At 73.7% G+C, this 56375-nt stretch carries 48 protein-coding genes, 1 pseudogene and 2 riboswitches (2 of these 51 only partly in view); of the genes and pseudogenes, 29 read left to right on the plus strand and 20 right to left on the minus strand.

The features are described from left to right. Positions 1 to 51, minus strand: partial view of a non-homologous end-joining DNA ligase gene (gene ligD, locus ACIQFU_RS32525; RefSeq protein WP_402556378.1) — the beginning only. 975 nt of this gene lie to the left of the window's left edge; only the first 51 of its 1026 coding nucleotides appear in the window; it begins with the start codon at positions 49 to 51; its stop codon lies beyond the left edge, outside the window. A gap of 86 nt (positions 52 to 137) precedes the next feature. Then, entirely contained in the window at positions 138 to 476 is a 339-nt protein-coding gene (locus ACIQFU_RS32530; protein WP_402556380.1) for a hypothetical protein, read from the minus strand. A gap of 212 nt (positions 477 to 688) precedes the next feature. On the opposite strand from ACIQFU_RS32530, the gene ACIQFU_RS32535 reads away from it, so the two are divergent. After that, entirely contained in the window at positions 689 to 1756 is a 1068-nt protein-coding gene (locus ACIQFU_RS32535) for an ATP-dependent DNA ligase (protein ID WP_402556381.1), read from the plus strand. A gap of 19 nt (positions 1757 to 1775) precedes the next feature. On the opposite strand, the gene ACIQFU_RS32540 is transcribed toward ACIQFU_RS32535, so the two are convergent. After that, complete coding sequence (locus tag ACIQFU_RS32540) at positions 1776 to 2966, minus strand: zinc-dependent alcohol dehydrogenase (protein WP_402556382.1); 1191 nt, start codon at positions 2964 to 2966, stop codon at positions 1776 to 1778. 201 nt (positions 2967 to 3167) lie between these two features. Between ACIQFU_RS32540 and ACIQFU_RS32545 the strand changes: the two genes are divergently transcribed. Then, entirely contained in the window at positions 3168 to 4145 is a 978-nt protein-coding gene (locus ACIQFU_RS32545) for a DUF3048 domain-containing protein (RefSeq protein WP_402556384.1), read from the plus strand. A 30-nt stretch (positions 4146 to 4175) separates the two neighbouring features. Here the strand turns inward: ACIQFU_RS32545 and ACIQFU_RS32550 are convergent, their stop codons facing one another. Then, positions 4176 to 4640: a MarR family winged helix-turn-helix transcriptional regulator gene (locus tag ACIQFU_RS32550; RefSeq protein ID WP_402556386.1), complete on the minus strand. Its 465-nt coding sequence runs from the start codon at positions 4638 to 4640 to the stop codon at positions 4176 to 4178. 225 nt (positions 4641 to 4865) lie between these two features. Between ACIQFU_RS32550 and ACIQFU_RS32555 the strand changes: the two genes are divergently transcribed. The 7 genes from ACIQFU_RS32555 to pcaD are packed head-to-tail and all read left to right on the plus strand — an operon-like array spanning position 4866 to position 11369. Beyond that, on the plus strand, positions 4866 to 5648 hold the full coding sequence (locus tag ACIQFU_RS32555; RefSeq protein WP_402556387.1) for a CoA transferase subunit A: 783 nt from the start codon (positions 4866 to 4868) through the stop codon (positions 5646 to 5648). Continuing rightward, positions 5648 to 6292, plus strand: coding sequence for a CoA transferase subunit B (locus ACIQFU_RS32560; protein ID WP_402556389.1), 645 nt, complete (start codon positions 5648 to 5650; stop codon positions 6290 to 6292). The genes ACIQFU_RS32555 and ACIQFU_RS32560 overlap by 1 nt, the downstream gene beginning before the upstream one ends. After that, a complete protein-coding gene (locus ACIQFU_RS32565) occupies positions 6289 to 7491 on the plus strand; it encodes a thiolase family protein (RefSeq protein WP_402556390.1) in 1203 nt (400 codons plus the stop codon). The genes ACIQFU_RS32560 and ACIQFU_RS32565 overlap by 4 nt, the downstream gene beginning before the upstream one ends. A gap of 19 nt (positions 7492 to 7510) precedes the next feature. Further along, positions 7511 to 8284 carry a protocatechuate 3,4-dioxygenase subunit beta gene (gene pcaH, locus ACIQFU_RS32570; protein WP_402556391.1) on the plus strand — a complete coding sequence of 258 codons (774 nt, stop codon included), beginning with the start codon at positions 7511 to 7513 and terminating at the stop codon, positions 8282 to 8284. A gap of 6 nt (positions 8285 to 8290) precedes the next feature. Further along, positions 8291 to 8896, plus strand: a complete 606-nt coding sequence (gene pcaG / locus ACIQFU_RS32575) for a protocatechuate 3,4-dioxygenase subunit alpha (protein ID WP_402556393.1) — start codon at positions 8291 to 8293, stop codon at positions 8894 to 8896. Next, complete coding sequence (pcaB, locus tag ACIQFU_RS32580) at positions 8893 to 10245, plus strand: 3-carboxy-cis,cis-muconate cycloisomerase (protein WP_402556394.1); 1353 nt, start codon at positions 8893 to 8895, stop codon at positions 10243 to 10245. Before pcaG ends, pcaB begins: the two co-directional genes overlap by 4 nt. After that, positions 10242 to 11369 (plus strand): 3-oxoadipate enol-lactonase, encoded by a 1128-nt coding sequence (gene pcaD, locus ACIQFU_RS32585; RefSeq protein WP_402556395.1) that lies wholly within the window; start codon positions 10242 to 10244, stop codon positions 11367 to 11369. The genes pcaB and pcaD overlap by 4 nt, the downstream gene beginning before the upstream one ends. A 27-nt stretch (positions 11370 to 11396) precedes the next feature. On the opposite strand, the gene ACIQFU_RS32590 is transcribed toward pcaD, so the two are convergent. Further along, positions 11397 to 14072, minus strand: a complete 2676-nt coding sequence (locus ACIQFU_RS32590) for an ATP-binding protein (RefSeq protein WP_402556396.1) — start codon at positions 14070 to 14072, stop codon at positions 11397 to 11399. 249 nt (positions 14073 to 14321) lie between these two features. On the opposite strand from ACIQFU_RS32590, the gene ACIQFU_RS32595 reads away from it, so the two are divergent. Then, the gene (locus tag ACIQFU_RS32595) at positions 14322 to 15371 is read left to right on the plus strand and encodes a DUF2510 domain-containing protein (RefSeq protein ID WP_402556398.1); all 1050 of its coding nucleotides are present in this window, start codon (positions 14322 to 14324) and stop codon (positions 15369 to 15371) included. Positions 15372 to 15611: 240 nt separating this feature from the next. Here the strand turns inward: ACIQFU_RS32595 and ACIQFU_RS32600 are convergent, their stop codons facing one another. After that, a complete protein-coding gene (locus tag ACIQFU_RS32600; protein WP_402556400.1) occupies positions 15612 to 16226 on the minus strand; it encodes a TetR/AcrR family transcriptional regulator C-terminal ligand-binding domain-containing protein in 615 nt (204 codons plus the stop codon). A gap of 214 nt (positions 16227 to 16440) precedes the next feature. On the opposite strand from ACIQFU_RS32600, the gene ACIQFU_RS32605 reads away from it, so the two are divergent. After that, positions 16441 to 17247 (plus strand): phosphatase PAP2 family protein, encoded by an 807-nt coding sequence (locus ACIQFU_RS32605; RefSeq protein WP_402556402.1) that lies wholly within the window; start codon positions 16441 to 16443, stop codon positions 17245 to 17247. Further along, positions 17244 to 18197, plus strand: coding sequence for a hypothetical protein (locus tag ACIQFU_RS32610; protein ID WP_402556404.1), 954 nt, complete (start codon positions 17244 to 17246; stop codon positions 18195 to 18197). Before ACIQFU_RS32605 ends, ACIQFU_RS32610 begins: the two co-directional genes overlap by 4 nt. 15 nt (positions 18198 to 18212) lie before the next feature. Here ACIQFU_RS32610 and ACIQFU_RS32615 read toward each other — a convergent pair whose 3' ends face one another. Then, positions 18213 to 20267 carry a phosphocholine-specific phospholipase C gene (locus ACIQFU_RS32615; RefSeq protein WP_402556406.1) on the minus strand — a complete coding sequence of 685 codons (2055 nt, stop codon included), beginning with the start codon at positions 20265 to 20267 and terminating at the stop codon, positions 18213 to 18215. A gap of 642 nt (positions 20268 to 20909) precedes the next feature. Between ACIQFU_RS32615 and tsaD the strand changes: the two genes are divergently transcribed. From tsaD to ACIQFU_RS32630, 3 genes are all read left to right on the plus strand, one after another. Beyond that, complete coding sequence (tsaD, locus tag ACIQFU_RS32620) at positions 20910 to 21962, plus strand: tRNA (adenosine(37)-N6)-threonylcarbamoyltransferase complex transferase subunit TsaD (RefSeq protein WP_402556407.1); 1053 nt, start codon at positions 20910 to 20912, stop codon at positions 21960 to 21962. Next, positions 21962 to 22534, plus strand: a complete 573-nt coding sequence (locus ACIQFU_RS32625; protein ID WP_402556409.1) for a GNAT family N-acetyltransferase — start codon at positions 21962 to 21964, stop codon at positions 22532 to 22534. The genes tsaD and ACIQFU_RS32625 overlap by 1 nt, the downstream gene beginning before the upstream one ends. A gap of 68 nt (positions 22535 to 22602) precedes the next feature. Further along, the gene (locus ACIQFU_RS32630) at positions 22603 to 22806 is read left to right on the plus strand and encodes a hypothetical protein (RefSeq protein ID WP_402556411.1); all 204 of its coding nucleotides are present in this window, start codon (positions 22603 to 22605) and stop codon (positions 22804 to 22806) included. A gap of 54 nt (positions 22807 to 22860) precedes the next feature. On the opposite strand, the gene ACIQFU_RS32635 is transcribed toward ACIQFU_RS32630, so the two are convergent. Then, entirely contained in the window at positions 22861 to 23265 is a 405-nt protein-coding gene (locus tag ACIQFU_RS32635; RefSeq protein ID WP_402556413.1) for a (2Fe-2S) ferredoxin domain-containing protein, read from the minus strand. Between the two features lie 62 nt (positions 23266 to 23327). Further along, a riboswitch (cobalamin riboswitch) is annotated at positions 23328 to 23453 on the minus strand. 187 nt (positions 23454 to 23640) lie between these two features. Beyond that, positions 23641 to 23762, plus strand: a riboswitch (cobalamin riboswitch). A 57-nt stretch (positions 23763 to 23819) separates the two neighbouring features. On the opposite strand from ACIQFU_RS32635, the gene ACIQFU_RS32640 reads away from it, so the two are divergent. The 3 genes from ACIQFU_RS32640 to ACIQFU_RS32650 are packed head-to-tail and all read left to right on the plus strand — an operon-like array spanning position 23820 to position 26769. Next, the gene (locus ACIQFU_RS32640; protein WP_402556457.1) at positions 23820 to 24836 is read left to right on the plus strand and encodes an ABC transporter substrate-binding protein; all 1017 of its coding nucleotides are present in this window, start codon (positions 23820 to 23822) and stop codon (positions 24834 to 24836) included. After that, positions 24833 to 25945 (plus strand): FecCD family ABC transporter permease, encoded by a 1113-nt coding sequence (locus tag ACIQFU_RS32645; RefSeq protein WP_402556415.1) that lies wholly within the window; start codon positions 24833 to 24835, stop codon positions 25943 to 25945. The genes ACIQFU_RS32640 and ACIQFU_RS32645 overlap by 4 nt, the downstream gene beginning before the upstream one ends. Continuing rightward, the gene (locus tag ACIQFU_RS32650; protein WP_402556417.1) at positions 25942 to 26769 is read left to right on the plus strand and encodes an ABC transporter ATP-binding protein; all 828 of its coding nucleotides are present in this window, start codon (positions 25942 to 25944) and stop codon (positions 26767 to 26769) included. The genes ACIQFU_RS32645 and ACIQFU_RS32650 overlap by 4 nt, the downstream gene beginning before the upstream one ends. A 15-nt stretch (positions 26770 to 26784) precedes the next feature. On the opposite strand, the gene ACIQFU_RS32655 is transcribed toward ACIQFU_RS32650, so the two are convergent. After that, on the minus strand, positions 26785 to 26988 hold the full coding sequence (locus tag ACIQFU_RS32655; RefSeq protein ID WP_402556419.1) for a hypothetical protein: 204 nt from the start codon (positions 26986 to 26988) through the stop codon (positions 26785 to 26787). Between ACIQFU_RS32655 and ACIQFU_RS32660 the strand changes: the two genes are divergently transcribed. Further along, the gene (locus tag ACIQFU_RS32660; RefSeq protein WP_402556459.1) at positions 26899 to 27189 is read left to right on the plus strand and encodes an ArsR/SmtB family transcription factor; all 291 of its coding nucleotides are present in this window, start codon (positions 26899 to 26901) and stop codon (positions 27187 to 27189) included. The two genes, ACIQFU_RS32655 and ACIQFU_RS32660, sit on opposite strands and share 90 nt — an antisense overlap. 13 nt (positions 27190 to 27202) lie before the next feature. Further along, complete coding sequence (locus ACIQFU_RS32665; RefSeq protein ID WP_402556421.1) at positions 27203 to 27685, plus strand: hypothetical protein; 483 nt, start codon at positions 27203 to 27205, stop codon at positions 27683 to 27685. A 268-nt stretch (positions 27686 to 27953) separates the two neighbouring features. On the opposite strand, the gene ACIQFU_RS32670 is transcribed toward ACIQFU_RS32665, so the two are convergent. Further along, positions 27954 to 33002, minus strand: a complete 5049-nt coding sequence (locus ACIQFU_RS32670) for a DNA-binding protein (RefSeq protein WP_402556423.1) — start codon at positions 33000 to 33002, stop codon at positions 27954 to 27956. Positions 33003 to 33042: 40 nt separating this feature from the next. Further along, on the minus strand, positions 33043 to 33918 hold the full coding sequence (locus ACIQFU_RS32675; protein ID WP_402556424.1) for a DUF4132 domain-containing protein: 876 nt from the start codon (positions 33916 to 33918) through the stop codon (positions 33043 to 33045). A gap of 548 nt (positions 33919 to 34466) precedes the next feature. Here ACIQFU_RS32675 and ACIQFU_RS32680 point away from each other — a divergent pair. Beyond that, positions 34467 to 35072, plus strand: coding sequence for a LuxR C-terminal-related transcriptional regulator (locus ACIQFU_RS32680; protein ID WP_402556426.1), 606 nt, complete (start codon positions 34467 to 34469; stop codon positions 35070 to 35072). A 64-nt stretch (positions 35073 to 35136) separates the two neighbouring features. Here the strand turns inward: ACIQFU_RS32680 and ACIQFU_RS32685 are convergent, their stop codons facing one another. The 5 genes from ACIQFU_RS32685 to ACIQFU_RS32705 form a co-directional block, all read right to left on the minus strand. Beyond that, positions 35137 to 36999: an ATP-binding cassette domain-containing protein gene (locus tag ACIQFU_RS32685; RefSeq protein WP_402556427.1), complete on the minus strand. Its 1863-nt coding sequence runs from the start codon at positions 36997 to 36999 to the stop codon at positions 35137 to 35139. Further along, positions 36996 to 38897 (minus strand): ATP-binding cassette domain-containing protein, encoded by a 1902-nt coding sequence (locus ACIQFU_RS32690; RefSeq protein ID WP_402556429.1) that lies wholly within the window; start codon positions 38895 to 38897, stop codon positions 36996 to 36998. Before ACIQFU_RS32690 ends, ACIQFU_RS32685 begins: the two co-directional genes overlap by 4 nt. 35 nt (positions 38898 to 38932) lie before the next feature. After that, on the minus strand, positions 38933 to 39061 hold the full coding sequence (locus tag ACIQFU_RS32695; protein ID WP_006130296.1) for a SapB/AmfS family lanthipeptide: 129 nt from the start codon (positions 39059 to 39061) through the stop codon (positions 38933 to 38935). Then, positions 39058 to 41802 carry a class III lanthionine synthetase LanKC gene (lanKC, locus tag ACIQFU_RS32700; protein WP_402556431.1) on the minus strand — a complete coding sequence of 915 codons (2745 nt, stop codon included), beginning with the start codon at positions 41800 to 41802 and terminating at the stop codon, positions 39058 to 39060. The genes ACIQFU_RS32695 and lanKC overlap by 4 nt, the downstream gene beginning before the upstream one ends. Positions 41803 to 42216: 414 nt before the next feature. Then, entirely contained in the window at positions 42217 to 42876 is a 660-nt protein-coding gene (locus tag ACIQFU_RS32705; protein WP_402556432.1) for a hypothetical protein, read from the minus strand. A gap of 232 nt (positions 42877 to 43108) precedes the next feature. Here ACIQFU_RS32705 and ACIQFU_RS32710 point away from each other — a divergent pair, with 232 nt between their 5' ends. Beyond that, on the plus strand, positions 43109 to 43768 hold the full coding sequence (locus ACIQFU_RS32710; protein WP_402556461.1) for a helix-turn-helix domain-containing protein: 660 nt from the start codon (positions 43109 to 43111) through the stop codon (positions 43766 to 43768). A gap of 239 nt (positions 43769 to 44007) precedes the next feature. Then, complete coding sequence (locus ACIQFU_RS32715; RefSeq protein ID WP_402556434.1) at positions 44008 to 44244, plus strand: hypothetical protein; 237 nt, start codon at positions 44008 to 44010, stop codon at positions 44242 to 44244. Between the two features lie 41 nt (positions 44245 to 44285). Here ACIQFU_RS32715 and ACIQFU_RS32720 read toward each other — a convergent pair whose 3' ends face one another. Together ACIQFU_RS32720 and ACIQFU_RS32725 are read right to left on the minus strand one after the other, a co-directional pair. Beyond that, positions 44286 to 44966: a 4'-phosphopantetheinyl transferase gene (locus ACIQFU_RS32720; protein WP_402556435.1), complete on the minus strand. Its 681-nt coding sequence runs from the start codon at positions 44964 to 44966 to the stop codon at positions 44286 to 44288. Beyond that, positions 44963 to 45856, minus strand: a complete 894-nt coding sequence (locus ACIQFU_RS32725; RefSeq protein ID WP_402556437.1) for a metallophosphoesterase family protein — start codon at positions 45854 to 45856, stop codon at positions 44963 to 44965. The genes ACIQFU_RS32720 and ACIQFU_RS32725 overlap by 4 nt, the downstream gene beginning before the upstream one ends. Before the next feature lie 286 nt (positions 45857 to 46142). Between ACIQFU_RS32725 and ACIQFU_RS32730 the strand changes: the two genes are divergently transcribed. After that, entirely contained in the window at positions 46143 to 47294 is a 1152-nt protein-coding gene (locus tag ACIQFU_RS32730; RefSeq protein ID WP_402556439.1) for an ATP-grasp domain-containing protein, read from the plus strand. Here the strand turns inward: ACIQFU_RS32730 and ACIQFU_RS32735 are convergent. Then, positions 47287 to 48624, minus strand: a complete 1338-nt coding sequence (locus ACIQFU_RS32735; RefSeq protein ID WP_402556441.1) for a 6-phospho-beta-glucosidase — start codon at positions 48622 to 48624, stop codon at positions 47287 to 47289. The genes ACIQFU_RS32730 and ACIQFU_RS32735 overlap by 8 nt on opposite strands. 131 nt (positions 48625 to 48755) lie before the next feature. On the opposite strand from ACIQFU_RS32735, the pseudogene ACIQFU_RS32740 reads away from it, so the two are divergent. Together ACIQFU_RS32740 and ACIQFU_RS32745 are read left to right on the plus strand one after the other, a co-directional pair. Then, positions 48756 to 49551 (plus strand): annotated as a pseudogene (locus ACIQFU_RS32740) (IclR family transcriptional regulator). A gap of 188 nt (positions 49552 to 49739) precedes the next feature. Next, the gene (locus ACIQFU_RS32745; RefSeq protein ID WP_402556443.1) at positions 49740 to 51140 is read left to right on the plus strand and encodes a glycoside hydrolase family 16 protein; all 1401 of its coding nucleotides are present in this window, start codon (positions 49740 to 49742) and stop codon (positions 51138 to 51140) included. 78 nt (positions 51141 to 51218) lie between these two features. Here ACIQFU_RS32745 and ACIQFU_RS32750 read toward each other — a convergent pair whose 3' ends face one another. After that, complete coding sequence (locus ACIQFU_RS32750; RefSeq protein WP_402556445.1) at positions 51219 to 52145, minus strand: AraC family transcriptional regulator; 927 nt, start codon at positions 52143 to 52145, stop codon at positions 51219 to 51221. A gap of 157 nt (positions 52146 to 52302) precedes the next feature. On the opposite strand from ACIQFU_RS32750, the gene tkt reads away from it, so the two are divergent. The 3 genes in view from tkt to zwf are tightly spaced (at most 29 nt apart) and all read left to right on the plus strand, a layout consistent with a single transcriptional unit that may run on beyond the window. Then, the gene (gene tkt / locus ACIQFU_RS32755; protein WP_402556446.1) at positions 52303 to 54399 is read left to right on the plus strand and encodes a transketolase; all 2097 of its coding nucleotides are present in this window, start codon (positions 52303 to 52305) and stop codon (positions 54397 to 54399) included. Positions 54400 to 54428: 29 nt separating this feature from the next. Then, positions 54429 to 55574 carry a transaldolase gene (tal, locus tag ACIQFU_RS32760; RefSeq protein ID WP_402556447.1) on the plus strand — a complete coding sequence of 382 codons (1146 nt, stop codon included), beginning with the start codon at positions 54429 to 54431 and terminating at the stop codon, positions 55572 to 55574. After that, a protein-coding gene (gene zwf, locus ACIQFU_RS32765; protein ID WP_402556449.1) for a glucose-6-phosphate dehydrogenase crosses the window boundary here: on the plus strand, positions 55571 to 56375 show its 5' end (the start). The gene runs 974 nt beyond the window's last position; 805 of the gene's 1779 nt are visible here — the first part of the coding sequence; the start codon lies at positions 55571 to 55573; the stop codon falls past the right edge of the window. Before tal ends, zwf begins: the two co-directional genes overlap by 4 nt.

Below are 56375 nucleotides of genomic sequence, written 5' to 3' on the forward strand. Positions count from 1 at the left end.
GGACAGCCGCACGCTCCGCCCACCCACCTCCAACTCCACCGCTTCCGCCATGCGAGCCACCGTAGGCGTAACGCCTTCACCCCGCACATCGGATGTCCTGGGACGAAAAACGGGCGGACCGCGACCCGCTCGGCCGCCTACTTGCCGATACTGATCCTGTCGTTGTCGAGGAGCGCGGTGTGGGTGGCCGCGGTGATGATCAGCAGGACCATGAGGAATCCCGGGACGGGATTGGTGTCGTCGGCCTCGGGGCTGATCGCGAAGGCGACGGAGAAGACGGCGACCTCCCCGACGATGTAAACCCCCGCCAGCCAGGGCTTCACGACGCCCTTGACCGCGGCCACGACGATGGGAACGGCGGCGGCCAGTCCCAGGGTGACGATCGGAACCAGCGTCCACACCACCTTGGCCAGGCTCGACGCATACATGCGGGGGCGGGCCGGCGTGAGCGGGGCGTTGATGTAGGGACTGGCCACGGGTTCTCCCTTTACGTCGACAGCGTGTAGGAAGTGTGAGGTCACGAAGTCGAGCTGTCAGGTGATTCGACGGGGTGGACCCGATCGAGTGAACGAGGCGGGAAAGCCGCTCCGATCAAGCCGCACGAGACGCGTCCGCTCCCCTGCGACGAGGGCCTCCGGGTGACGGGCTCGACGGGCAGGATGCCGGTGGCGGCGTACAGAATCGGACCATGGAGCTCCCCGTCATGCCGCCCGTGAAGCCGATGCTCGCCAAGTCCGTGGCGAAGATCCCGCCGGGGATGCACTACGAGGCGAAGTGGGACGGCTTCCGCGCGATCGTGTTCCGGGACGGTGACGAGGTGGAGCTGGGCAGCCGTACGGGCAAGCCGCTGACCAGGTACTTCCCGGAGTTGGTGGCGGCGGTGCGGGAGCGGTTGCCCGGGCGGTGCGTGCTGGACGGGGAGATCGTGATCGCGCGGGAGGGGCATCTGGACTTCGACGCGCTGACCGAGCGGATCCATCCGGCGGACAGCCGGGTGCGGACGCTGGCGGAGCGGACGCCGGCCTCGCTGGTGGCCTTCGACCTGCTGGCGCTGGACGACGAGTCCCTGCTCGACGTGGGGATGGCCGACCGGCGGGCGCTGCTGGAGCGGGCGCTGGGCGGGGTGACGCCGCCGGTGCACGTGGCGCCTGCGACGGACGACGTCGAGGTGGCCCGGCGGTGGTTCGAGCAGTACGAGGGTGCGGGGCTCGACGGCGTCGTCGCCAAGCCGCTCGATCTGCGGTACCGGCAGGACGAGCGGGCCATGTTCAAGATCAAGCACGAGCGGACGGCGGACGTGGTCGTCGCCGGGTACCGCTACCACAAGAGCGGCCCCGTGGTCGGCTCGCTGCTGCTCGGCCTGTACGACGACCGGGGCGTCCTCCAGCACGTGGGGGTGTGCGCGGCCTTCACCATGAAGCGCCGGGCGGAGCTGGTGGAGGAGCTGGAGCCGCTGCGCATGGACGACGCCGGCGGGCATCCGTGGGCGAAGTGGGCCGAGGAGGCCGCCCACGAGTCGGCGCGGCTGCCGGGCGCCCCCAGCCGCTGGTCCGGCAAGAAGGACCTGTCCTGGGTGCCGCTGCGTCCCGAGCGGGTCGTCGAGGTGGCGTACGACCACATGGAGAACGGGGCCCGCTTCCGGCACACGGCCCGCTTCCGCCGGTGGCGACCGGACCGGACCCCGGAGAGCTGCACCTACGCGCAGCTGGAGGAGCCGGTCCGCTACGACCTCGCGGAGATCCTGGGCGCACCCTGACCGGTGACTCCCGCGGCAGCTACGGCTTCATCAGGACCTTGACCGCGCCGTCCTGCTTCTTCTGGAACATCTCGTACGCGTGCGGCGCCTCGGCCAGCGGCACCCGGTGGGTGGCGAAGCCGTCCACGCCGAGCGGGTCGTCGTCGGTCAGGTGCGGGACGATCTCGTCGCTCCAGCGGCGCACGTTGGCCTGGCCCATGCGCAGCTGGATCTGCTTGTCGAACATGGTGAGCATCGGCATCGGGTCGGCCATGCCGCCGTACACACCGGACAGCGAGATGGTGCCGCCGCGGCGCACCAGGTCGATCGCGGTGTAGAGGGCCGCGAGCCGGTCGACGCTGAACCGCTCCGCCAGAGGCCCGCCGATGGCCCGGGGCATCACCGCGGCGGTCTGCTGCACCAGCTTGGCCACGGCGCCGCCGTGCGCCTCGGTGCCGACCGCGTCGATCACGGCGTCGGGGCCGCGGCCGTCCGTCCGGTCCTGGACCGCGGCGACGAGGTCCTTCTCGTCGTCGAAGGACCGCAGGTCGAAGGTCTCCACACCCCGTGCGCGGGCCCGCTCCAGCCGCTCCGGCACGAGGTCGACGCCGAAGACCTGCTCGACGCCCTTGAGCCGGGCGATCCGGCAGGCCATGTCGCCGATCGGGCCGAGGCCCAGCACGGCGAGACTGCCGCCCTGCGGTACGGCGGCGTACTCGACCGCCTGCCAGGCGGTGGGCAGCACGTCGGAGAGGTAGACGAAGCGGTCGTCGGCAGGGCCCTCGGGGACCTTGATCGGACCGAACTGGGCCTGCGGAACGCGCAGGTACTCGGCCTGGCCGCCGGGGATCGCGCCGTACAGGCGGGTGTAGCCGAAGAGCGGGGCGCCCATGCCCTCGCCGGTGACCTGGGTGGTCTCGCACTGGGTCGGCAGCCCGGTGCCGCACATGTAGCAGTGGCCGCACGCGATCTGGAACGGCACCACGACCCGGTCGCCCGGCTTCAGGCCGGTCACCTCCGGGCCGACCTCCTCGACGATGCCCATCGGTTCGTGACCGAGGATGTCGCCCGGTGTCATGAACGGTGTGAGCACCTCGTAGAGGTGCAGGTCGGAGCCGCACAGCCCGGAGGACGTGACGCGGATGACGGCGTCCGTCGGCTCCTCGATCCTCGGGTCGGACACCTCCTCCACCCGCACGTCCCGCTTGCCCTGCCACGTCACTGCCTTCATCGCCCGCGCTCCCTCCGTATCCGTGCGCGTCGGTTCTGCGTGGCGGCCGGGTACCCCGGGGCTCCCGTCGCCGAACCCGGCGGTCTTTTCGGCCGAACAGCGGATTATCAGCCCCGTTCCGTGTGCCGTATCGGATTCAGTCAGGTATGGCACTAAATGCTCTAAGAAGCGCACAATCGTTGACACAGGATGGGTGGACTGATGGTCGGAACGCGAAGAGGGCCGCGCAGGGGCCGGTGCGCCGCGCTGCTGACGGCGGCGGTGGCGGTCTCGCTGGCGGCGGCGGGCTGCACGGCGGGAGCCGGCACGAAGGACGACGGACGCGCCTCGCGACCGGAGCGGTCGCACAGCGCGGCCCCCGCGACCGGACCGGTGCTGGCCGTGAAGGTCGACAACGTGCGCGCGGCCCGCCCCCAGACGGGCCTGGAGGACGCGGACGTGATCTACACCGAGCCGGTGGAGGCCGGGCTGAGCCGGCTGATGGCGGTCTACGCCACCGGGCTGCCGGAGTCGGTGGGGCCGGTACGCAGCGCCCGGGAGTCCGACCTGGAGCTGCTCGGCCAGTTCGACCGGCCGGTGCTGGCCTTCTCCGGGGCGCAGAGCAAGCTGCTGCCGCTCATCGACAAGGCCCCGCTGCGGGCGGAGCCGGCGAGCGAGGACTCCGACGCCTACATCCGCGCCGGGGACCGCCAGGCCCCGCACAACCTGTATCTGCGACCTGGCGAACTGCTCCGGAAGCCGTCCGGCGCCGCGGCCCTCACGACCGGGTTCACCTACGGCAAGGCCCCTGCGGGCGGGCGGGCGGAGTCCTCGCACTCGGTGCGCTACCCCTCGGCAGGCTTCACCTTCACCTGGTCCGGCAGCCGGGACCGGTGGCTGGTCTCCATGGACGGCAGCCCGGCCCGCACGGCCGACGGCGGGCGGCTGGCCCCGGCCACGGTCGTCGTGCAGCACGTGACGGTGCGCGAGTCGGACTTCCGCGACTTCCGCGGCAGCAACTCGCCCTATGTCGAGTCGGTGGGCTCGGGACGGGCGGAGGTGCTGCGCGACGGGCGCGCGTACGACGCGACCTGGAAGCGCGGGGCGGCCGGGGACGGCACCACCTTCACCACCGAGGACGGCAAACCGCTGAACTTCGCCGACGGCCAGGTCTGGGTGGTCTTCACGGGCGAGTCCTGAGCCGGGACCACCTGATCCGCCGGCCCCCGGTCAGCCGGGTGCCGTCGTCGGCTCGGCCGGGTTGCGGAGCCCTTCCGCGGCGTCCGCGACCCGGCGCACGAGGTCGATGAAGACCGCCTGCTCGTCGGGGGCGAGGGGGGCGAGGAAGACCTGGTTCATACGGGCGACGCGCACACCCAGCCTGCGGTGCACGCGCAGGCCCTCGTCGGTGAGCCGGAGGAGGGACCGGCGGCCGTCCTGCGGATCGCGGACCTTGTCGAGCAGCCCCCGGCGCCCGAGCCGGCTGACCACCTCGGCGATGGTCGACCGGTCCAGGCCCACCCGCTCCCCCACCGTGCGCTGGTCCAGGCCGGGCTCGGCCACCAGGGCGTTGAGGACGGCGTACTGCGGCGACGTGGTCTCCTCGGAGACCATCGTGTTCCACAGCAGGTAGTGCGCCTGCTGCAGCCGCCTGGCCAGGTGGCCGGGGTGGGTGGTCAGGTCGACCGCTGCCATGCGTGCACTCCCGTGGTCACTTTCACCGATGCGATATTTCGTCGGTGCACTGACGATACATGGCGCGAGCGGCGTACAGCTGAGAATGCGGCATCCGATCTACCTCGGAATATGTGGGTCTTGACGCCCCGGCCGTCCGGTGGCAGCGTGTGGGAAACCTCGCTGAAATACTCAGTGCCCTGACTATCTACTTCCGGGGCGCGCTGAAGAGATGGGGCTTCTCGGATGGACAAGGTGGTGGCCACGGCCGGCGCGGCGGTGGCCGACGTGCCCGACGGCGCGTCGCTCGCGGTGGGCGGTTTCGGGCTGAGCGGTGTGCCGAACGTGCTGATCCAGGCGCTTCACGAGCGCGGGACCGGCGGGCTGTCGGTGGTCTCCAACAACTGCGGGGCGATGGACTCCGGGCTGGCCGTCCTGCTGGCCGCCGGGCGCATCGCCCGCGTGACCGGGTCCTACATCGGCGCGAACAAGGAGTTCGCGCGCCAGTACCTCGGCGGCGAGCTGGAGGTCGAGATGATCCCGCAGGGCACCCTGGCCGAGCGGCTGCGGGCCGGCGGCGCGGGGATCCCCGCCTTCTACACGCCCGCCGGGGTCGGCACCCAGGTCGCCGACGGCGGGCTGCCCTGGCGCTACGACGGGTCCGGCGGCGTCGCGCTGGCCTCGCCGCCGAAGGAGGTCCGCGAGTTCGACGGAACGGAGTACGTCCTCGAACGCGGCATCCGCACGGACTTCGCGCTGGTCCGCGCAGCGAAGGGCGACCGGCACGGCAACCTGGTCTTCGCCAAGTCCTCCCGGAACTTCAACCCGCTGGCCGCGATGGCCGGGCGGGTGACGATCGCCGAGGTGGAGGAGCTGGTCGAGCCGGGCGGGATCGACCCGGACGCGGTGCACCTGCCCGGCATCTTCGTCCAGCGGGTGGTGGCACTGACGGCCGAGCAGGCCACCGACAAGCAGATAGAGCGGCGTACGACTTCCGCGCCTCCGGCGCGAGGGACGGTGACTTCCTGATGGCCCGGACACGTGAACAGATGGCCGCGCGGGCGGCGCTGGAGCTGGCGGACGGCCAGTACGTCAACCTCGGCATCGGCCTGCCCACTCTGATCCCGAACTACCTCCCCGAGGGCGTCGAGGTCACCCTGGAGTCGGAGAACGGCATCCTGGGCACCGGCCGGTACCCCACCGAGTCCGAGGTGGACCCCGACCTGATCAACGCGGGCAAGGAGACGGTCACGGTCCGGCCGGGCGCCGCCTTCTTCGACTCGGCCCTGTCCTTCGGCATGATCCGGGGCGGGCACATCGACGTCGCGGTGCTCGGCGCGATGCAGGTCTCGGCCGGCGGCGACCTCGCCAACTGGGCCGTCCCCGGAAAGATGATCACCGGGATCGGCGGTGCGATGGACCTCGTCCACGGCGCCCGCACGGTCATCGTGGTCATGACCCACACCGCCAAGGACGGCTCCCCCAAGATCCTCGAGGAGTGCGCGCTGCCGCTCACCGGCAAGGCGTGCGTCGACCGCGTCATCACCGACCTCGGCGTCCTCGACGTCACCGGCGACGGCCTGGTCCTGGTGGAGACCGCCCCGGGCGTGAGCGTCGACGAGGTCGTCGCCAGGACCGACGCCAAGCTCGTCGTCACGGAGGGACTGAAGTGAGGGACGTCTACATCGTCGACGCGGTGCGCACCCCGTTCGGCAAGTACAACGGGGCTCTGGCGGGCGTACGCCCGGACGACCTGGCCGCGCACGCGATCCGTGAACTCCTCGCCCGTACTCCCGGCCTGGACCCGTCCCGGATCGACGACGTGTACTTCGGCAACGCGAACGGCGCAGGCGAGGAGAACCGCAACGTCGCCCGCATGGCCGCCCTGCTGGCCGGCCTGCCCACCACCGTCCCCGGCGTCACCGTGAACCGGCTGTGCGCGTCCGGCCTGGAGGCGGTGGTCCAGGCGGCCCGCGCCATCGCGGTCGGCGACGCCTCGGTCGCGCTCGCCGGCGGCGTGGAGTCGATGACCCGGGCGCCGTACGTGCTGCCCAAGCCGGACCGGGCCTTCCCGGCCGGGCACACGGAGATGTACTCGACCACCCTGGGCTGGCGCATGGTCAACCCGGCGTTGGACCCGCAGTGGACGATCCCCCTCGGGGAGTCGGCGGAGCTGATCGCGGACAAGCACGAGATCACCCGCGAGCAGCAGGACGAGTACGCCCTCGCCTCTCATCAGAAGGCCGCGCGCGCCCGGGCCGACGGCCTGTTCGACGCCGAGCTGGCACCCGTGCCCGTGCCGCGCCGCAAGGGCGACCCGGTGCACTTCGCCGCCGACGAGTGCGTGCGCCCCGACACGTCCCTGGACGCGATGGCGAAGCTCGGGCCGTCCTTCCGGAGGACCGACGGGACGGTGACCGCCGGGAACGCCTCGCCGCTCAACGACGGTGCCGCGGCGCTGCTCCTGGTCGACGAGGAGGGCCTGCGGGCCACCGGGCGCGAGCCGCTCGCCCGGGTCTGTGCGACCGGGGTCTCGGCGACCGACCCGCAGTACTTCGGTCTCGCCCCCGTCGAGGCCGTGAACCGCGCGCTCGCCAGGGCCGGCCGGACCTTCGCCGACCTGGACGTGCTCGAACTCAACGAGGCCTTCGCCGCCCAGGTGCTGGGCTGTGTCGCCGAGTGGCCCGAGTTCGACCCCGCGGTCCTCAACCCGCAGGGCGGCGCCATCGCCCTCGGTCACCCGCTCGGCGCCTCGGGCGCCCGCCTCGCCGGCACCGTCGCCCACCAGCTCGCCCGCGAGGGCGGCGGCACGGGCGTCGCCACCCTCTGCATCGGCGTCGGCCAGGGCCTCGCCCTGGTCCTCGACCGCTAGTCACCCCAGGGACTCCCCCATGACTCTCACCCAGCACGACATCGACGCGGAGATCGCGGCCGAGCACGCCGCCTACGAGAAGCGGGTCGCCGACGGCGCGCCCGTCGAGCACCACCCGCGCCGCGACTACGCCCCGTACCGCTCCTCGGTGCTGCGCCACCCCAAGCAGCCGCCGGTCGCCATCGACGTCTCCAAGGACCCGGAGCTGGTGGAGCTGTCCTCGCCCGCCTTCGGGGAGCGGGACATCACGGAGATCGACAACGACCTGACCCGGCAGCACACCGGGGAGCCGGTCGGCGAGCGCATCACGGTCTCCGGCCGCCTCCTCGACCGCGACGGCAGGCCCGTGCGCGGGCAGCTGGTGGAGATCTGGCAGGCCAACTCGGCCGGGCGGTACGCCCATCAGCGCGAGCAGCACGACGCGCCGCTGGACCCGAACTTCACCGGCGTGGGCCGCACGCTCTCCGACGCCGACGGCTTCTACCGCTTCACCACCGTGCAGCCCGGCCCCTACCCGTGGCGCAACCACGTCAACGCCTGGCGCCCCGCGCACATCCACTTCTCCGTGTTCGGCTCGGCGTTCACGCAGCGCCTGGTCACGCAGATGTACTTCCCGAACGACCCGTTGTTCCCGTACGACCCGATCCTTCAGTCGGTGACGGACGACGCGGCGCGGCAGCGGCTGATCGCGACGTACGACCACAGTCTGTCCGTGCCGGAGTTCTCGCTCGGCTATCACTGGGACATCGTGCTCGACGGCCCGAACGCCACCTGGATCGAAGAAGGACGCTGACCCGCCATGACGAAGACCGACACCAGCGGCCCTGAGCAGGTGCCGCCCACCCCGTCGCACACGGTCGGCCCCTTCTACGGGTATGCGCTGCCCTTCCGCGGCGGCGAGGACATCGCGCCCGCCGGGCACCCGGACACGGTCACCGTGCACGGGTACGTGTACGACGGCGAGGGCAACCCGCTGCCGGACGCCCTGCTGGAGCTGTGGGGGCCGGACCCCGGGGGCCGGGTGCCGACCGCCGACGGCTCGATGCGGCGCGACCCGGCCTCCGGCGGCTTCCTGGGCCGCAACGGTGTGGAGTTCACCGGCTTCGGGCGCATCCAGACCGACGCGAACGGCCACTGGTACGCGCGGACGCTGCGACCGGGAGCACGCGGGCGCAGCGCGCCGTACGTGAGCGTGTGCGTGTTCGCGCGCGGGCTGCTCGTGCACCTGTTCACCCGGATCTACCTGCCGGGCGACGAGGCGGCGCTCGCCGCCGACCCGCTGCTTGCCCGGGTGCCGGCCGGGCGCCGCGACACGCTGATCGCGGCGGACGAGGGGCACGGGACGTACCGTTTCGACATCCGCCTTCAGGGCGAGGGCGAGACGGTCTTCCTGGAGTTCCAGTGACATCACCTGCCGACCCCGCTCCCACCGACGCCGACACGAGCCTGCTCGCCCCCGGGTGGGCGGGCTCGCCGGCCGCGTCGGCGACCGGTGACCGCGCGTATCTGCGGGCCCTGCTCGACGCGGAGGCGGCGCTGACCCGCGCCCAGGCCGCGCTGGGGCTCGCCCCGGCCGAGGCGGCGGACGCGGTGGACGCGGCCGCCGCCGACCCCGCCGCCTTCGACCTGCGCTCCCTCGCCGAGCGTGCCCGGGGCGGCGGCAACCCGGTCATTCCCCTGGTGGCCGACCTGACGAAGGCGGTCGGCGAGCCGTACGGGCCGTACGTGCACCGGGGCGCGACCAGCCAGGACATCCTGGACACGGCGACCATGCTGGTCGCCGCGCGCACCCTGGGTCTGCTGCTCCCCGATCTCGCGCGGACGGAACGCGCTCTGGCCCGGCTGGCCGCCGAGCACCGGGACACGCCGATGCCGGGCCGGACGCTCACCCAGCACGCCGTGCCGACGGTCTTCGGGCTGAAGGCGGCCGGCTGGCGCTCGCTGGTGCTGGACGCGCGGGACCGGATCACGGCGGTGCGAGCCGCGCTGCCCGCTCAACTCGGCGGCGCGGCGGGCACCCTGGCCGCCTTCGAGGCGTACGGCGCGACGGACCCGGCCGACCTGCCGGCGGCGTACGCCCGTGAACTGGGCCTGCGCGCTCCCGAGTTGCCCTGGCACACCCTGCGCACTCCGGTCGCCGACCTGGCCGGCGCCCTCGCCTTCGCCGCCGGGGCGCTGGGGAAGATCGCCGCGGACGTGCTGACGCTGTCCCGCACCGAGATCGGCGAGGTCGCCGAGGGCGGCGGGGGCGGCTCCTCGGCGATGCCGCACAAGGCCAACCCGGTACGGTCCACGCTGATCGCGGCGGCCGCCCGGCGCGCCCCGCAGCTCGCGGCCACGCTGTTCGGCTCGCTGGCCGCCGAGGACGAGCGTCCCGCCGGTGCCTGGCACGCCGAGTGGGAGCCGCTGCGGGAGCTGCTGCGGCTGACCGGCGGCGCAGTGCGTGACGCCGCCGAACTGGCCGAGGGGCTGCGGGTGCGCCCCGACCTGATGCGCGCGCACCTCGGACTGACGCACGGGCTGATCGTGTCGGAGCGGCTGTCGGCCGAACTGACCCCGGTGCTCGGACGGGCCCGCGCCGGGGAACTGCTCACCGAGCTGGCGGCGCGCACCTACGCCGAGGACCGGAGTCTGGGCGAACTGCTCTCGGAGGTACCGGAGTTGCGGGGCATCGAGCCGGCCTCTCCCACCGATCCCGCCCGCTACACGGGCGCCGCCGCCACCCTCACCGACCGTGCTCTGGAGCGACGTTGACGACTCTGCTCAACCATCTGTCCGAAGGCCCCGCCTCCGCTCCCCCGCTGCTGCTCGGGCCCTCGCTGGGCACCTCGTACGCGCTGTGGGACGCGGTGGCGCCCGAACTGTCCGTCGGGCACCGGGTGATCCGCTGGGACCTGCCGGGACACGGGGGCTCGCCGGCCGGCCTGATCGGGCCCGGCGCCACCGTCGCGGACCTGGCCGGTCTGGTGCTCGCGCTCGCCGACTCGCTCGGGGTGGAACGGTTCGCCTACGCCGGGGTGTCCCTGGGCGGCGCGGTGGGCCTGCACCTGGCAGTGCACCACCCCGAGCGGGTGTCGTCCCTCGCGGTCGTCTGCTCGTCGGCACACTTCAACGGCGCGGAGCCGTGGGAGGAACGGGCGGCGCGGGTGCGCGAGGAGGGCCTGGCACGGCTCGCGGAGGGCGCGGACGCGCGGTGGTTCACCCCGGGGTTCACGGTGCCCCGGCTGGTCCGGGACCACCGGGACGCCGACCCGGGTGCGTATGCCGCCTGTTGTGACGCGCTTGCCGCCTTCGACCTGCGCGGCCGGGTCGGGGAGATCTCCGTGCCGACGCTGCTGGTCGCCGGGCGTGAGGACCCGGCGACGCCGCCCGCGCATCTGCGGGAGCTGGCCGACGCGGTGCCGGGCGCGACGCTGACCGAGATCCCGGGCGCGTCGCACCTGGCGCCGGCCGAGCGGCCGGAGGCGGTGCTGACGGCGCTGCGGGCCCACTTCGGCGGCGGCGCCAAGCGGGGCATGGCGGTGCGGCGCGAGGTGCTGGGCGACGCGCACGTGGACCGGGCGCAGGGGCGGCAGACGCCGTTCACGGCGCGCTTCCAGGACTTCATCTCGCGTTACGCGTGGGGCGAGGTCTGGACCGACGAGACGCTCACGCGCCGCGAGCGCAGCATGGTCACACTGACGGCGCTGGTCGCGCACGGCCACTACGAGGAGCTGGCCATGCATGTGCGGGCCGCGCGGCGCAACGGGCTGACGGCGGACGAGATCGGCGCGGTGCTGCTCCAGACGGCGGTGTACTGCGGGGTCCCGGCCGCGAACTCGGCGTTCGCGACGGCCCAGCGGGTGCTGGCCGAGGAGGCGGACGGCTCGGCGGAGTGAACCGCGCCGCCACGTCCTGACGGGGCCTCAGCCCGCGTGTCCCACCGCCAGGGCCTCGCGGGCGCGGGCCACGAGTCCGTCGGCGCCGCACGAGTCGGCCAGCGCCAGGCCCCGCTCCAGCTCGGCCGCCGAGCGGGCCGCGATGCCGTACTCCACGCGGGCGGCGGCGTGTTCGTACTGGCAGGGTGAGGCCTCCAGGTAGGTGACCGCCTGGGCGGCGAGCCGGACCGCGCGCTGGCCGGTCTCCAGCGCGGCGGCGCAGCGCAGGGCCTCTCCTATCGCCGTGTCCGTGCCGAAGCGCTCGGCCTGACGGCGGGCGTCGGTGGCCAGCCGGGCGGCGCGGCCGGGGTCATCGCCGGCCAGCGCACGGGCCAGTTCGGTCGCCCAGGGGACCACCACCGGGTTGTGCCGGCCACGGACGGCCGCCACCTTCTCGGCGGCCTCCAGTTCGTTGATGCCCTCCTTGGTGCGGCCGACGGCGAGCAGCAGGCGTGCGCGCACCGGGCGGGGGTCGGGCAGCACGATCGTCGACGGGTACGGCGGTGCGAAGCCGTACTGGTCGGCGACGGTCCGGGCCTCCTCGACATGGCCGCGGGCGAGCAGGGTGTCGACCAGGTTGCAGGTCGCCGACCAGTACAGCGGCAGCCCGCGGCCCACGCGTTCGGCGATGCGCAGGGATTCGCGCAGGGACTGCTCGGCCTCCCTGAGACGGCCCCTCCTGCGGTGGCCGAGGCCGACGTAGGCGTGCGCCAGGGCGAGGTGGCCGCCGCTCCAGCCGGCGCCCTCGTAGGCGCGCAGGGCCTCGGTGAACAGCGCCTCGGCGCGGTCCAGCCGGTCGGCGTAGGCGTAGGAACTGGCCAGCATCATGGGCAGTTCCAGGCCCCACTCGGTGTCGGTCCAGCCGAGTCCGGGGGCGAGGCGGCCGTTGACGAGGGCGCGGTCGCACAGTTCGACGACCTCTTCGGCGCTCTCGCCGTGGGTCATGGCGTCGAAGCCGCGCAGGATGAGCAGGGCGCGCTCGGCGTTGTCGCGGCCGGTGCAGGTGGCGGCGAGTTCGGCCAGGCGGGCGGAGCGGTGGGGCGAGGAGGTCTCCCCCGCGTGGATGCCCTCCCACATGTACTGGGCTGCCTGGAGCCGCAGTCGCGCGGAGGGGTCGGGGTTGCGGGCGGCCTCCGCCTCGACGGTGCGGACGGCCTCCTCCAGCTGGTCGTTGTGGAGCAGGGCCTGGGAGAGCCGGAAGACGGCGTCGACGCGCTGCTCGCCGTCGAGTCCCGGCATGGCGAGCGCGGTGCGCAGGTGGCCGATGGTGGTGGCGGGCGCGGTGAGGAGCGTGGCGCAGCCCAGTTCGAACAGCACGCGGGCGTGGGACTCGGGCAACGGCGGTTCCTGCAGCGCGCGTTCGAGGCAGCGACGGGCCGCGTCGGGGGCTCCGACGGCGAGGTGTTCGCGGGCGGCCTCGCGCAGCTGGGCCACGACCTCCTGGTCGTCGTCGGGGTGCACCTTGAGCAGATGGCGGGAGGCGGCCGCGGCGCCGAGCCCGGAGTCGGTCACCAGCTGGGCCGCTATGCCGTGCATCGCGGTGCGCAGGGCGTCGGGGATGGAGTTGTAGACGGCGGTGGCGATCAGCGGGTGGACGAACTCCAGCTCGTCCGCGCCCGGTTGCCCGGCGGTGTCCGGCACGGACAGGATCCGGGCGCCCCGGAGCAGCTCGGCGCAGCGGGCGGCGACGGCGCGGTCGAGGGTGGCGAGCCTGGCCACCATGTCGACGGTGATGCCGCCGCCGAGGATGGCCGCCGCCCAGGCGAACCGGGTGGAGTCGACGCCGAGTTGCTCCAGGCGGGCGACGAGGCCGCCGCCGCGGGCGGAGCGGTTCAGGTCACGCAGTTCGGCGGCTTCCGCCTCGACGGGTTGCAGTTCGCTGTCCTGGACCTTGGCGAGGAGTTCGACGGTCTCGTAGGGGTTGCCGCCGGTGACGGCCCACACCTCGCGGCAGAACGCGGCCTCGGCATGGGCGCCCAGCGTGGCGCGGGTGAGTCCGGCCGTCGCGTCGGGGGTGAGGGCGTTCAGCGGGGCGAGGGGCCGGCCCATGGCGCTGGCCGTCTCCAGGTGCCGGGCGCTGTCACCGCTGACGTCGCCGGGGCGGCGGGCGATGACGACCAGGACGGAGGTCTCGTCGAGCCGTTCGGCGAGGGCGGCGAGCCAGCGCAGGGTCTCCTGGTCGGCCCAGTGGGCGTCGTCGATCATCAGCACCAGCGGCCACTCCCGGCGCGCGAGCCGGCGTACGGCGGCGACGAGGCCGTCGCACACGCCCTGCGGGTCGGCCTGCCGCTCACCGGGGTCCGCTATGCCGAGGGCGGGGCCGGCGATGTCGTACCAGTCGCCGAGGTACTCGCGGGCCTCCTCGGGGAGCATGGACACCAGGGCGGGCTGGAGGAGTTGGCGCACCACGTTGAAGGGGACGGACCTGAGGGTCTCGCCGCCGCGGGCCGACCAGACGGTGCAGCCCCGGGCCTCGGCGATGCGGCGGGTCTCGGCGAGCAGTGCCGTCTTGCCGACCCCGGCCTCGCCGCGGGCCTCCAGCAGGGTGCCGGGGGACGAGCGGTCCGCGCACAGGGTGTCGACCGCGCGCGTGATGGTGGCGACTTCCTCGTCGCGCTCCCAGAGGGAGGCCGAGGCGGCGCCCGCCCGCCGTACCTCCGTCATCCCGCTACCTCCCCGAGTCGCCCGAATGACGTACAGAGCCTGAGCCTAGCCCTCCGATCGCGCAAGTGGTGGGCGCTCCGCCGACCAGTTGCCGTGACGGGTGACATGCGGTAAAGCGTGAACGACGCGTCGGGCCCGCCATCAGCGGCGGTGCGGCCGGGCGCCCGTCAACCTCCCGCGGCCGGGGGCGGGACGGCTTACGGCCGGGCCTCTCATCCGGCTTTCACCGACGCCTCATACGGTGGGCACATGACGCAGGCGACTCCTCCCGGGTGGTACCCGGACCCCGGACAGAAGAATGACGGTCCCGCCACCGAACGCTGGTGGGACGGCACGGCGTGGACCGACCAGGTGCGCCCGGCGGGAGCGGCCGCCGCGTGGGCCCCGCCCGCGCAGCCGCCGGGCCAACCGCCGGTGCAGCCACCGGCGCAGAACGCCGCGCCCGGACCGTACCCCGTGCACCCGGGGTATCCGGGCTTCCCGGTCCGGCCGCCGTCCGCGCGACGGCGTCGGCTGCGTACCGGCATAGCCGTCGCGGCGGCCGTGGCGGTGCTGGCCGGGATCGGGGTCGGCGTGTACGCGCTGACCGACGACGGCTCGGGCGACAGGAGCACGGCCGGTTCGCGGCAGGACGGGCCGGGCTCCGGCGACCGGAAGGACCCCTTCGGCGACTCGGGCGGCGGCAACGACGACGGGGGCGGCGGGAACGACGACAGCCCGTGGCCCTCGCCCGAGTCCCCGGACCCGTCGGAGCCGCCCAAGGTCGACAGCGGCTCGGTGACGGACGCGCTCAGCGGGATCAGCCTGCCCATCCCGGACGGCTGGTCGGGGCAGGAGCTGAAGGTCGGCGCGCAGGTGACGTCGGACGACGCCTACAAGTGCCCCGGCGACACCTCCAAGTCCTGCACGAAGGGCGGCGCCTACTCGGCTCCGGCGATGCTGCTGGAGACCGAGGGCGACACCGCGGAGAAGGTCGCGAAGGCCGACATCGCGGCGAACGCCGAGGAGTCCTACGGCGCGGACGCCTACGGCAAGATCACCTCGCACGACGAACTGGCCGCCAAGGCGGTCACGGTCGCCGGGCAGAAGGGCTATCTGGTCCGCTGGAAGGTGGTCACCGCAAAGGGCTCCGACGGTTTCGTCGAGTCGCTGGCGTTCCCCTCGCCCGCCCAGCCCTCGCAGATCGTGGTCGTCCGCTTCGGTGTCGACGTCGACCAGAAGCAGACGGTCATCGACGAGATCACCAAGGGCATCGAGGTGGACTCCTCCGGCGGGGGCGGCAGCGGCCAGGACGTCTGACCGGTCGGCCGCCCCCGCCGAGGTGCGGCCGGGAGGACCGTCCGGCCGGCCCGGCCGGAGAACGGTCGGGGGGGGGGGGGGGCCCGCCCCCCCAAAGGGGGCCCCCCCCCCCCGGGGGGGGGGGCGCCCCCCCCCCCCCCCCCCCCCCCCCCCCGGCCGGGGGTGCGCGCCGCCCCCGTCCCCACGGTGCGGCGCGGGCAGGCCACCGTCCAGTCATCCCGTGGACGGCGGCCTGAGTCTTCAGGGGAGGCCGAGCGCCGGCAGCACGACGGCCTCCACGAACCGGACGAGGTACGCCGCGTCGGCCTGCTCGCCCTCCAGGACGGGACGCATCCGCAGCATGCCGAAGAGCTGCGCGGGCACGTACTCCAGCGCCGGATGGCCGGCCGGGACCTCGCCCCGTGCCACGCCGCGCGCGAGGATCGCCCGGAGCGCGGCGATCTCCGGCTCGACGAGCGCCTCGCGCAGCGCGCACTTCAGTTCCGGGTCCTCCATGACCGCGTGGCCGAGCGCCTGGAGCAGCCCGGTGTCCTTGCCCGCCCCGGCGCCCGCGGCGGCGGCCGCCCGGCGCAGGTCCTCGGCGAGCGACCCGGTGTCGATGTCGGCGAAGCGCACCCGGCTGTTGGAACGCAGTGCGGCGGCCACGAACTGGGGCTTGGTCTTCCACTGCCGGTAGAGCGTGGACTTGCTGCACCGGGTGCTGGCGGCGATGCCCTCCATGGTCACGGCGTCGTAGCCGCAGGTGCGGAGCTGGTCGAGCACGGCGTCGAAGAACTCCTGCTCACGCTCCGGCGTGATCTTGGAGCGGCGCGAAGTGCCGACCGTGTCCGGTCGGTCCGCGTCCTGCGACGTCATCGGCCCTGCTCCTTCTCGCTCGCGCTCCCCCGGGCACCGACACCGTCGTCCGGCTCCGCACCCAGTGTGTCGTATGTCTATCGATACGCCAGTGTACCGGTACACCACCGTATCGGTACACTGGCGTATCGGAACGAGGTCGTATCGATGAGAACCGTCACACGCCCCGTACCCGATGAGCCGCACGCACCACCGTCAGCGAAGGGGCCGGGGGATGACTGCCCGCAGCGAGCCTGCACCAGCGGGGCCGGATGCGCCCGCGCGTCCACCACTCGTCCGCGAGCTGCTGCTCGTGGCCAGCCTCTTCCTCTTGTACAAGTTCGGCCGGCAGCTGGCGACGGGGCACACCGCCGAGGCCTTCCGCAACGCCCGTCACGTGTGGGACTGGGAGCGGGTGCTCCGGCTGCCCGACGAGGGCACGGTGCAGTCCCTGCTGCTGCACGGCGACACGCTGATCCACGTGGCGAACACGTACTACGCCGCCGTCCACTTCCCGGCCACCCTGGCCTTCCTGGTCTGGCTCTATCTGCGCCGGCCCGCGCACTACGTCTGGGCCCGCCGTGTCCTGGCCGCCGTGACCGGCGCCGCGCTGGCGCTGCACCTCCTGTTTCCGCTGGCCCCGCCGCGCATGCTGGGCGCCGCCGGCCTGGTCGACACGGCCCGGGTCTTCGGTCCCTCGGTGTACGGCCCGCCGCGCACGGACTCGTTGTCGAACCAGTTCGCGGCGATGCCCTCGCTGCACTTCGGCTGGGCCCTGATGCTGGCGATCGGCCTGATCGTCGCGACGCGGACGCGGTGGCGGTGGCTGTGGCTGCTGCATCCGCTGGCGACGCTGCTGGTGATCGTGGGCACCGCGAACCACTACTGGCTCGACGTCGTCGTGGCCGGGGCCCTGCTCGGCCTCGCGCTCACGGTGCTCCGGCTCCCGCACCGGCCGCGGTGCGCCCTGCCCCACCGGCGGCCCGAGGCCCGGCGCCGGTCGTCGGGCGAGCGGCCCGAGCTGGTCGGGGCGGGCCGGTGAACGCCGCCCTCGTGGCCGCCCTGCTGTCCCTGGTCTCCGCCTGCGCCTACGCCGCCGCGGCCGTCGCCCAGGAGCGGCTGGCCTCGCGCGCCTCCGGCGCCGGTCCGCTGCGGATGCTGGCCTCGGGCGCCTGGTGGTGGGCGGTCGCGCTCAACGCCTCGGCCGCGCTGCTGCACGTCGTGGCGCTCAAGTACGGTCCCCTCACCGTGGTCCAGCCGCTCGGCGCCCTCACCCTGGTGGCGGCGGTACCCCTGGGGGCGCGGCTGGCGGGGCGGCGGGTGAGCGCGGTCGAGTGGCGGGGCACCGGGCTCACGCTGCTGGGTCTCGGCGCGCTGCTGCTCACCGCGTCCGGGCCCGCGCCGGACGACGTGCTGAGCGTGCCGGAGGCGCTGACGGTGTCCGGCGCGACGGCGGCGCTGATCGGCGTGCTGTCGCGGCCCGGCGCCCGGCCGGGACTGCGGCACGCGACGGCGTCCGGCATCGCGTCCGGTGTCGCCTCGGCGCTCACGCAGACCGTGACGGTCGCCGTCACCGACCGCTCGGGTCCGCTGCTGAGCGTCCAGGTGATCGGCGTGGCGGTGCTGGTGGCCGCCTTCGCGGCGGGCGGACTGCTGCTGTCCCAGACGGCGTACCGGGGCGGTCTGGGCGCCCCGCTCGCGGTGGTGACCCTCGCCAATCCGGTGGCCGCCGCCGTGATCGGGCTGTCCCTGCTCGGGGAGCGGCTCAGGGGCGGCGCGGGCGGGGTGCTCCTCGCGCTGACCGGCGCGGCGCTGGCCGCCTGGGGGGTGCTCCAGCTCAGCCGGGCGGCCCCGGGGCGGACCGGGACCGCCGCACCGGCGCTCGCGGGTCCGGTGCCCGCCGGGCCGGAAGCGGAGCCGGAGGGACCCGGCCCGGCGCTGCCCGGGCTGGTGCCCCGGCAGCCGGGGCCGGGGCACCTCACACGGCTCTGATTCCGGGTCCGGCCCTCAGTCCGTGACGAGCGCCGGGTCGCTGACCCCCGGCCGGCCGTTCTCCACGTGCCCGGCGAAGCGCCGCAGGAAGGCGGGGTCGGCCTCCGAGGTCACCGTCACGTCGTACCAGCGCCGGCCGCGCGCGAGGTCGACGGTGTGGTGCACGGTGGCGCCGGGGCGGACGGCGAGGGTCCGGGAGCGGCCGTCGTAGGCGTTCGCGATCCGGAGCCGGACGGTGCCGGTCCCCGCGTTGGTGAGGGTGAGGCGGAGGTCGTCGCCGTGGTGCCGCGCGGTGACCTCGGGCCCGGCGGCCTCGTTGGGGCCCTGAAACACCCGCAGGAAGCCGGCCGGGCCGTGCACGGTCAGGTCGTAGGAGCCGCCGGAGTAGGCCGAGTTCCAGGTGTCCGCGATGTCCTTGCCGGCCTCGGTGGTGTACGTCCAGGGGCCGTCGGTGCGGTTGCCCGAGGTGACCAGGAAGGCGGCGCCGGCCCTGGCACCGGAGGCGAAGGCGAGGGTGAACTTCCCCGCCGCCGCGTCCACCGCACCGTCCACGTAAGGGTCGTACCGCAGCGGACGGGAGGGACGCGTCCCGCGTTCCTGCCGGGGCATGCCGGGCTCCGCGGGCGGCGTCGGACGGTAGTCCGGGTGGCGTTGGCGGTCCGGCGGCTCGTAGGCGTCGGTGTCCGGCAGGCGGGCCGGGCGGCTGTCCTTGCGGGAGAAGTCGAAGGCGCTGGTCAGGTCGCCGCAGATGGCACGCCGCCAGGGCGAGATGTTCGGTTCGCGCACGCCGAAGCGGCGCTCCATGAAGCGGATCACCGAGGTGTGGTCGAAGGTCTCGGAGCAGACGAACCCGCCCGTGCTCCAGGGCGAGACGACCAGCATGGGCACGCGCGGGCCCAGCCCGTAGAAGCCCTCGCGGTGAGTTGCGCTGCCCTCGAAGACGTCCAGGGCGACGTCGACGGTGGAGCGGCCCTGTGCGGCGGACTTCGGCGGCAGCGGGGGCACCACGTGGTCGAAGAAGCCGTCGTTCTCGTCGTACGTGATGAACAGCGCCGTCTTCGCCCACACCGCCGGGTTGGAGGTGAGCGCGTCCAGTACCTGGGAGATGTACCAGGCGCCGTAGTTCGAGGGCCAGTTGGAGTGTTCGGAGAACGCCTCCGGGGAGGCTATCCAGGAGATCTCCGGCAGCCGGTCCGCCTTGACGTCGGCGCGCAGCCGATCGAAGTACCCGTCCCCGCTCTTCGCGTCGGTGCCGGTGCGGGCCTTGTCGTACAGGGGGTCGCCGGGCCGCGCGTCGCGGTACTTGTTGAAGTACAGCAGGGAGTTGTCGCCGTAGTTGCCCCGGAAGGGGTCGTCGATCCAGCCCCAGCCGCCGGCGGCGTCCAGTCCGTCGCCGGTGTCCTGGTAGATCTTCCAGGAGATCCCGGCCGCCTCCAGGCGCTCGGGGTACGTCGTCCAGTCGTAGCCGCGTTCGTCGTTGCCGAGGACCGGGCCGCCGCCGCTGCCGTCGTTGCCGGTGTGTCCCGACCACAGGTAGTAGCGGTTGGGGTCGGTGGATCCGATGAAGGAGCAGTGGTAGGCGTCGCAGACGGTGAAGGTGTCGGCGAGCGCGTAGTGGAAGGGGATGTCCTCGCGGGTCAGGTAGGCCATGGTGGTGGTGCCCTTGGCGGGCAGCCAGCGGTCGTACCTGGCGTCGTGGTAGGCGTCCTGTCCGTCGGGCCAGCCGTGCGGGAGCCCTTCGAGGAACTGCATGCCGAGGTCGTCGGCCTCCGGACGGAACGGCAGCACCTCGGTGCCGTCGGCCTTGCGCTGGTGCCACACGGAGCGGCCGTCGTCCAGCGCCACCGGGTGCGGGTCGCCGAAGCCGCGGACGCCGCGCAGCCTGCCGAAGTAGTGGTCGAACGAACGGTTCTCCTGCATCAGGACGACGATGTGCTCGACGTCCTCGATCGATCCCGAGCGGTGGTTCGCCGGGAGCGCGGCGGCCCGGTCGATGCTCGCGGACAGGGCGCTGAACGCGGTCGTGGCGCCCGCGAGTTGGAGGAATCGGCGCCGGTTCACTTCGGCCATGGGGGTGGGGGACCTCTCGGCTTGGGGGGTCAACCGGCCGGACGGTGCCGGATGATGACGGATTGCGCGCGAAAGGAGTGTTCCAGGAGCAGCAAACGTCAGGGAAGGGTCCGGTGGCGCTCGCGTGAAAGTCACCGGTACGCGAGGTGTGCCGGGGCCGTCCGCCCGGGGATGGCCGCGAGCACGACGGGCATGGACACGGACGAGCCTCCCTGCCCGGCCGGACGGCCCGTACGGACGGCAATCCCGGAGGCTTCGCCGGCACCGGTTGGCGGTCGGTTCCGGACACCACTCGTCCGCCCACCGCAAGCTCACCGTCGTCGCCGCCCTCGCCCCGAACGGCGCCAGGACCCGGTCGGGCCGGACACCGACATCGTCCAGGCCGAGGTGTTCCTCAAGGGCAGGCCGGTGGCGACGGCTGGGCGGTGTCCGGCTTGAACGCCTGTGCCATCAACCCCCAGACCGGCGCCTTCCCACGAATCGTCTTTGCTGGAGGTGACGGCTGGAGCCGTCGGGTCGAGGAGGCCATCGGTCGAAAGCTCCACGGGTCGGCCACCTGCACAGAACCGTTCGGGTACACATCGGGCCCGATCTTGTTGCACACTGTTCGCAACAACTTACATAGTGCAGAAAGGTCGGTCGATGGGGTCTGCGGTGGTGCTGGGCATCGAGTCGTCCTGCGACGAGACGGGCGCCGGCCTGGTCCGGGGCGGGCGGCTGCTGGGGCACGCGGTGGCGTCGAGCATGGACGAGCACGCCCGCTTCGGCGGGGTGGTGCCCGAGATCGCCGCCCGCGCCCACCTCCACGCGCTGCGTCCGGTCGTCCGGCAGGCACTGGACGAGGCCGGGCTGCGGCTGTCCGACGTCGGGGCGGTCGCCGTGACCACCGGCCCCGGGCTGTCGGGCGCTCTCCAGACGGGTCTGGCCGGTGCGAAGGGCATCGCCTACGCGCTCGGCGTCCCGCTGTACGGGGTGCACCATCTCGCCGGGCACGTCGCCGCCGACACGCTGGAGCACGGCCCGCTGCCGAACCCGTGCATGGTGCTGATCGTCTCCGGCGGCCACACCTCCCTGCTCCTCGTCCGCGACCTCGCCCGAGAGCGGATCACGCACCTCGGGGACACGCTGGACGACGCGGCCGGGGAGTGCTTCGACAAGGTCGCGCGGGTCTTCGGGCTGCCGTATCCCGGCGGTCCGGCCATCGACCGGACGGCGCGGGCGGGGGACCCTCGCGCTGTCCCCTTCCCGCGCCCGCTGCCCGGCTCGTACGCCTTCTCCTTCTCCGGTCTGAAGACCGCCGCCGCCCGCTGGGCGGAGGGTCACGCGGGACGTGAGCTGCCGGTGGCCGACGGCGCGGCCTCGCTCCAGGAGGCCGTCGCGGACGTACTGACCCGCAAGGCGGTCGCCGCCTGCAAGGAGCACGGCGTGCGCACCCTGGTCGTGGTCGGCGGGGTCGCCGCGAACTCGCGGGTGCGCTCGCTCGCCGAGGAGCGCTGCCGGGCGGCCGGCATCGAGCTGCGGGTACCGCCACTGCGCCTGTGCACCGACAACGGCGCGATGATCGCCGCCGTCGGCGACCTCCTCGTACGCGCCGGCGCCGCACCAGCTCCGCTGGACGTGTCCATCGACCCGTCGGCGCCGCTGGAGTACGCCGCCCTGCACCCGGTCGCCGCGGGAACGGCGGTGGCCGCCTGATGACCACCGGCATCCGCGTCCACACGGGGGCCGAACTGCTCGCGCACACCGACGCGCTGCGCTCCGTCTACGTCGACGCCTTCTGCGCCCCGCCCTGGAACGAGGAGGAGGAACGGGCGACGGAGTTCGCGGCCCGGCTGCCGGCGAACGCGGCCCGTCCCGGCTTCACCGCTGCGACCGCGGTACGCGACGGGGAGGCCATCGGCTTCGCCACCGCGTGGACCACCCCGACGCCCTTCCCCACCGACCGCTGCTATCCCCAGGCCGCCGTCGGCCTGGGCCCCGCGCACACCGCGGACTGGTTGTGCGGCGCCCTGGAAATCGACGAACTGGCCGTCCGTCCGACCGCCCGCGGCACCGGTGTCGCCGCGGACCTCCTTGAAGCAGTGACTGCGCACGCGCCCGACGGACGTGCCTGGCTGCTGACCTCCGTCCAGAACACGCAGGCCATGGCCTTCTACCGCCGCCAGGGCTGGACGCAGGTCACCCATCCGTCTCCCGACGGCAAGGGCATCGTCGTCTTCCTCGGCCCGCGCCACCCCGCCCGGCCACTCGCCCTTCTTCCCCTGTAAGCCCCGCTGCCGGCCCCGACCCTGCTGTTCGTCAACGCCGGCATGGTCCCCGACCAGAGGCGGGCGGCATGACCGGGTTGGGCGATGGAGACCTCGGTCCGCGGCTCCGGGGTGCGGTGACGGCGTGCGACGGCGGCGGCGAGATCGGTGGAACCCGCCGCGTAGGAGCGGGCGACCGGATGCCGGCCGCCGTCGGGGCCGCCGACCCGGAGGGCGGAGAAGCCGCCGAGGCTCGCCACGTCGTCCAGGGCGGCGTCGACGGACGCAGTTGAGGCGCGGGCTCCGTGCACGGCTTCTGTCCTCCCTCCGACTCTCCGTCCGCGCGGTCAGGGGGCCGTACGCCGTCGCGGCGGCGTGATGGCGTACAGGTCGAGGATGTCCGGTCGGGGCGCGACGCCCGGTCCGCCCGCGCGTGCCCAGGCGGCGATGTCCTCGGTGGCGTCCGGGTCGTTGACCAGCCCCAGCCAGACGGGCCGGGCACCGGCGGCACGGCCCCGGGCGGAGGGCTGGACGACGATGACGTTGGCGTGGTCGCAGGCGTCGAGACAGTCGGAGACGCGTATCGGTACCGCGGCGCGCAGCCGCTCGGTCTGGGCCGCGTGGTCGACGCCGGTCACTTTGGGGCTGCCGCAGCAGCAGTCGCGGCACACGACGACGCGGCACGGCACGGGGGCGGCCACCGCCCGGGTCCTCGCGTCGTCGGTCTTTCGTCCGGTCGGCGTTGCGGGCATGCGGTGCCCTCCCTCTCTCCGGGGAGATCCGCCCCGGTGGTCCGTCGAGGAGGCGACCGCGTGAGTCTTCTGGCTCTCGGGTCGCGCGCACCCCGGCCTTCCCACCCGCTGCCGGGCAGTGGCCCGTCGGGACGCGCTCGCCGATCACAGTGGCGGGACCGCGCCGGATTCACACCGGCTTCCTCGTTCCGCCGTCGCCTTGTCGCCGGTCATCTTCCCATCCCGGGACGCCGGGCCCGCTCGCCCGGTGCCGGCCGTCAGTCGGTCTCCCGGGAGTGCGGGGCCGTGGCCGACGGATGGGTCTGCCGGTCCCGTCCGCCTTTCGCCGTCGACTCGGGGAAACGTAGGATCACCTGGTCATCGCCGCGACGGGAGACAGGAAGCCGGTGCGAATCCGGCACGGTCCCGCCACTGTGACCGGGGAGCGCCCCTCCGACATGCCACTGCGCACCGCGCGGGAAGGCGGAGGGAACGTCGATCCGGGAGTCAGGACACTGGTCCGTCGCGGGCCCGATCCGAGGAGCGCGGACTCCAGGAGGCTTCACGTGTCCCAGTTGTTCCCCCATGCCCGCACACGCGGGCTCCTTCGTGCCGCGGCCACCGCCGTGGCCCTTTCCTCCGTGCTGCTGACCACCGGCTGCGGTTCCTCCGACGACGACGGCGGGGACGCGAAGGCGACCACCGCCGTGCCCGCGGGCTTCCCCGTCACCATCGACAACTGCGGCGTGAAGACGACGTACGACAAGCCGCCGTCACGGGTGGTCACGATTCACCAGCACCCGGCGGAACTCATGCTCGCCCTCGGCCTGAAGACCCGCATGGTCGGCACGGCCTACCCCGACTCCGCCGTCCTGCCCGAGCTGAAGAAGGAGTACGAGGCGATCCCCGAACTGGCCGAGAGGGAACCGTCGTTCGAAAAAATCCTGGATGCCGAACCCGACTTCGTCTACGGCGGCTACGGCAGCGCCTTCGCCGAGAAGGAGGGCCGTTCCCGAAAGGCGTTCGCCGGTGCCGGAATCGACACCTACCTCAACCGCGAGTACTGCGGAAAGAAGCAGGTGACGATGAAGGACACCTATGACGAGATCCGCACCATCGGCAAGATCTTCGGTGTCCCGGACCGGGCCGACAAGCTGGTCGCGGACCTGCAGAGCCGCGTCGGCAAGGCCGCCGCCGAGGTCGAAGACGAGCCCGGGGTGTCCGTCTTCGTCTACGACAGCGGCGACAAGAGCGCGTTCACCGCGGGCGGCAAGAGCCTGGGCACCGAGCTGATCCGGCTGGCCGGCGGCAAGAACGTCTTCGCCGACCTCGACGACGTCTTCGGCGACGTCTCCTGGGAGCAGGTCGTCGAACGCAAGCCCGAAGTCATTGCCGTCTACGACTACGCCGGCGCCGGAAGCGTCGAGGCCAAGAAGAAGTTCCTGCTCTCCCAGCCCGCGCTCGCCGACGTGCCCGCCGTCAGGAACAAGCGGTTCGTCGTCCTGCCACTGACCGCCACTCTGGTCGGCATCCGGTCGGCCTACGCGGTCGAGGACCTGGCGCGCGGGCTGCACCCGGAGAGCTTCCGGTGACCCAGGCCGCCGCCGGCACGCCCACCGAGCGGACGGTTCAACCGCACAAGACCGGGCCAGGAGCGGCCCGTACCGGGTTGGCCGTCGTGCTGTTCGTCCTCGCCGCCCTGCTCGTCGCCTCCGCCACGGCGGGCCTCGCCATCGGCTCCGTACACGTGCCGCCCGGCCAGGTGTGGGGCATCGTGACGCACGCGCTGGGAGCCGACTGGCAGGATCCGAGCTGGTCGCGGGCCCGGGAGACCATCGTGTTGGACGTACGCGCACCGCGGGTGCTGCTCGGTGCGGTCACCGGCGCCGGTCTGGCGGTGATCGGCACCGCCCTGCAGGCCCTTGTACGCAACCCGCTCGCCGAGCCCTACCTGCTCGGCGTCTCCTCCGGGGCGTCGCTCGGCGCGGTCTCCGTGATCGTGTTCGGGTTCACCCTCTTCGGACCGGCCTCCCTGTCGGTGGCCGCCTTCGCGGGTGCACTGGGCGCGCTCCTGCTCGTGTACGCCACCGCCCGCACCGGCGGACGCATCACCTCGTCCAGGCTGGTGCTGTCCGGGGTGGCGATCGCGGCGGTGCTCACCGCCGTCCTCGATCTGTTGCTGCTCACCACTGACCGGGGCAACGAGGCCCGCGCGGTCCTCGCCTGGACCCTCGGCGGGCTCGGCGGCGTCGACTGGGGCACGCTGTGGCTGCCGGGCACGGCCCTGCTGTTCGGCATCGGCGTTCTCATGGTGCAGGCCCGCAACCTGAACCTGTTGCTGGCCGGCGAGGAGGCGGCGACCACGATGGGACTGGACGTGGCGCGTTTCCGCGCCCGGCTGTTCGTCCTGCTCTCCCTGGTCACGGGCGTGCTGGTGGCAGCGGCCGGACCGATCGGGTTCGTCGGCCTGATGATGCCCCACGTCGTGCGCCTGTTCGTCGGCGGCGACCACCGTCGTGTCCTGCCGACGGCGGCGCTCGGCGGAGCGGTCTTCCTCATCTGGGCCGACATCGCCGCGCGGACGATCGCCGCGCCGACGGAAATACCCGTCGGCGTGCTCACGGCCCTGTGCGGCGGGCCGTTCTTCCTGTGGCTGATGCGCCGGGACGCCCGGCGCGGCACCGACCGAGGAGTGGCATGACCGCGACCGAGCTGAGCGTCGACGGCGTCACGCTCACCGCCGGAGCCCGCCACCTGGTGCGCGACGTCTCCCTGACCGCCCGCCCGGGCGAGACCATCGGGCTCGTCGGCCCCAACGGCAGCGGCAAGTCCAGCCTCCTGCGCACCGTCTACCGCGTCCTGCGCCCCGACACCGGCCGGGTCCGGGTCGACGGAGGCGACGCCTGGGCCCTGCCGGTACGGCAACTCGCCCGCACCGTGGCGGCGGTGGTCCAGGACGCGGCCGCCGACTTCGACCTGGCCGTCCGCGAGGTCGTCGCCATGGGCCGCACCCCGTACAAACGGCTCCTGGCCGGTGACACCGCCGAGGACGCCGACCTCGTCGACTCCGCACTCCTCGCCGTCGACGCCGTCCACCTGGCGGACCGCCCCTTCGACCGGCTCTCCGGCGGCGAGCGTCAACGCGTCCTCATCGCGCGCGCCCTCGCCCAGCAGCCCGCCCTCCTGGTCCTGGACGAGCCAACCAACCACCTCGACATCCGCCACCAACTGTCCGTGCTGGGCATCCTGCGCCGTCTGCCCACGACCGTCCTGCTCGCCCTGCACGACCTCAACCTGGCCGCCTACTACTGCGACCGCCTCTACGTCCTGCACGAGGGCGAGGTCACCGCCTCCGGCCCACCCTCCGAGGTCCTCACTCCGCAGCTCCTGGGCGACGTCTACGGAGTGGAGGCGGAAGTCGCCACCCATCCGCGCACGGGCGCCCCGCAGGTGACCTTCCTCCCCGGAGAACCACGTATGCGAAAGGCTCCGGCAGCGGCCCCGACTCCTGACACGCCGGCCTGATCAACGGGTTCGACCTCACCGTCGGCAGCCGGTGCCGGGCCGGGCCGCGGGGCTTCTCCCGGCTGCCGCGGCGGCGCCGAGGTCGTCGACGGCGTCCTCGGTGCGCTGGCCGACCCGACCCGACGTCGGCTGCTTGATCTGCTTGCCGCACAGGGGGAGGCCACCGCCACGACGCTCGCCGACCGGCTTCCCGTCTCGCGGCAGGCAGTGGTCAAGCACCTGGCCGTCCTGGACGCCGCCGGGCTGGTTTCCGGCGGCCGGGTCGGACGCGAGGTGCGGTACGCGGTGCGGCCCGCGGCGCTGGACACGACGGCACGGTGGATGGCCTCGCTCGCGGCCGACTGGGACCGGCGGCTCGCGAACATCAAACGCGTCGCTGAGGCCGCGGAGCGGGATTCGGGTTCGGCACGCCCCGACTGAAGGGAAGTACGCCATGGACACGTCAACACTTCGCGGCGCCTACGACGGATTCCTCGACGCGGCGGCCCACCCCGACCTCGGCAAGGCGGACGACGGAGGATGGAACGCCGACCGGATACTGGCTCATCTCCTCAGCGTCGACGCCTCGATCACCGCGGTTGCCCTGGGCGTCGTCTCCGGCTCACGGCCCACATTCGACAATCGGATCTGCCTCGACGGCTGGAATCTCGACCGGATCATCGCCGAGCACCGGGGCCGGACGGACTTGACGGATCATGTCCGGAGTCAGGCCGGCATCCTGTGCGACATCGCCGATCGGCTCGACGAGGAAGCCGCCGCCGTTCTGGTGCCGTCGCTCCTCCTGTCCAACGACGCGCTCGTGCTGGACCAGCCGATTCCGCTGGCGAAGCTGATCGACGGCCTCGGCGAAGACCACGTGCCCGTGCATACGCGACAGATCCTCGACCTTCGCGTCGCCGTCCCTGGACAGGCCTGAAGGAGCGCTGAGGACCGGGGTCGCCCGGCGGGGAGCCCCGGTTCATCCGTGCCGGAGGCCGCGGCGCAGGGCCGCTTCCGTTCCGGCGAGGTAAGCCGGCCGTGGCGTACGCCGATCAGGCGGGGCTGTGTGCGGGCCGCTGGTGCGGCCGGCCGGGCAACGGTGGCTTCCCGCGCGGTCATCAGTCCAGGTGTGTGTTCGGACAGTGGAGTGGAGGAGGCGGGCGGGGACGGTCGTACGAGACGCCCGTCCCCTCCGCTCTCTTACGTCAGCGGCGGCGCTTTCGCGCTCGCGGCACCTCCGGTTCCTCCAGGCGCGGCCCGTGACCGTCCTGGACGCGCTGCCAGGCCTCGCGGTAGAGCGCGGCGACGGGCCGGGTGGGCACGACGACGCCCAGGACGGGCGCCTCGTCCTCGACGAGGTCGTACAGCGGCAGCTTCCACCGCTCCAACGGAAGGTGCGGGTTCGGCAGCTGGGTCCAGCCGCCGGGGAGGAACAGCGTGCGTCCGGCCTTGGAGCGGCTGCCCTCGACCACGAGGTCGGTGGCGGCGAGTTCGGCGCGGGCGGCACGCAGCCGGGCGGTGCCGCCGCGCTGTCCGCCCCAGCCGGTCCAGCGGGCGGTGTTGCGGTCGGTGGGGTCCGGCATGGCGAGCAGCATCAGGTACAGCACGGCGGCGTCCTCGCCGATGCCGTACCGCTCGGCCGCCTCGCCGACCAGGTCGGGCACGGAGCGGGCGGGGTCCTGGGGGCACCACAGCCCGTCGGCGTCGCGCTCGCCGGCCATCGGGTTCCCCGGATCGGCGAGCAGTTCGGCGAACGCCCGGTCGTGGACCAGACGGAGCGCGGTCTCCTGGGCGTTCGGCCGCTCTCCGGTGAACAGGGCCGTCAGGTGGGGATCGTGGCCGGCCGCGTCCAGCAACGCCGGCCGGATGGCGGCGAGGGGTTCGGGGCCCTCGGTGCCCAGCGCCACCGCGCCGTAGCGCTCGAAGCCGTCACCGGTCTCCGTCGGGTCTCCGGCGGCCCGCCGGAACGCCTCCCAGTCGACGCCTCGCCGGTCGAGGGCGAGCAGCAGTCCGGGATGGGCCAGGCGCTCGCGCAGCGCGGTCAGGACGCCGGGCAGGACGGCGCGCAGCGGGTCGCCGGACGGGAGCCGGTGGGCGAGCCACGCGGCCATGGCCACCGCTCCGTTGAGGACCGTGCCGTCGAAGCGGGGCGCCGTCTCGGCGGTCTCGAGGCAGTAGCGGCCGAAGCTCCAGGTCAGGTCCGTCGTCAGCCGGGGCTCGCCGGCCAGGTCGGCGAAGCCCCGCAGGGCGTCGGCGGGGGCCCAGCCCACGGGCTCGACGGTGCGGACGGCGTCGTGCAGCACGTCTTCGGGCAGCGGGGTGCGCCGGCCCAGTCGCTCGTTCCAGACCTCGGCGGCGCGGGCCGCGTCGGGGCCGTGGGTCCACAGCCGGGACGGTTCGGCGGGCAGCAGTGCCGCGACGACGGCCCGCAGGGCGCCCATGTCGAGGGACCTCAGCTCGTCCTTGGACACGCGGGCGTCGGCCGCCTTCACGCCGACGACCTTCAGGGTCGCGGAGGGCACAGCCTGGCGCCTGTCGTCGATCTGCGGCATTCCGGCCAGCACCAGCCGGGCCGTGGTCGGGGTGACGCCGGTGAGCCGGGCGAACTCCTCTGCCGCCGCCGGGTGCCAGGGCGCCGGGCCGCGCTCGGCCAGTTCGGCGCGGAAGGCGGCGACCCAGCCGGGAGCCCGGGTGGGCTCCGGCACGAACGGCTCCTCGGACACCGGCGTATAGGGCGCCGGGGTCTCGAAGCGGCCGGACGGGTCGTGGTACACCGCGCCGTAGTGCTTGCCCTTGATCTCGTAGTCGCCGTACTCGCGGACGAACTCGTACCAGCCGTCGGGGAAGACGAGGAACGCGCCGCCGCCCAGGTCGAGCAGGGTCCCCCTGGTGAATCCGTGCGTGGCGCCCGGCCCGTCGAACGTGCCGGGGTCGAAGGCCAGGTGGACCCGGCGCCAGTGGGCGGGGTCCGGCTCCGTCAGTCCCTGGGCGTCCAGTTCGCCGAGGAAGACGTCCAGGGCCCGCCGGTGCTCCTCCACGGTGGCTTCCGAAGCCGCCCTCAGCGCCAGTACGGCGGGGAGTTCGGGCAGGGCCACCGCGTTCAGGTGCTCCAACGGCCCCCGCTCGGGGAGCGACAGGTGCAGGATGCCCGCGGGATGCGGCTCGGCCAGGCCCTGCATCGACCGGGCGAGGAGTTGCGGCAGCCCGAAGAGGTTGTGGTGGAAGTCGTAGTACCAGCGCTCGTCGCGTTCGGTCAGTCCGACGCCGTTCAGCGCGGAGGCGAGCAGGCGGTCGCCGAGTGCGGGCCGCGGTTCTTGCCGGCCGGCGCCGTGGACCACCGCGTCCAGTCGCGCGAGTGCGCCGTCCAGGATGCGCTGCTGCTCGGCGGCGTACCGCACCACACCGGTGATGCCCGCGCGCAGCGCCTCGTGGCCGACGTCCGGCAGGAGCGTGCGGACCAGGCCGGTCACCACGTCCCGGGCTTCCGTCTCCGCCCGCTCTCGCTCCGCCTCGTCGTCCGTCTCCGCCACCGGTGCCGCCACGGCTCCCGCCAGGAGTGCCGCCGCGGTGTCCTCGCCGACCCGGCGGAGCGCGGCCGATCCCTGCGGGTCGCGCGGCTGGAGACGGTGCCAGTAGCGCAGGTGCGGAAGCAGGGGCGTCCCGGCGGTCAAGGGGCCGGCCTTGTAGCCGTGCGCGCTCTCGGCGACCAGGGTGCCCTCGGCGTCGCGCAGCTGGACCGTGGAGTACCCGTGGACCACGGCCAGCGGCCGGTCGGTGCCGGGGAACACCAGCACGTGCTCCGGGTCCGCGTCCACCTCGGGCGGCACGACGACCGAGCGGCCGGCCAGGTCCTCGCCCCGGCGCGAGCCGTCGGGGAGCGCCACGACGCGCCAGCCGAGTACCCCGTCCACCGGCGCGCACATCGGGCCCGGTGCGGCGGCGGGGTCCGGCAGCAGCCAGGCGTTGCGCAGGGTGCTCCCCTCCGGAGCGGTGCGCAGGGCGCCGTCGATCCACTGCGGGGCGCCGGGCTCGCCCGGCGTGTCGGCGAGCGGGTCGTACGCGTGCCAGGTGTACCCGCCGTCCCCGCCGTCCTGCTCGGCCCACACCCAGTACGACGTGCCGTCGCCGATCACCCGTCCCTTGGCGGGTACCACGGCGTCCCCGCGGCGCAGTACGCCGCGACCGGTGGTCCGGCCTCCTCCGGGCAGCGGCAGGGACGCGGGGGCCATGCCTCCGTCGACTCCTCCGCTCCCGTCCGTCTCGCTCGGCCACCAGGTGTGGAGGTCGCCCTCGACCGTCATGTGCGGCGCGTCGGTGGCGTCGTGCCAGTACCCCTGGCCGGTGGAGTCGGCGTACGAGTACCACCAGACGAACAGCGCGCCGTCGACGTACTGGCAGGTGTACGACCAGAGCCGGGTGCCGCCGTCCGGCAGGCGCGGCTCGCAGACGAGGACCGTGCCCTCCGCCCCGATCACCCGTACCTCCTCCCCGGACATGACGATGAGGTACGGCCAGCCGTCGATGACCCTGATGTCCCGGTGCTTGCCCCGCGCGGCGGCGGACCGCAGGGCCTCGTCCCAGGCGGGCCAGCCCAGCTCGTCGAGGACGCCGGTGCGCAGGGTGCGGGCCAGTGCGGGTGCGATGCCGGTGGCGAGGGCTTCCTGTACCTCGTCGGCGGCGACGGCCAGTACCTCTCCCGGCAGCCAGGAGAGCGTGCGCAGGGCTCCGGAGTAGCCGGAGAATTCGGGCAGTTCGCTGGTGAGGTACCTCCGGCTGGTCTGCGCCACCCAGGGGGCGAGCATCAGCCGGCCGCCGGGGGACCCGGCCAGGTTGACGACGGTCTCCTCGCTGTTGCCCCAGGGGCCGTCGGGGCAGCCGTGCCGGAACGCCGGGTGGAACCGGTCGTCGGCGGCCAGTGCGAGGAGGTCCCGCCGGTACGCGCAGGCGGCCCAGGTGCTCAGGGCGAGCCGCAGGCCGTCGTCGGGTGCGGCCACCGGTATGTCCAGGGCCAGCAGCTGGTCGAGCAGGTTCACGTCGCCGACCGGGGGCTGGAAGGCGTCCTGCCGGGCGAGGAGTTCGGCGCGCAGGACGCCGGCCATGCGGTCGACGAGGGGGTACAGCTCCGGCGGGGCCGCGAGATGCCCGTCGGTCCCGCACAGCGCGAAGAACCTACGCGCCCATCCGACCGCCCCGTCGGGGGAACGGACCTCGGCGGGCAGCGTGGCGTCGCACAGTCCCGCGCTCGCCCCGGAGTCCTCCAGCAGGGCCAGCCACTGGGGCAGGTCGTTGCGCTCCCACCCGGCGGGCAGCATCCCCAGCAGGGTGCCGCGGACGGCGGGTTCGCGCCGGGTCAGTTCCAGCAGGGCGGTCCGGTGGGCCTTCCACCAGCCGGGCGGTGCCTTGAGGGTGCCGGGCAGGGGCAGCACTTCGCGCAGGTAGGCCATCTCCTCGGCGAGCGCGTTCCTGCCCGCGACGGCCTTGGCCAGCCTGCGCAGGTCGCCCGCGCCGGGGCTCGACGGCGCCACGCCGTGTGCGGCGAGCCGGACGAAGAGCGCACGCAGGTGCCGGAAGGCGGTGGCGGCCGGCACCCGGGACGACAGGCCCTTGGCGTAACTGGAGAGCACCTTGGTCGGCATGGCGTCGGCGAGGGCGAACTCCAGGAACACGCCGTCCATGCGGGCCTCGTCGAACGGCAGGGCGTGGGCCGTCTCGGCCTTGCGCGCGTTGACGAACATCTGGGAGGCGTACGCCTTCTCGCCGGCGGCCAGGAACGCCCGGCCGGCCTCCTCGTAGAAGGTGGGCAGGAAGTGCGGCACGAAGTCCGCGAGGCGCTCGCCGATCGACTCGTAGGCGGCGCGGGCCTTCTTCGCCCGGGAGCGCACCGTCCGCGCGACCTTGTTCATCTCCTCGACCAGTGACATCGCGAGGTGGCCGTCGGAGGGGTGGCGGACCAGCACCCATTCGGGGAAGCCCATGGCCCGGTGCTGTCCGACACCGACCTCGACCGGCTCGCCCACGGGCCGCAGTCCGAGGAAGCCGCCCCCGCTGTCCCCGGCGGGCTCCGCGGCGGCCGGGTCCGCAGGTGTCAGGCGTACGACGATCCGGCCGTCCAGGCCCGGATGCCGGTAGGCGCGGGTGTACACGGGCACGGCGCGGTCGCCTCCCCCGGTGGTGCCCGGCGGCAGTACCGCACCGGCGCGCAGCAGCTCCTCGATCTCCGCGCTCGCCCCGTCCGGGGTCGTGCCGTCGCTCATGATCGCGTGCCTTTCGTGGGTGTGCGTGCGGCTGGGCCGTTCACCGGGCGTCGTCCGTGGGGACGGTGCGGCCGGCGTGCAGGGCCGCGGCCATGCGCATGCCCTCCGACCAGGCGACAGGGCCGACCTCGCTCAGCGGGAGGCTGCCGTACGCGTCCTCGTGGTGCCAGGTCAGGGTGCCGGTCCATGCCTTCTCCTCGGTGTAGGGGTCGCTCATGCCGACGGAGGCGGTCACGATGCGTCCGGCGTCCCGGACGCTGCCGACGACGCTGCTGCCGGAGATCCGGTAGCCGAGGGAGGTGGCCCGGGCGGAGAGGTGGAACCACGAGCGGTACTCGGCGCCCGCGAACTCGGTGATCCGGTCGGCGCTGCCGTCGGCGCCGTCGGGCTTCGGCCAGGTGGCGCGGTGGATCTGCTCGACGCCCTGGCTGATGCCCGACTCGGCGGCGAAGGTGCGCAGTTGCTCCAGGCCGGGCAGGAGGACCGGGTGCGGCATGGTCACCGTGGGGGCGGTCAGGCGGACCGTCTCGCCGTCCGGGTTCACCACCCGCAGTCCGTCCCTCTCGTCGGCGTCGCGCAGGAAGCCGACCTCGTCGGGGCCCGCACCGACCACGACGATGTCGCGCAGTGCCTCCTGCCATGCCTCGTCCGGCCAGACCCGCACCAGCAGTCCGGTCGGCACCGGCAGCGAGGACACCATCCAGTTGTCCACCTGTGCCGCGCACTCGGCGGCGTGGCGGTCCAGCCACTCGGCGAAGCGCTGGAGTTCGATCACCTCGGGACGGTCCCGTATCTCCGCGGGCAGGGTTCGCTCCGGTTTCCCCTCCGCCGGGGACTCCGGCGACGCGGTCCGCGCCACCACCCGGCCCTCCACCAGAGCGACTTCGTAGGTGTCGCCCGCTGCCAGCCAACCCATCAGTGCTTCGCCTCTCCCCACCACCAGCAACAACGGCGCAGTATGCGGAACGCCCCGAGTTGGCACGCTCCGCTGTGCGTTGGCCAAAGACTAGGGGCACCCACCGACAGTGCCGGGCGCCGACCGGTGCGGTGCCCTTCTCGGTGCGGTGCCTTTCGCGCCAGATTGGGCAGCGGCGTTTTCCGGCCGGACCCGGCGGCGGTCGTACCCGGGTCCGTTCGGGCCGGTCCGGCGGACGCGCCCGGTTTTGCGGTACGGGACCCGCCTTGGCCTGGATGCCTGGGTCCGGAACGCCGGGACGGCCGTCCCGCGCCGGAATCCGCACGGACCGGCGCCGTCAGCGGATTGGTGTGTTATCCGCCCTTCTTCGCCCGGACGCACGTCCCGTGCGTCCCCCGGCGGGGCCCTGACGACGGCGAATTGACTCCGATGCGGTTCGCACGCGCGTACGCCTCGTGTTCCGCCGGCCCGGTTGGGGGCACATGGCCGGTGGCGCGGGGGGCGCGCGGAGAGCCCGGCGGTCCGAAGGGGACCGCCGCTGACAAGAGGTGGGGGAGATGGTTCGCATTGTCGTGGTCCACGACGAGAAGCTGCTGCGGTCGGCGCTGGTGCAACTGCTCAGATCGGACGACACGCTGGACGTGTCCCCGCAGTGTCCCGATGCCGAGGGAGCGGAACGTGAGGCGTTGCCGGCCGACGCCTGTGTCGTGGACGGGGAGTGCCTGACGGGACCGGACGACGGACGCGCCGCGCTCCTGCGGGCCCGGTACGGAGACCGGCTCGTCGTCCTGACCACCGCCAAGCGGCCCGGAGTGCTGCGCCGGGCGTTCGACGCGGGCGCCCTCGGGCTGGTCGACAAGAACGCCCCGGCCCATCGGCTGATCGCGGCGGTGCACACGGTGGCCAAGGGCGAGCGTTTTCTGGACGAGACGCTCACCGTAGCCCTGCTGAAGGGTGCGGAGATGCCGCTGACCACGAGGGAACTGGGCGTGCTGGCCCTGGCTTCCCAGGGGTCGTCGATCGCCGAGATCGCGGCGCGGCTCCACCTGTCCCGGGGGACGGTCCGCAACTACATGGCCACCGCGGTCCGGAAGGTGGGCGCACGCAACCGGGTCGACGCGATCCGCATCGTCCAGAGCGCCGGCTGGACCTGACGAGACCGGCTCCGGGTCCGCGGTGCGCCGGGACGGCGGGCGGCGGACCCGGCCGCCGCGGCGGTCACGCGTGCCAGTGGCCCGTCAGGTCCCGGTAGAGGGGCGAGCGGGCCAGCAGCTCGCCGTGGGTGCCGCACAGTGCCCGCTCGCCGTCCAGCACCAGGGTGCGGTCGGCGCGGACCGCCGAGGACAGGCGGTGCGCCACCACGAGCAGTGTTCCGGGCCGTGCCGCGAGGACCTCCTCCGCGCGGGCCTCGGACGCGGGGTCGAGATGGCAGGTGGCCTCGTCGAGCAGCAGCAGGGGGGCGGGCGACAGGTACGCGCGGACCAGCGCGATCAGCTGCCGCTCCCCGGGTGAGAGATCGGCGGGCCGCACCGGGCCGTCCGGTCCGCCCAGGCGCTCGACCAGCGGGCCGAGGCCGAACGCCCGTACCGCCGCGTCGAGTTCCGACCGGCGTACGTCCGTGTTCAGGTAGGCGAGGTTGTCGGCCACGGTGCCGGAGAACACGTAGGCCTCCTGGGGGACCAGCACCCGCAGGGCGGCCAGTTCGGCGGCGGGGCGCCCGGTCACCGCCCTGCCGGCCACGCGCACCTCGCCGTGGCTCGGCGCGAGGGTCCCCGCGACGAGTCTGGTGAGGGTCGACTTGCCGATGCCGCTCGGCCCGACGACGGCGAGGTGTTCACCGGGGGCGACGCGCAGGTCGAGGGAGTCGAGTACGGGCTCGGCACGGGCACCGTAGGACAGGCATACGGAACGCAGTTCCACCGCCGGGACCGCTGCCCGCGGCGCCGGGAGCCCGCCGTCGGCCGGTGTCCGGACACCGGTGCCGTGCCGTCCGCCCCGGCCGTGGCCACCGGAAGTGCTCGCCCCGGCGCCCTCCGCCAGTGGACTCGTGGCGACCGGTTCGGGGCCCAGGATCCGGTCGAGGACGACCAGCAGCCGGGCCCCGGCCGCGCCCAGCGCGGTCATCAGCGTGTGCAGGGCGGGCAGGAGGGACTGGACGAGGTAGGTGAACGCGCCCAGCAGCGCGCCCGTGCTCACCCCTCGCCCGCGCAGCCACGGCACCGCCGCCAGCAGCGCGAGCACGGGCAGGTGGCCCGCGACACCGAGCGCCGCCGTGCGCACCGCCGACCATCCGGCCAGCGTCCGGGCCTGGGCCGCCGCGTCCGCGACCAGGTCCGCGCCACGCCGCTCCGCCGCGGGCCCGGTCCCGCACGCGGCGAGGTCCCGCAACGCCGCACGCGAGCGCGCCGCGTGGTCGCCCAGTGCCTCGTCGGCCGCCAGGGAACGGCGTTGGGCGGCCGCCATGGGCCGCAGCGTGACGAGGAACAGCGCGAGACCGGCCGCCAGCGGGGGCAGGACCACGACGAGCAGGGCCGCGTGCAGGGACAGCAGGCCGAGCAGTGCGCCGACGGCGGTGAAGACGAAGGAGCGCAGGGTGAGGACGAGACCGGCGAAGCTGTCCCGGGCGATCTCCACCTGGTTCGTCAGCCGCGAGACGGCCGCCCGGTCGGTCCCGCCGGGCCCGCCCGGCCCGCCCGGGGCCGCTCGTGCCAGGGAACGGTCGACCGCGCGGCGCACCAGAGCGTCGCGCAACGGCTCCGTCAGCCCGGAGAGCTGGGCGAACACGCCCCGGACGACCGGGGCGCCGCACAGTACGGCGACCAGGGCGAGCGCGAGCCACAGCAACCCCCGGCGTGGATCACCGGCGAGGAATCCGGCGTCGACGGAGCGGGCGACCGCGTGGCCCACCAGGAACGCCTGCCCGGACTCGGCCAGCGACCAGAGCGCGAGCCGCACCAGCACGCCCTTGCGGTGGGCCAGGAAGCGACGCGCGGGCGGCGCGAGGCGGCGCAGCGCACCCGCCCCGGTGTCGTGAGGCCCGTCGTCGGGGACCTGTGCACGGCGGTGCCCGATGGAGGTCACGGACGCGCCTCTTCGGGCTCGGGCCGGCGTACGGCCTCCGCGCCCGGCGTCTCGGCCCCCGCGCCGGCGGCGAAGACCGCGCGGTAGTCGGCCGTGTTCCACAGGTCGCGGTGCGCGCCGACGGCGCGCACGTGTCCCTCCTCCAGCCACAGCACCAGGTCCGCCCGGTCCGCCACCGACGGGCGGTGCGCGACCACGAGCCTGGTCCCGGTGCGCACCGAGCGGCGCAGCGCGAGGTCCACCCGGTGCTCCGTGGCGGTGTCCAGACTGGACGTCGCGTCGTCCATCACCAGCAGTCGCCCGGCGTGCGCGAACGCCCTGGCCAGTCCGAGTCGCTGGTGCTCCCCGCCCGAAAGGGGTGCCTGCGGCAGCGGGGTGTCGTAGCCGCACGGCAGCCGGCGTACGAAGCCGTCGGCGCCCGCCGCACGGGCCGCCTGCCGCACCTGCTCCCCCGACGGCCGCCGCGCCCCGTCGGCGACCGCTTCGGCGACCGTGCCCTCTCCCAGTACGGGACGTTCGAAGGCGTAGGTCACCTCGGTGCGCAGCGCCCCGCGCGTCAACCGGTCGAGCCGGACACCGTCCAGCAGTACGTGACCCTCGTCCGGGTCGATCAGCCGCCCGGCCACGGCCGCGAGGACCGACTTGCCCGCTCCGCCGCGGCCGACCACCGCGACGGTGCTGCCGCCCGGCACCCGCACGCGGTCGACGCCCAGGACCCGCCTGCCGTCGCGCACCACGCGCACCCCGCGCAGTTCGAGCTCCCCGGGGCCGTCCGGGGGCAGCCGCAGCGTCCCGTACGCCTGCGCGGGCATCCGTTCCAGCTCCAGGGTCCGGTGCCGCGCCCGGCGGGCTCGTACGATCGCCCCGAGCAGTGACGCGGCGCCGCCGACGCCGGCGGTCAGCTGGGCGTACCGGCCGACGGCGAGCAGGTCGCCCACGCTCAGTTCGTCGGCCGCCAGGCGCAGTCCGCCTACGGCGGTGGCGGCCAGCGTGAGCGACGGGACCAGGACGCCGCTCCTGCCGAGGGCCCGCCCGTGCAGCGCCCACATGTGCCGGCCCTGGGCGGCCAGTTCCGGCAACGGGGCGAGAACGCGGGCGCGTTCGCGGTCCGCGGTTCCCGCGGCGGCGATCGTGGCCGTGCCCTCCAGGGCTTCGAGCAGCCGGGACGCGATCAGGGACTGGGTGCGCTGGTAGGCGGCGACCGTGGCGCCCGTGTCGCGGGCGAAGGACCGCAGCACCAGCGCCAGGGCGGGCAGACCGGTCAGCACGCAGAGCGCCACCCACGGGTCGACGACGGCCAGCGCCACGAGTGCGCCCAGTGGGGTGATCAGTGAGGCGGCCAGCGCCGCCCGGGCCGCCGGGGCGCCGCCCGCGTCCGTGGCGTTGAGGGTCAGGCGGGTGCCGACGTCCCCCGGCGGGTGCGGCCGGGCGTGGTCGGGCACGGTGCGCAGCAGCCCACGCAGGGCGCGGGAGCGGACGGAGGCCGTCCATGCGGCGTTGCAGCGTCCGGTGAACAGTGAGGTCGCGCTGTCCAGCAGCAGTTCGCCGAGGAGCAGCCCGGCGCTCAGCGGGAGCCACCGGCCCGCGTCGCCGTCGCGCAGCAACAGATCCAGTGTGCGGCCGAGCACGAGGGGCTGGGCCACGGCCGCCAGGGCCGCTCCGACCGAGCACAGCAGCACCAGCGCTTCCAGCGCGCGCCCGGGTCCCGAGCCGTCGGTCCCGGTCCACTCCCCGTCCCGGCTCTCCTTCCGGCTCCCCAGCCGTCTCCCGTTCCGGATCCCGGGTGTCTGCCGCGCCCCGGGCCTGCTCGTTCGCACCGGCGAAAACCTCCGTACGTCCCGCGCGGGCAGGCGTCGGCGCCCCGGGCCGCAGCCCGGGGCGCCCGCGCCCGACGACATGGCTCACCACGCCGCCGTGGCCGTCAACTCCTGTGTCAGTTACAGGTGGTGACGCTCAGGCTGCTGTCGCCGCAGAGCAGGAGGCTCGCGCGGCTACCGGTCTCGACGTCCCCCATGGCCTCTTCCTTGGGGGTCTCCATCGACTGCAGGTCGAACAGGTTCATGGTGTCTTCCTTTCGTTCGGCAACGGGTGTGCTTGTGTCACGACCCCTGTCGGGGCCGAGTCGGGGGCCGCCGCCCGGTGGCTCGGCGGCGGAAGGAACGGCAGTCCGACGGCCGTGTCGCCGAGGAGGGAGGCGACGGCCAGCAGGCAACCGGCCGTTCCGGTGGCCAAGTCCATGGACAGGCGCATCATCTGCTCACCGGGGAAGGCCAGCCGGTCGCGGTAGGACATGGCGTGCCAGGTCAGTGCGTCGAGTTGGCGCCGCACAGCCCGCGGGCCGGTACCGGGCGCGGTGGCCGTGGTGCGGCCCAGGTACAGCACCATCCCGGCCACGCCGCGGTAGAGGCCGGGCTGGGCGTAGAACATCGCCTGGGCCGCTGCGACGATCTCGTCCCCGGCCCGTGCGAACTCCTCGTCGGCCCGGTGCGCCAGGTAGTCGTCGAGGACCATGCCGATGCCCACGCTGCCCGCGCCCAGGTAGGGCATGGTGCGCCACCCCTCGTCGACCTGCAGCGCGCCGCCCGCGCCCCGGACGCAGCAGGAGAGGTCCTGGCGCAGCGCCTCTCGGGCGAGGTCGAGGAGGGCGGAGTCCCGGGTGCGTTCGAAGAGACGGAGGAAGAGCAGCGCTCGTCCCGCGCCGCCGTGGAGCAGTCCGGCACGGGCGCGTCCGCGGCCCACTCGGCCGGCCGGCACGCCGGAGGCGGTCAACTCGGCACAGCGCAGGGCCGCCGAGTGCGCCGCGGTCTCTCCCGTGGTGCGGGCCAGCGAGTCCAGGGCCAGGCCGAGACCGGCGGTGCCGCCGTGCAGGTCCGGGCCCAGGTGGTCGAAGGACTGGTCGAGGAGGAGTTCGGTGAGGTCGACGGCGCGGTCGCGGTGTCCGAGGCGGTCCAGCGTCCAGGCGATTCCGGCGAGCCCGTCGTGCAGACCGAGGGGCATGCCCGAGGGCGGCTCCTTGGTGCGTTCCAACAGCCACTGCTCGCCCTCCTCGTCCCGTCCCGCGCCGCTCTCGGCCAGGGCGTACAGCACCCCCGCCGCGCCGTGGGCGAAGGCCAGCCCGCCGCCGGCGGTGGCGAACTGCGCGATGTCGCCGGGGAAGAGGCGGTCCGTGCGGGACGGCGTCGCGGAGGCGCGGATCGCCGCGGCCATGGAGTCCCGGCCGCGCGGCCAGTCGTCCGGCCGGACCGGCACCACCGGCGCGGCGGGCGGTCGCGTCACGGACCCGGCAGGCCGTCGCGCAGCGGGCCCAGCCGGCGGTCGCGCCACAGGCGCGGCGGGCTGTCGCCCTTCGGGCCCGGCGGGCCGTCGCGCCTCGGGGCCGCCGTCCACGCGCGTGATCTCGTCGACCGCCGCGTCCAGGAAGGCCCGGTCCACCGGGAACTGCTCCGCCACCACGTCCGCGAGATGCGCCGCCTTGTGCCGGTCGATCGCCAGCAGACTGGTGAGCGGCAGGAACAGCGCGAGCCGCAGACACGCCAGCGCGTACCGGTCCACCGCCACGCCCCGACGGTCGGAGGGCGCCACGAACCCGGGGTTCGCCACGGTCTGCCGGCCGGCTTCGTCGACGTGGTGGGCGGCCTCGAAGTCCAGGAGGGCCACGCTGTCGTCGTCCCGGATCATGATGTTGAACAGATGCAGGTCGTTGAAGACCACGCCCCGGGCGTGCACGTCCTCGACGGCGCGTTCCACCCGGGCGTGGACGTCGAGGGCCCAGGCGGTGTACTCGGCCAGTCTCCGCTCCCCCGGGTCGGCCTCGATGAGCGGATGGCGGCGGGCGAAGAACGTGTTGAGCGGCTTGCCGTCGATATGCTCCAGGACCAGGAAGTGGTGCTCCCCGACGGTGACGTGGCCGAGCACCTCGGGCGTGCAGCCAAGGCCCGACAGCCGCTCCAGCGCCCGGCGTTCGCGGTGCAGCCGGGTCACGGCGTCGGCGCCGTCGGCCGCCAGACCGGCGTGCGGACGGGCCTCCTTGAGGACGACCCGCTCGCCGGTGCGGGTGTCGCGGGCGAGGTAGACGCCGCCGCCGTTGGAGAAGTGCAGCGCCGACTCGACGGTGTACGGCAGACCGGTCACGGTCACCGCTGAGCGGGCGTCGAGGTGGGGGCGCAGGAAGACGGGCGGCTCGACCCATTCCGGGACGCGGAAGACCGGTCCGCGCAGGTCGGGCACGAGCGCACCGTCGGGGCCGGTCACGGCGGGCCGCAGTTCCCCGTCCGCGTCGTAGCAGTCGCGCCGGGTGAAGCCGCCGTAGCGGACGTGCACGGGCCCTTCGCCGATGCGCAGGTCGCTCAGGATGTGCGGTCCGGACTCCCCGGCCAGCAGCTCGGACAGCTCCCCCACCAGCCGTTCGAACTCCGCCTCGTCCGCCGGGTACACGGTGACGAACTTGCCGCTGCCGGCCCGGTCCGCGTACTTGGCGTTGCGCTGGTGCAGCAGGTAGCGGCCGGGCACGAACTTGAAGGCCGTGCCGCCCGCGACGCAGTGCCGCCACACACGGTCGAGCACGGACTCGGCGTTGTCGAGGCAGGCGGAGACGTGGATCTTCCATCCCTGGTCGGGCAGGTCGGCGTCGACCGGGCGGAGCGCGAGCCAGTCCCCCCTCTCGTGGCGCTGCCATCCCTCCGGAACGGGCCGGGACGCCGCGGCGTACCGGGAGCCCGAGGCCCCGGTCCGGGAAGCCGTGCGGTACGGAGCGTCGTAGAAGTACGGGTCCGCGTCGCAGTACACGGCATAACCCTTGTTCACGCCTTCTCCCTCCCACCGGTGGCTGACGGAGACGACGCTGTCACGCGGCGTACCGTGCCGCACAGTTGCCTCTGTCATCACTCCGACGTGCGGAACGCACGGGTAACTTCACGGGAGAGGACGCCGAAGGCGCCGGACGATCAGCGGCGCAGCCACGTGCGAATACGGTGGGCCACGTCGGGTGGCAGTCGGGAGACCGGGCCAACCGGACTCTCCGCGATGCGCAGGACAGGGCCCGTCACGGTGTCGGGGACGCGGCGGTTCTCTTGCTCCGGGAGGACGCCATCCGGTTCGTCCGCGCGAGCAGTTCGACCGGAGTGGCCGGCAGAGCCGTGCTCCGCTTGCGCACCCGGGCGGGCACGCCGCTCGGGGAGCCGCTCGGAAAGGACGCTCCGCCCCGTCCGTGGCCGCCGGTCACTCGGTGACGGGTACGACCCTCAGGTGGGAGGAGGCACGGCGGGCGTGCGGCGACCGGTGCGCGGTGCGGCGCGGCTCCCGAAGGACCAGCGTCAGCCGGGTGTAGCCCAACTCCTCCAGCGCTCTGGGCGTTTCGATCACGACCCGGCACTCGGTGGTGCCCCGGCGCGGATCGGGGTGGTGCAGCGGCCGTACGGCACCGTCGTGTTCGACGGCACGGTCCCCGACGGCCCTGATCCAGTGCGGCAGGCCCTGGCGGTAGGCGGCCTCCATGATCGGGTCCTGGGCGATGTCGCGGCGCACGGCCTGCAGGCCGGGGTCGTGGCCGTACCGCTCCAGGGTGGCGGCGAAGTGCGCCAGCATGGGCAGGCACCAGCTCGACTCGTGCTCGCCGAGGACCGTGGAGGCGTCCGGGTGGAAGAGGACGAACCGGAGGAAGTTGTCGTCCGGCATGGCCGTCGGATGCGGTCCGGCACCCTGGAAGAGTGTCCGGAAGGCGCCGTTGGCGAGCACCACGTCCCAGCGGTGGTCGACGACCAGAGAAGGGAAGGGGACGGCCTCCAGGAGCGCAGCGTAGTCCTGGAGATAGGCCTGGGCCTCGGGGGTCGCGGGGGCGGGCCGCGGCGCCGTCCGCTGCCCTCCTGCCTGAAATGCCATCGGGAGGTCACCCCTCTTGCCTATGCGGCCTTCTCGCGGCGTCCGCATCCTGGCGCCCCGACGCCGGGCGTGTCAACTATCGTGGCATTTCGTGCCTGTTGACGGCTGAAATAGGCCACAGTTGTGGCGATGCCTGGATGTGAGTTCGAGCGGCGGGCTACTCTCCGGGAAGTTCACGGCAACTGCTTGTGAGAAGCCTGTGAGGCCTGTGAGAGACGTAGGAGAGCTGTCGGTGACGGGTGGCTTCGAAGGTCCGGGCGCCATGCCGGTCACCACGCTGACCGCCGTCGTCGCCCGGGTCGGCGCACTCGCGGACCGGCTCGGCGTGCCGCACACCGAGGTGTTCGACGTGGGCCGGCTCTCCACCGCCTGCGGTGTCCCGGAGCCCGTCGTCGGCGCACTGCTCGGCGGCCGGCCGGCGGGCGAGCCCGACGTCCAGACCAGGTTCGTGCAGCGCCTGGACCTGCTGCGCCGCACCCGGCTGAAGCCGAACGGCCGCAAGTACACCCAGCAGGAGATAGCCGACGGCGCGGGCATGTCGCGGCAGCAGGCCGGCGCGCTCATCAACGGCGACCGGCGCCCCACCATGGAGCACTGCGACGCCATTCAGCGTTTCTTCCGGGTGCACGCCGGATTCCTCACCGCCGAGGACCCCGAGGCCCTCGCGGGCGCCCTCCAGCGCACCGAGCAGGAGTTGCTTCAGCAGCTCGCCGACCGGGAGCGGGAGGCGGCAGCCGCCGCCGACGACGACCCGCTGGAGCGGCTGCTCCAGGACAACGGCGTGCGCGGCATCGCCTGGCGGGCCGCGCAACTGCCCACCGACCAGCACCGCGACAAGGTCGCCGAGTGGCTGGACATGCTCCTGGAGAGCGTGAAGCGACCGGAGTCGTGAGCCTGTTGCCCGCCTGTCGCGAGCCTGCCCTGCGCCTGTCCTGAACCGTCGCGCGCCCGTCATGGGTCAGTAGTACGTCAGTCGCGCGCCTGACCGGGCCGATGGCCCGATCGGTGCGGGCGGCCCCGGCGTCGGGGCGCGGCTGGAGGGGATTGTCAGTGGTCCACGGCAAGCTGGGAGGGTGCCGCCGCCGTACGGGGGCGCGTGACCGCTGACGTCGTTGTGGGGAGAGCCGACCGATGACCACCGCCGTACTGACCGACCACGAACGCACCGCCGTTCAGGCCTATCTGCGGCTCCTGCACACCGTGCGGGCCGGTCTGGACGACCGGGCGGGCACCGGCGCTCCTCCCCGGCCGCCCGTCGTCCCGCCCTCCGTGCTGGCGGAGGCCGAGCAGGCCCTCGAGGCGGCGGGACTGACCGGGAACGAGGAGGCGTTCTTCCGGCTGCTGCGCGACTGGTGCCCGCCCACCTGAGGGCACCGGGGGGGGGGAAGAAAGGGCTTCCTGGTCGCCGTTCAGGTGCGCGGGACCGTGATCGCCGTGGCGACCAGGCCGTCCCGCGCGACCCAGCGACCGGTGAAGTGACGCAGGCGCCTGCCGTCAACCGTCGGTCCCGCCACCAGCAGGACGGCGTGCAGCGTGCCGCGGCGCCGGTCGACCGGGTCGACGCAGATCTCGATGTCCGCCTCCGCGAAGTCCAGCCACTGCCCGGTGAGGGGGAACCAGGCCTTGTAGACCGACTCCTTGGCGCTGAACAGCAGCCGGTCCCAGTGGATGCCGGGCCGCGCCTCGTCGAGTCGCCGCAGCCGGGCCGCCTCGGCGGGCAGGGCGATGGCGTCCAGGACGCCGTCCGGGAGCGGCCCGTCGGGTTCGGCGTCGATGCCGAGGGAGGCCAGGTCGGTCAGGCGGACCAGGGCGGCGGCGCAGTAGCCGTCGCAGTGGGTCATGCTGCCGGCCAGGCCGACCGGCCAGAGCGGGGCGCCGCGCTCGCCGGTCGGCACCGGCTGCGGGGGCACACCGAGTTTCTCCATGGCCCGGCGGGCGCACGACCGCACGACGGTGAACTCCCGGCGCCGCTTGGCGACCGCCCGCGCGACGATCGCCTCCTCCTCCGGGTAGAGGGGCGAGTGCCCGGCCTCGTCGTGGCCGCGCGCCTCCACCGCGACGACGGTCTCGGGCAGCAGTTCCTCGATCACCTGGTCACCTCCGGGTGCGACGGCGCCGCGGACGCCGGGGCCGCCGTCGCCGGCAGGATGGGCCGCAGCCGTCCGGGCGGCCCGGGCCGCTTGCGCCACTCGCGCGGGTAGCCCACCGACACCTCCTCGAAGCGGACCCCCTCGTGCCAGGTGGTGCGCGGGATGTGCAGATGCCCGTAGACCATGGTGTCGACCCGGAACCTGCGGTGCCAGTCCGCGGTCAGCGAGGTGCCGCACCACATGGCGAACTCCGGGTACCACAGGACGTCGGTGGGGTGCCGGTCCAGCGGGTAGTGGTTGACAGGGATCACGGGCAGGTCCGCGGGGATCTCGGCGAGCCTGCGCGCGGTCTCGGCGACCCGCGCCCGGCACCAGGCCTCGCGGCTGGGGTAGGGGTCGGGGTGCAGCAGGTACTCGTCGCTGCACACGATCCCGGTGCCGTGGGCGTACTCCAGGCCCTCGGCCTTGGTCGCGCATCCCGGCGGGAGGAACGAGTAGTCGTAGAGCAGGAAGAGCGGCGCGACGACCGCCGGGCCGCCGGCGCCCTCCCACACGGGGTAGGGGTCTTCCGGGGTGGTCACGCCCAGCTCGCGGCACATCTCGACGAGGTGTTCGTAGCGGGCGACGCCGCGCAGGGCGACCGAGTCCCTGGGGTGCGTCCACAGTTCGTGGTTGCCGGGGACCCAGACGACCCGGCGGAAGCGGTCCGCGAGGGTTCCGAGCGCCCAGCGGACGTCGGCGACGGTCTCCGCCACGTCGCCGGCCACCAGGAGCCAGTCGTCCCCGGACTCGGGGTGCATCCGCTCCACCAGGGCCCGGTTCTCCTCGTAACCGATGTGCAGGTCACTGATGGCCCACAGCTTCCCCGGAGCACCGGCCCTCGACGTCATCCCCCACCCCTCCCCGGACACGCGTTCGACGCTACGAGATCACATCGCCGCCCCGGTCACAAGGCGCCCCGGCGGCGCCCGCCGCGGCGGCCGTGGCGGACGCCGCACGGCGGGGCCGAGGCATCCGTGTGACGCGCGTTGCAATCGGGGCCGCGCGTACCCCTATGATCGCCCCAACACCACCGCCACGCCTCACTCTTCGCGCAGAGCGGTCGGGTGTCCCTCCAAACCCCTGGCCGGGCACGGCCCGCTTCGCCCTGCCCGCGAACCCTGGAAGGCGGCTTGCATGGCTTCTCCCGTACGCGTCTGGCTCAACCGCACGTACGCGGAGAACGTCTTCTTCATGGATCAGCTGCGGAGAAATCCCGCCGACCGGGCCGTCGAGATCCATGCCACGCACGGCGACCCGGACTCCCCCGTGCTGGCCGCCGCGGACACCGCCGACCTGGAGCCGGAGGGCCTGTCCCCCGCCGGGTACGTCGAGTACGCGCTGGACCAGTGCGCGCGGCGCGGCATCGACGTGTTCGTGCCCCGGCTGCACCAGGCGGCGGTCGTGGCGCACCGCGCCGAGTTCGAGGCGGCCGGTACGGCACTGCTGGCCCCGCCGCCGGAGGCGGTGGCCCTGTTCTCCGACAAGGTGATCGCCTACGAGGCGGTCCGGGCGGTCGGCGTGCCGGTGCCGCCCTGGTGGCGGGTCCGCACGGCCGAGGAGCTGGTCCTCGCGGTGGAGGAACTGGAGGCGGGCGGACACCGGGCGTGCTTCAAGCCGGCGTCCGGCGCGGGCGGCGTGGGCTTCCGGATGGTCACCCGGGACCCCTTCTCCCTCTCGCACCTGAACGGCTTCCCGAGCCCGTCCGTGCCGCTGCCCCTGGTCGTCGAGGCGCTGCGGGCGGCCGAGGAGCCCGTCGACTGGCTGGTGATGCCGCGCCTGGAGCAGCCGGAGGTCTCGGTGGACTGCCTCACCGGGACCGACAACCGGGTCCGCCTCGCCGTGGGCCGCACCAAGAACGGCCGCCGCCGCGGGTTCACCCTGCACGAGCAGTGGCTGGCACCGGCGCGGCGGATCGCCGAGACGTTCGGACTGCACCACCTGTCCAACGTGCAGTTCCGGATGTACGGCGACCACCCGGTCCTGATGGACGTCAACACCCGTCCGGCCGGCGGGCTGCACCAGCTGGCGCTGTGCGGCGTGAACGTGCCGTGGGCGGCGGTCAGGCTGGCCCTCGGGGACGACCCGGGCGAGCTGGAGCCGCCGTTCCTGGGGCAGGACTACGCCGTCGTGTCCGGACCGCGTCCCCTGCGCCCCGTGTCGGTGCCACACCAGCGCGCGGACCTCCCCACCGTTCCGGTGCCGGCACCGGGAGCAGGGACGGGACCGGCACAGCCGGCGGCCACCGCGCAGGCGGCGCCGACGTCCGCGCCCGTGGGGCTCACCTGAGGTAGGACAGCCCCGGGTGCACCGCCCGGTAGCCGTCGACGAGGCGACGGGCGACGTCGACCGAGTCGACGAGGGGGTGCAGGGCGAAGGCCCGTACCGCGGCCGCGCGGGAGCCGGTCTCGGCGGCGGTCAGGACGTCGCGCTCGACGGCCTTGACCGCGCAGACCAGGCCGGTGGCGTGGCCCGGCAGCAGGTCGACGGCCATCGGGTGGGCGCCGTTCGCGTCGACCAGGCAGGGGACCTCGATCACCGCGTCGCGGTCGAGGACGGACAGCGTGCCGCCGTTGCGGACGTTGAGGATCAACGTGGCGCGCTCGTCGCGGGCGACGGCGCGCATCAGTGCCAGTGCCACCTTCTCGTAGCCCCCGGACAGGTCCTCGGCCTCGCGTTCGCCCGCGCCCGCCGTCTCGCGGTTCTCGGCCATGTAGGTGGCCTCGCGTTCGGCGCGGGTGCGGTCCCAGGTGGCCAGGGCCGGGGCGTCGGCGCGGCGCATCTCGTCGTAGAAGCGGGCCTGCTGGTCGCGCAGGAACGCGCCGCGGGTGAGGCCGGCCTCCTGGTAGGCGCGGACGGTCTCCCGGTTGAAGTAGTAGTAGTGCAGGTACTCGTTGGGGACCGCGCCGAGGGAGCGCAGCCACTCGGGGCCGAACAGCCGGCCCTCCTCGAAGGAGCCGAGCAGCTCCGGGTCGGCGAGCAGTCGCGGGAGTTGGTCGCGTCCGTCGACGCGCAGCCCGCGCAGCCAGCCGAGGTGGTTGAGGCCGACGTAGTCGACGAAGGCGCGGTCCGGGTCGGCGCCCAGCACGCGGGCGACGCGACGGCCGAGGCCGACCGGCGAGTCGCAGATGCCGACGACCCGGTCGCCGAGGTGCCTGGACATGGCCTCGGTGACCAGTCCCGCCGGGTTGGTGAAGTTGATGACCCAGGCGTCCGGCGCCAGCCGGGCCACCCGGCGGGCGATGTCGACGGCGACCGGGACGGTCCGCAGCCCGTAGGCGATTCCGCCCGCGCCGACCGTCTCCTGCCCGAGGACACCCTCGGCGAGCGCCACCCGTTCGTCGTCGGCCCGGCCCTGGAGGCCGCCGACGCGGATCGCGGAGAACACGAAGTCGGCGCCGCGCAGCGCCTTGTCCAGGTCGGTCGTCGCGGTCACCGTCGGTGCGTCGGGTACGCCGGACGCCTGTTCGGCCAGTACCCGGGCCATCGCCGTCAGCCGGGACGCGTCCGTGTCGTGCAGGACGACGTCGTTCACCCGCCCCTCGGCGCGGTCCCCGAGCAGCGCCCCGTACACGAGCGGCACGCGGAATCCGCCGCCGCCCAGCATCGTCAGCCTCACGTCCGCACCCTTCCGTCACCGGCCGCACTTCCGTCCGGCGCCGATCATGGCACGGCCGGGCGCCGGCTCGCGTGCACCTTCCCTCCCCTGTCCGGGGCCGGTGCGGTGCCCTGCCCTCGGCCCTCGGCACGGTGACGGCCCCGACCGCCCCCGACCGGCTGCTCCACGTCCGCACCGCGCTCGACCACGCGCGTCCGGCCCTGTCCCCGACGGGCATCGGCCGCCGGTCCGGCCCGAGCCTGACCACCGCGCACCGGCTGGTGAACGCCCTGGAGCGGGACGAGTCGGGCGTCTGCCCCGTGGGCCTGCGGCTGTGGGAGACGGCGGCGCTCGCCCCGCGCGGCCTCGCGCTGCGGCAGGTCGCCCTGCCGTACCTGGAGGACCGGTACGAGGCGACCCGCGCCAACGCGCTGCCGGCGGTTCGGGACGGCGACGAGGTCGTCTGCATCGAGTGGCCGGCGGCGCGGTCGCCGGTCGGCGTGCGCACCCGCGTCGGTGCCCCCTGCGTACCACCGGTGTCGGGCTCGCCCTGCTCGCGCACGGCGAACCGGCATTCAGGAGGCGCACCGCCCCGTCCCACTCGCCTCGTTCACCCCGTACACCGTCGCCGCCCCGGAGCGGCCGAGCCGGGTGCCGGCCGAAGTACGGCACACCGGAGTATCGGTGAGCAGCCGTCAGGTCTCCGACGACGCCCTGCCGGAGGCCGCCCCGGTCCAGGTGCTGGACGACGCTCCGCCCCCGACCCGAGGTACGGCCCGGTCGCACCGGGGCGGCTTCGCCCGCGCCTCCCCGCCGTGCGCGGGGTGCACGGAACCCCGGGGCCGTAATGGAACACGCGTACCCGCGTCGACGACCTCGGGACGGCTCGGCCGGCAACTCCCCCGACCGCCCGGCGCCGAGGCACGCGCGCGCCCGGCACTTTCGTGACGTTCACGACGTTCACGGGCTGAACTCCCCAGCCCGGCAAGGACTTTATCGGCTTCACCTCTTGACGACGGAGGCGACCGGGAGCACATTGGCCGCATTCTGAGAGCGCTCTCAAAAGCAGGATCTCCTCCCCCGGAGCGCGCTCGGGCGTTCCGCTTCCCACTCCCGCATCGAGAGGCGACCCCCACATGAGTCAGACATCCGGCAACCCGCCCAGACGCCGGCCGCTGCGCCGGGCGCTGGTGGCCGTCGTCGGCACGCTCGGTCTCGCCGCGGCGGCGACGGCCGTGACGGGTCCGTCGGCGGGCGCGGCCGTGCCCCCGCCCCCGTCCGGCTGGACCCAGGTCTTCGCCGACGACTTCGACGGCGCGGCCGGCTCCGGCGTGAACACCGGCAACTGGCAGTACGACATCGGCACCTCGTACCCCGGCGGCGCCGCCAACTGGGGCACCGGCGAGATCGAGACGATGACGTCGTCCCCGGACAACGTCTCCCTCGACGGCAGCGGCAACCTGCGCATCACCCCGCGACGCGACGGTGCCGGCAACTGGACCTCGGGCCGCATCGAGACCAAGCGCGCCGACTTCGAACCCCCGGCCGGCGGCAAGCTGCGCGTCGAGGCCCGCATCCAGGTCCCGAACGTCACGGGGGCCGCGGCCAAGGGCTACTGGCCGGCGTTCTGGATGCTGGGCGCGCCCTACCGGGGCAACTACTGGAACTGGCCCGCCGTCGGCGAGATCGACATCATGGAGAACACCCAGGGCCTCAACACGGTCTGGTCCACGCTGCACTGCGGCACCTCTCCCGGCGGCCCGTGCAACGAGACCAGCGGCATCGGCGGCAACACCCCGTGTCCCGGCGCCAGCTGCCAGGCGGGCTTCCACACCTACGGGGTGGAGTGGGACCGTTCGACGAGCGTCGAGGAGATCCGCTTCTCCGTCGACGGCAACAACTTCCACACCGTCCGCGAGAACCAGGTCGACGCGACGACGTGGGCGAACGCCACGAACCACGGCTACTTCATCATCCTCAACGTCGCGATGGGCGGCGGCTTCCCGGACGCCTTCGGCGGCGGCCCGGACGGCGGCACCCAGCCCGGCCACTCCATGCTCGTGGACTACGTCCGGGTGCTGTCGGCCGGTGGGAGCGGTACCACACCGCCCCCGACCGGCGGTGACCGCGACGCGTACAGCGCCCTGGAGGCCGAGTCGTACGACGCCCAGTCCGGCACGATGACCGAGGGCACCTCGGACTCGGGCGGCGGCAGCAACCTGGGCGCCCTCGCGAACGGCGACTGGGTCCAGTACAAGGGCGTGAAGTTCGGTTCGAGCCCGGCGACCCAGTTCAGGGCCCGGGTGGCCAGCGGTGCGGCGGCCGGGGTGAGCGGACTGGTCGAGGTGCGCCTGGACAGCCGTACCAGTACGCCGGTCGGCAGCTTCGCCGTGGGCAACACGGGCGGCTGGCAGTCGTGGCGCACGATCCCGGCGAACATCACACCGGTGACGGGCACGCACGACGTCTATCTGACCTTCAGCAGCGGCCAGCCCGCCGACTTCGTCAACGTGAACTGGTTCAGCTTCGGCCGCTGACCGGCAACCGACCCCCCGCAGGAGAGGCGAAGGGACTCCACACGCCGTGGAGCCCCTTCGTCGCGCCATGCGGCGTGCTCAGCGCAGCTCCGCCCGGAACGCCGCCGGTGTCTGGTCGGTGTGCTGCTGGAAGAACTTGGAGAAGTTCGCCGCGTCCGGGAAGCCGACCGCCGCGCCCACCCGGCCGATCGGCATCTCGGTGTGGGCGAGGAGCCGCTTGGCCTCCAGGACGACGCGTTTGTCGATGAATCCCTTGGGCGTCTCGCCGGTGGCGGCGCGCACCGCGCGGACGAGGGTGCGGCGGGAGTAACCGAGCGCGTCGGCGTAGGCGCTGACGCTGTGATTGGTGGCGAAGCCCCGCTCGACCGCGTCCCGGAAGAGGGTGAAGGTGCTGTCCCCCGGCGCCTCCGCCCGTCCCTCCCGCGCGGAACTGGCCGCCAGATGCGCCAGGCGCAGCAGGAACGCGGAGAGCGTGTGGCGCAGTACGGCGGTGTGCAGGCTCAACGGCAGGGTGGTCGCGTCCTCGTACTCGCGCCGCAACTGGTCGAGTGCCGCCGTCAGTCCGGCGAGCCGCGCCCGGTCGGGGCGGAGCAGCGGCGGCAGGTCGTAGCGGTAGAGGCCGGTGGCCTCGACGGTGGCGCGGGGCAGGAAGCCGGGCTGCATGGTGAGCACCGTTCCGCGGTACTCGCCCTCGGGCGCGAAGCGGTGGACCTGTCCGGGACGGATCCACAGCAGATCGCCGGCCGACGCCTCGTACTCGGCGAAGTCGATCATGTGGCGGACCGGGCCGCCGGTGAAGAGCATGACGACGTGGAAGTCGATGCGGTGCACGCGGTGCAGCGGGGCGTTGGCGTGCCAGGTGCGGCCGGCGCCCATGGGCCCGACCTGCACGCCGACTCCGAGGAGGCTGAGATCGACCGGGAAGGGGAACGTTCTGATCCCGTCGCCGCCCCTGCCGCCGTCGTCCCGGCCACCCTCGCCGTCTTGGATGTTTTCGTCCGCCATGTCCTTCTCGCGCCGTCCCGCCCGTGCGCCCCGCGGCCGGGGCGTGTCCCAGTTTCACCACAGGCTGGCACACCACGACCTTCACTCTCAAAAGTCAGACTTTTAAGTTTGAACGCGTCAGACCAGCTACTCCGCTCCGATCGAGGATTTCTTGAAGATGAGCACGCAGTCGAGCAAGCAGACAGTGGACAGCGCGGACCGCTTCGAGTGGACCGAACTCGACCGGCGTGCCGTTGACACCGCCCGTGTCCTCGCGGCCGACGCCGTGCAGAAGGTGGGCAACGGCCACCCGGGCACGGCGATGGCCCTCGCCCCGGCGGCGTACACGATCTTTCAGAAGGTGATGCGTCACGACCCCGCCGATCCCGAGTGGACCGGCCGTGACCGCTTCGTCCTCTCCCCCGGCCACACCTCGCTGACCCTCTACACCCAGCTCTTCCTCGCCGGGTACGAGGTGGAGCTGGACGACCTCAGGGCCTTCCGCACACACGGCTCGAAGACGCCGGGCCACCCGGAGTACGGGCACACGGCGGGCGTGGAGACCACCACGGGTCCGCTGGGCCAGGGCGTGGCCAACGCGGTGGGCATGGCGATGGCCGCCCGCTACGAGCGCGGTCTGTTCGACCCGGAGTCCCCCGAGGGCGAGTCCCCCTTCGACCACACGATCTGGGCGATCGTCTCCGACGGCGACCTCCAGGAGGGCGTGTCCGCCGAGGCCTCGTCGATGGCCGGTCACCAGAAGCTCGGCAACCTGGTCTTCCTCTACGACGACAACCACATCTCCATCGAGGGCGACACCGCGACCGCGTTCTCCGAGGACGTGCTGAAGCGGTACGAGGCGTACGGCTGGCACACGCAGCGCATCGAGCCCGCCGAGAACGGCGACGTCGACGTGCCCGCGCTGCACGCGGCGCTGACGGCGGCCCAGGCCGAGACCGGGCGCCCCTCCATCATCGCCATGCGCACGATCATCGCCTGGCCCGCGCCGAACGCGCAGAACACCGAGGCCGCGCACGGCTCGGCGCTCGGCGACGACGAGGTCGCGGCGACCAAGCGGGTCCTGGGCTTCGACCCGGAGAAGTCCTTCGAGGTCTCCGACGAGGTCATCGGGCACACCCGCAAGGCCCTGGACCGGGGTGCCGAGGCGCACGCCGCCTGGGACAAGCGGATCGCCGCCTGGCGCGACGCCGCCCCCGAGCGCGCGACGCTGTTCGACCGTGTGGTCGCCGGCCGCCTGCCCGAGGGCTGGGAGGACACCCTGCCGGTGTTCGAGACCGGCAAGGCGGTCGCCACCCGCGCCGCCTCCGGGAAGGTCCTCCAGGCGCTCGGCCCGGTGCTGCCCGAACTGTGGGGCGGCTCGGCCGACCTGGCCGGCTCGAACAACACGACGATCGACAGGACGTCGTCCTTCCTCCCCGCGGGCAACCCGCTCCCCGGGGCGGACCCGTACGGCCGCACCGTGCACTTCGGCATCCGCGAGTTCTCCATGGCCGCGGAGATGAACGGCATCGCCCTGCACGGCAACACCCGCATCTACGGCGGCACGTTCCTGGTCTTCTCCGACTACATGCGCAACGCGGTGCGCATGTCCGCGCTGATGCAGCTGCCGGTGACGTACGTCTGGACGCACGACTCCATCGGCCTCGGCGAGGACGGCCCGACCCACCAGCCGGTCGAGCACCTGGCCGCCCTGCGCGCCGTCCCCGGCCTCAACGTGGTCCGCCCGGCCGACGCCAACGAGACGGCCACCGTCTGGGCCGAGATCCTCAGGCGCCACTCCACCCACCCGGCGCCGCACGGCCTCGTTCTCACCCGGCAAGGCGTACCGACGTACGCACCCGACCCGGACGCCGCGCGCGGCGGGTACGTGCTCGCCGACGCCTCCACCGGCGCCCCGGACGTCGTCCTGATCGCCACCGGCTCCGAGGTGCAGCTGGCGATGGCCGCGCGGGAGACGCTGGAGGCCGAGGGCACCGCCGCGCGCGTGGTGTCGATGCCGTCCGTGGAGTGGTTCGAGGAGCAGCCCCGCGCCTACCGCGAGAGCGTGCTGCCGCCGTCCGTGCGGGCCCGGGTGGCCGTGGAGGCCGGGATCGGCCTGACCTGGCACCGGTTCGTCGGGGACGCGGGCCGCATCGTCTCCCTGGAGCACTTCGGCGCCTCCGCCGATGCGAAGACCCTGTTCACCGAGTTCGGCTTCACCGCCGAGCACGTGGCCGCCGCCGCCAGGGAATCCCTGGCCGCCGCCCGCGGCTGAGCCGACCACCTGCGAAGCAGAAAGAGAAGATGATCACTGTGACCGAAGCAACCGCCACCGCGGGAGCGCTGCAGCGCCTGGCCGGCCAGGGCGTGTCCGTCTGGCTGGACGACCTGTCGCGGCGGCGGATCGAATCCGGCAACCTCGCCGAGCTGATCAGGACGAAGAACGTCGTCGGCGTCACCACCAACCCGTCGATCTTCCAGGCCGCCATAGGCTCGGGCGAGGGCTACGAGGAGCAGCTCGCCGACCTCGCGACCCGGGGCGTCACCGTCGACGAGGCGGTCCGCATGATGACCACCGCCGACGTCCGCGCCGCCGCCGACGTACTGCGCGAGGTGTACGACGCCACCGGCGGCCGGGACGGCCGGGTCTCCATCGAGGTCGACCCCCGCCTCGCCCACGACACGCGGGCCACGGTCGCCGAGGCACGTCAGCTGGCCTGGCTGGTGGACCGCCCCAACGTGATGATCAAGATCCCGGCGACGAAGGCAGGTCTCCCGGCGATCACCGAGGTGATCGGGGCCGGCATCAGCGTCAACGTCACGCTGATCTTCTCCCTGGAGCGCTACCGCGAGGTCATGGACGCCTACCTCGCCGGTCTGGAGAAGGCGCAGACGGCCGGGATCGACCTGGCCGGCGTCCACTCGGTCGCGTCCTTCTTCGTCTCCCGCGTCGACGGCGAGATCGACAAGCGCCTGTCGCTCCTCGGCACGGACCAGGCGCTCGGCCTGCGCGGGAAGGCCGCGCTGGCCAACGCACGGCTGGCCTACGAGGCGTACGAGAACGTCTTCGCGGGCGACCGTTTCACCGCCCTCGCGGGGGCCCGCGCCAACCCCCAGCGTCCCCTGTGGGCGTCCACCGGGGTGAAGGACCCGGCATTCCGGGACACCCTGTACGTGGAGGAGCTGGTCGCTCCCGGCAGCGTGAACACGATGCCGGAGGCCACCCTGGACGCCGCCGCCGATCACGGCGAGATCCGGGGCGACACGGTCACCAGCGGGTACGCCCAGGCCCGGGCCGACCTCGCGGCGGTGGAGCGGCTCGGCGTGTCGTACGACGAGGTGGTGGAGCAGTTGGAGCGAGAGGGCGTGGCGAAGTTCGAGGCGGCCTGGGACGACCTGCTCGCCGCCGTGACGAAGTCCCTCGACAGCAAGGGAGTTGACGGGGAATGAGCGAGGAGCTTCCCGCTACGGCGGTCCGGGAGACCAAGGCGACGAAGGAGGCCAAGGAGACCCGGACGGCCCAGGAGGCGGCGGGACCGCTGCACGCCGAGGAGGCCGAGGAGGCCCGCTCCGCCGGGACAGCGAAGGCGGCCGGGCCGTCGAAGGCTCCCCGGAGCGCGAAGAAGACCGGGACGGCCCGTGCCGCCAAGGGGGCGAAGAGCGGGGGCGCGGCCGGGAAGGGCGTCGAGCCGGTGGCACCGCTCGACTGGAGCAACCCGCTGCGCGATCCCCAGGACCGCCGTCTGCCCCGGATCGCGGGCCCCTCCGGGCTGGTCATCTTCGGCGTCACCGGCGACCTGTCCCGCCGCAAGCTGATGCCGGCCGTGTACGACCTGGCCAACCGGGGTCTGCTGCCGCCGGGCTTCTCGCTGGTGGGCTTCGCCCGCCGGGACTGGGAGGACCAGGACTTCGCCGAGGTCGTGCACGACGCGGTCAAGGAGCACGCGCGCACGCCGTTCCGCGAGGAGGTCTGGCAGCAGCTCTCCGAGGGCATGCGGTTCATCCCCGGCGACTTCGACGACGACAACGCGTTCGAACAGCTGCGCAAGGCCGTCGAGGAGCTGGACGCCTCTCGCGGCACCAGCGGCAACTACGCCTTCTACCTCTCCGTGCCGCCGAAGTTCTTCCCGAAGGTCGTCCAGCAGCTCAAGAAGCACGGGCTGACCGACGCGCCCGACGGTTCCTGGCGCCGCGCGGTGATCGAGAAGCCGTTCGGCCACGACCTGGACAGCGCCCGCGACCTGAACGCGC

This window comes from Streptomyces sp. NPDC093065 (genome assembly GCF_044754585.1).
Classification (GTDB): domain Bacteria; phylum Actinomycetota; class Actinomycetes; order Streptomycetales; family Streptomycetaceae; genus Streptomyces.

What these genes read in the sequence shown, in the direction of transcription:
- ACIQFU_RS32690 (WP_402556429.1), bottom strand. Translation starts at nt 38,897, where the DNA reads ATGTCGTCGGGCGCGGGCGCCCCGGGCTGCGGCCCGGGGCGCCGACGC.
- tkt (WP_402556446.1), top strand. Translation starts at nt 52,303, where the DNA reads ATGAGCACGCAGTCGAGCAAGCAGACAGTGGACAGCGCGGACCGCTTC.
- pcaH (WP_402556391.1), top strand. Translation starts at nt 7,511, where the DNA reads ATGACTCTCACCCAGCACGACATCGACGCGGAGATCGCGGCCGAGCAC.
- ACIQFU_RS32650 (WP_402556417.1), top strand. Translation starts at nt 25,942, where the DNA reads ATGACCGCGACCGAGCTGAGCGTCGACGGCGTCACGCTCACCGCCGGA.
- ACIQFU_RS32665 (WP_402556421.1), top strand. Translation starts at nt 27,203, where the DNA reads ATGGACACGTCAACACTTCGCGGCGCCTACGACGGATTCCTCGACGCG.
- ACIQFU_RS32545 (WP_402556384.1), top strand. Translation starts at nt 3,168, where the DNA reads ATGGTCGGAACGCGAAGAGGGCCGCGCAGGGGCCGGTGCGCCGCGCTG.
- ACIQFU_RS32550 (WP_402556386.1), bottom strand. Translation starts at nt 4,640, where the DNA reads ATGGCAGCGGTCGACCTGACCACCCACCCCGGCCACCTGGCCAGGCGG.
- ACIQFU_RS32590 (WP_402556396.1), bottom strand. Translation starts at nt 14,072, where the DNA reads ATGACGGAGGTACGGCGGGCGGGCGCCGCCTCGGCCTCCCTCTGGGAG.
- ACIQFU_RS32750 (WP_402556445.1), bottom strand. Translation starts at nt 52,145, where the DNA reads ATGGCGGACGAAAACATCCAAGACGGCGAGGGTGGCCGGGACGACGGC.
- ACIQFU_RS32635 (WP_402556413.1), bottom strand. Translation starts at nt 23,265, where the DNA reads ATGCCCGCAACGCCGACCGGACGAAAGACCGACGACGCGAGGACCCGG.
- ACIQFU_RS32725 (WP_402556437.1), bottom strand. Translation starts at nt 45,856, where the DNA reads ATGACGTCGAGGGCCGGTGCTCCGGGGAAGCTGTGGGCCATCAGTGAC.
- ACIQFU_RS32695 (WP_006130296.1), bottom strand. Translation starts at nt 39,061, where the DNA reads ATGAACCTGTTCGACCTGCAGTCGATGGAGACCCCCAAGGAAGAGGCC.
- ACIQFU_RS32705 (WP_402556432.1), bottom strand. Translation starts at nt 42,876, where the DNA reads ATGGCATTTCAGGCAGGAGGGCAGCGGACGGCGCCGCGGCCCGCCCCC.
- ACIQFU_RS32670 (WP_402556423.1), bottom strand. Translation starts at nt 33,002, where the DNA reads ATGAGCGACGGCACGACCCCGGACGGGGCGAGCGCGGAGATCGAGGAG.
- ACIQFU_RS32625 (WP_402556409.1), top strand. Translation starts at nt 21,962, where the DNA reads ATGACCACCGGCATCCGCGTCCACACGGGGGCCGAACTGCTCGCGCAC.
- ACIQFU_RS32630 (WP_402556411.1), top strand. Translation starts at nt 22,603, where the DNA reads ATGACCGGGTTGGGCGATGGAGACCTCGGTCCGCGGCTCCGGGGTGCG.
- tsaD (WP_402556407.1), top strand. Translation starts at nt 20,910, where the DNA reads ATGGGGTCTGCGGTGGTGCTGGGCATCGAGTCGTCCTGCGACGAGACG.
- ACIQFU_RS32535 (WP_402556381.1), top strand. Translation starts at nt 689, where the DNA reads ATGGAGCTCCCCGTCATGCCGCCCGTGAAGCCGATGCTCGCCAAGTCC.
- pcaG (WP_402556393.1), top strand. Translation starts at nt 8,291, where the DNA reads ATGACGAAGACCGACACCAGCGGCCCTGAGCAGGTGCCGCCCACCCCG.
- ACIQFU_RS32745 (WP_402556443.1), top strand. Translation starts at nt 49,740, where the DNA reads ATGAGTCAGACATCCGGCAACCCGCCCAGACGCCGGCCGCTGCGCCGG.
- ACIQFU_RS32540 (WP_402556382.1), bottom strand. Translation starts at nt 2,966, where the DNA reads ATGAAGGCAGTGACGTGGCAGGGCAAGCGGGACGTGCGGGTGGAGGAG.
- ACIQFU_RS32715 (WP_402556434.1), top strand. Translation starts at nt 44,008, where the DNA reads ATGACCACCGCCGTACTGACCGACCACGAACGCACCGCCGTTCAGGCC.
- ACIQFU_RS32560 (WP_402556389.1), top strand. Translation starts at nt 5,648, where the DNA reads ATGGCCCGGACACGTGAACAGATGGCCGCGCGGGCGGCGCTGGAGCTG.
- ACIQFU_RS32675 (WP_402556424.1), bottom strand. Translation starts at nt 33,918, where the DNA reads ATGGGTTGGCTGGCAGCGGGCGACACCTACGAAGTCGCTCTGGTGGAG.
- ACIQFU_RS32605 (WP_402556402.1), top strand. Translation starts at nt 16,441, where the DNA reads ATGACTGCCCGCAGCGAGCCTGCACCAGCGGGGCCGGATGCGCCCGCG.
- ACIQFU_RS32555 (WP_402556387.1), top strand. Translation starts at nt 4,866, where the DNA reads ATGGACAAGGTGGTGGCCACGGCCGGCGCGGCGGTGGCCGACGTGCCC.
- ACIQFU_RS32615 (WP_402556406.1), bottom strand. Translation starts at nt 20,267, where the DNA reads ATGGCCGAAGTGAACCGGCGCCGATTCCTCCAACTCGCGGGCGCCACG.
- ACIQFU_RS32595 (WP_402556398.1), top strand. Translation starts at nt 14,322, where the DNA reads ATGACGCAGGCGACTCCTCCCGGGTGGTACCCGGACCCCGGACAGAAG.
- ACIQFU_RS32730 (WP_402556439.1), top strand. Translation starts at nt 46,143, where the DNA reads ATGGCTTCTCCCGTACGCGTCTGGCTCAACCGCACGTACGCGGAGAAC.
- tal (WP_402556447.1), top strand. Translation starts at nt 54,429, where the DNA reads ATGATCACTGTGACCGAAGCAACCGCCACCGCGGGAGCGCTGCAGCGC.
- ACIQFU_RS32600 (WP_402556400.1), bottom strand. Translation starts at nt 16,226, where the DNA reads ATGACGTCGCAGGACGCGGACCGACCGGACACGGTCGGCACTTCGCGC.